26 protein-coding genes and 2 pseudogenes are annotated in these 41,875 nt (G+C 40.6%); 11 read left to right on the top strand and 17 right to left on the bottom strand.

Features of this window, described 5'->3' with window-relative positions; genetic code table 11:
- A partial coding sequence (locus tag HWQ43_RS04855; protein WP_292730842.1) for a reverse transcriptase domain-containing protein occupies positions 1-1,353 on the top strand: 1,353 nt, incomplete at its 5' end.
- Between the two features lie 121 nt (positions 1,354-1,474).
- On the opposite strand, the pseudogene HWQ43_RS04850 reads toward HWQ43_RS04855, so the two are convergent.
- The 6 genes and pseudogenes from HWQ43_RS04850 to HWQ43_RS04825 all read right to left on the bottom strand — a co-directional run bounded on the left by HWQ43_RS04850 (position 1,475) and on the right by HWQ43_RS04825 (position 5,497).
- Positions 1,475-1,965 (bottom strand): annotated as a pseudogene (locus HWQ43_RS04850) (hypothetical protein).
- Between the two features lie 21 nt (positions 1,966-1,986).
- The gene (locus tag HWQ43_RS04845; protein ID WP_292730840.1) at positions 1,987-2,334 is read right to left on the bottom strand and encodes a cupin domain-containing protein; all 348 of its coding nucleotides are present in this window, start codon (positions 2,332-2,334) and stop codon (positions 1,987-1,989) included.
- Between the two features lie 119 nt (positions 2,335-2,453).
- Positions 2,454-3,230 carry a class I SAM-dependent methyltransferase gene (locus HWQ43_RS04840; protein ID WP_292730838.1) on the bottom strand — a complete coding sequence of 259 codons (777 nt, stop codon included), beginning with the start codon at positions 3,228-3,230 and terminating at the stop codon, positions 2,454-2,456.
- 83 nt (positions 3,231-3,313) lie between these two features.
- On the bottom strand, positions 3,314-3,853 hold the full coding sequence (locus tag HWQ43_RS04835) for a GNAT family protein (RefSeq protein ID WP_292730837.1): 540 nt from the start codon (positions 3,851-3,853) through the stop codon (positions 3,314-3,316).
- Between the two features lie 302 nt (positions 3,854-4,155).
- Positions 4,156-5,022 (bottom strand): aldo/keto reductase, encoded by an 867-nt coding sequence (locus tag HWQ43_RS04830; protein WP_292730835.1) that lies wholly within the window; start codon positions 5,020-5,022, stop codon positions 4,156-4,158.
- Between the two features lie 274 nt (positions 5,023-5,296).
- A complete protein-coding gene (locus tag HWQ43_RS04825) occupies positions 5,297-5,497 on the bottom strand; it encodes a heavy-metal-associated domain-containing protein (protein ID WP_099104264.1) in 201 nt (66 codons plus the stop codon).
- An 881-nt stretch (positions 5,498-6,378) separates the two neighbouring features.
- Here HWQ43_RS04825 and HWQ43_RS04820 point away from each other — a divergent pair.
- Positions 6,379-6,642, top strand: a complete 264-nt coding sequence (locus HWQ43_RS04820; RefSeq protein ID WP_118171445.1) for a DUF3146 family protein — start codon at positions 6,379-6,381, stop codon at positions 6,640-6,642.
- 54 nt (positions 6,643-6,696) lie between these two features.
- Here HWQ43_RS04820 and HWQ43_RS04815 read toward each other — a convergent pair whose 3' ends face one another.
- From HWQ43_RS04815 to ntcA, 3 genes are all read right to left on the bottom strand, one after another.
- On the bottom strand, positions 6,697-7,152 hold the full coding sequence (locus HWQ43_RS04815; RefSeq protein ID WP_292730828.1) for a Holliday junction resolvase RuvX: 456 nt from the start codon (positions 7,150-7,152) through the stop codon (positions 6,697-6,699).
- A 150-nt stretch (positions 7,153-7,302) separates the two neighbouring features.
- Entirely contained in the window at positions 7,303-8,793 is a 1,491-nt protein-coding gene (locus HWQ43_RS04810) for a DUF3084 domain-containing protein (protein ID WP_292730826.1), read from the bottom strand.
- Positions 8,794-8,961: 168 nt separating this feature from the next.
- Positions 8,962-9,633 carry a global nitrogen regulator NtcA gene (gene ntcA / locus HWQ43_RS04805; RefSeq protein ID WP_094347373.1) on the bottom strand — a complete coding sequence of 224 codons (672 nt, stop codon included), beginning with the start codon at positions 9,631-9,633 and terminating at the stop codon, positions 8,962-8,964.
- A 379-nt stretch (positions 9,634-10,012) separates the two neighbouring features.
- Here ntcA and fabI point away from each other — a divergent pair, with 379 nt between their 5' ends.
- The 6 genes from fabI (at position 10,013) to HWQ43_RS04775 (ending at position 17,204) form a co-directional block, all read left to right on the top strand.
- Positions 10,013-10,789 carry an enoyl-ACP reductase FabI gene (gene fabI, locus HWQ43_RS04800; RefSeq protein WP_292730824.1) on the top strand — a complete coding sequence of 259 codons (777 nt, stop codon included), beginning with the start codon at positions 10,013-10,015 and terminating at the stop codon, positions 10,787-10,789.
- Between the two features lie 95 nt (positions 10,790-10,884).
- Entirely contained in the window at positions 10,885-11,526 is a 642-nt protein-coding gene (hisB, locus tag HWQ43_RS04795) for an imidazoleglycerol-phosphate dehydratase HisB (RefSeq protein ID WP_292730822.1), read from the top strand.
- 262 nt (positions 11,527-11,788) lie between these two features.
- Positions 11,789-12,772: an ABC transporter ATP-binding protein gene (locus tag HWQ43_RS04790; protein WP_292730820.1), complete on the top strand. Its 984-nt coding sequence runs from the start codon at positions 11,789-11,791 to the stop codon at positions 12,770-12,772.
- Between the two features lie 499 nt (positions 12,773-13,271).
- The gene (locus HWQ43_RS04785; RefSeq protein WP_292730818.1) at positions 13,272-14,726 is read left to right on the top strand and encodes an SLBB domain-containing protein; all 1,455 of its coding nucleotides are present in this window, start codon (positions 13,272-13,274) and stop codon (positions 14,724-14,726) included.
- A gap of 837 nt (positions 14,727-15,563) precedes the next feature.
- Positions 15,564-16,940 carry a right-handed parallel beta-helix repeat-containing protein gene (locus tag HWQ43_RS04780; RefSeq protein WP_292730816.1) on the top strand — a complete coding sequence of 459 codons (1,377 nt, stop codon included), beginning with the start codon at positions 15,564-15,566 and terminating at the stop codon, positions 16,938-16,940.
- Positions 16,941-17,000: 60 nt separating this feature from the next.
- Positions 17,001-17,204 carry a hypothetical protein gene (locus HWQ43_RS04775; protein ID WP_292730814.1) on the top strand — a complete coding sequence of 68 codons (204 nt, stop codon included), beginning with the start codon at positions 17,001-17,003 and terminating at the stop codon, positions 17,202-17,204.
- A 241-nt stretch (positions 17,205-17,445) separates the two neighbouring features.
- Here HWQ43_RS04775 and HWQ43_RS04770 read toward each other — a convergent pair whose 3' ends face one another.
- The 6 genes from HWQ43_RS04770 to HWQ43_RS04745 form a co-directional block, all read right to left on the bottom strand.
- Complete coding sequence (locus HWQ43_RS04770) at positions 17,446-19,674, bottom strand: polysaccharide biosynthesis tyrosine autokinase (protein ID WP_292730812.1); 2,229 nt, start codon at positions 19,672-19,674, stop codon at positions 17,446-17,448.
- Positions 19,675-20,327: 653 nt separating this feature from the next.
- Complete coding sequence (locus tag HWQ43_RS04765) at positions 20,328-21,524, bottom strand: glycosyltransferase family 4 protein (RefSeq protein WP_292730810.1); 1,197 nt, start codon at positions 21,522-21,524, stop codon at positions 20,328-20,330.
- Positions 21,525-21,810: 286 nt separating this feature from the next.
- A complete protein-coding gene (locus tag HWQ43_RS04760) occupies positions 21,811-22,971 on the bottom strand; it encodes an O-antigen ligase family protein (protein ID WP_292730808.1) in 1,161 nt (386 codons plus the stop codon).
- A 64-nt stretch (positions 22,972-23,035) separates the two neighbouring features.
- Complete coding sequence (locus tag HWQ43_RS04755; protein WP_292730806.1) at positions 23,036-24,139, bottom strand: glycosyltransferase family 4 protein; 1,104 nt, start codon at positions 24,137-24,139, stop codon at positions 23,036-23,038.
- A gap of 66 nt (positions 24,140-24,205) precedes the next feature.
- Positions 24,206-25,657: an oligosaccharide flippase family protein gene (locus HWQ43_RS04750; protein ID WP_292730804.1), complete on the bottom strand. Its 1,452-nt coding sequence runs from the start codon at positions 25,655-25,657 to the stop codon at positions 24,206-24,208.
- Positions 25,658-25,886: 229 nt separating this feature from the next.
- The gene (locus tag HWQ43_RS04745; RefSeq protein ID WP_292730802.1) at positions 25,887-27,329 is read right to left on the bottom strand and encodes a sugar transferase; all 1,443 of its coding nucleotides are present in this window, start codon (positions 27,327-27,329) and stop codon (positions 25,887-25,889) included.
- 1,435 nt (positions 27,330-28,764) lie between these two features.
- On the opposite strand from HWQ43_RS04745, the gene HWQ43_RS04740 reads away from it, so the two are divergent.
- Positions 28,765-34,716: a non-ribosomal peptide synthetase gene (locus HWQ43_RS04740; protein WP_292730800.1), complete on the top strand. Its 5,952-nt coding sequence runs from the start codon at positions 28,765-28,767 to the stop codon at positions 34,714-34,716.
- A 280-nt stretch (positions 34,717-34,996) separates the two neighbouring features.
- Positions 34,997-36,178 carry an aldo/keto reductase gene (locus HWQ43_RS04735; protein ID WP_292730798.1) on the top strand — a complete coding sequence of 394 codons (1,182 nt, stop codon included), beginning with the start codon at positions 34,997-34,999 and terminating at the stop codon, positions 36,176-36,178.
- Between the two features lie 87 nt (positions 36,179-36,265).
- On the opposite strand, the gene HWQ43_RS04730 is transcribed toward HWQ43_RS04735, so the two are convergent.
- Positions 36,266-37,594, bottom strand: a complete 1,329-nt coding sequence (locus HWQ43_RS04730) for a hemolysin family protein (RefSeq protein WP_292730796.1) — start codon at positions 37,592-37,594, stop codon at positions 36,266-36,268.
- A gap of 240 nt (positions 37,595-37,834) precedes the next feature.
- Between HWQ43_RS04730 and mfd the strand changes: the two genes are divergently transcribed.
- Entirely contained in the window at positions 37,835-41,410 is a 3,576-nt protein-coding gene (gene mfd, locus HWQ43_RS04725; RefSeq protein ID WP_292730794.1) for a transcription-repair coupling factor, read from the top strand.
- 162 nt (positions 41,411-41,572) lie between these two features.
- Here the strand turns inward: mfd and HWQ43_RS04720 are convergent.
- Positions 41,573-41,671: pseudogene (locus HWQ43_RS04720) on the bottom strand (ArsR family transcriptional regulator); the annotation flags it as partial.
- Positions 41,672-41,875: the final 204 nt, after the last annotated feature.

Genomic DNA, 41,875 nt, shown 5'->3' with positions numbered 1-41,875 from the left:
GATGGTAAGAAATCCCTCTCATTTGAAGAACGCTTCAACCTTGAAGAACTACTGAGAATGAATAGTGGAAATTGGAAACATCAAGGACTAAGGGAAATCCCCATCCCCAAAAAGGACGGAACTACCAGAATGCTTAAAATACCTACCATCGCGGATAGAGCTTGGCAATGCCTCGCAAAATATGCACTCGAACCAGCACACGAAGCCACTTTCCACGCCAGGAGTTACGGATTCAGAACTGGGCGCTCTGCCCATGATGCACAAAAGTACATCTTTGAAAACCTTAGATCCCAGTCCAATGGAATAGAAAAACGAGTTATAGAACTCGATATCGAGAAGTGCTTCGACAGGATTAATCACTCAGCAATAATGGACGAACTCATTGCTCCAAAAGGCTTAAAACTCGGTATCTTCCGATACCTCAAGGCAGGGGTAAATCCAGAATTTCCTGAACAAGGAACCCCACAAGGGGGAGTGGTCAGCCCCTTACTAGCAAATATTGCACTCAACGGGATTGAGAGTATGCACAGATACCACTACAACTACAAACTAGGTAGCGAGGTACACGACAAGACCCCAAATAAGTCAATCATAGAACCATCAATCCGGTATGCGGATGACATGGTTATTATACTCCGACCCGAAGATGATGCGACAGAGATACTTGAAAGAATCAGCGAGTTCCTCCGCAAACGCGGAATGAATGTAAGCCAAAAGAAAACCAAAGTTACCGCCGCGACAGATGGGTTTGATTTCCTCGGCTGGCACTTCAAAGTCCAGAAAAACGGAAAGTTCAGAAGCATCCCCTCAGTGGACAACTTCAAAGCATTCCGTAAGAAAGTAAAACACATCGTCAACAACTCGAATTATGGTGCTACCACAAAGGCTGAGAAATTAGCCCCGGTAGTTAGAGGTTGGAGAAATTACCATAAGTTCTGCAAGATGGACGGGTCAAAGTTATCACTTTGGTTCATGAGCCACAGAGCCTACACGGTATTCAACAAGGAAACCAAGCAAAACCGCTACTCTAGCAAGGAATTACTAGACAAGGCATTCCCAGCAGTTCCCTACTCCGAAAATAAACACGTCAAAGTCAAAGGAGTAAAATCCCCCTATGACGGAGATACAGCCTACTGGAGCGAACGTAATAGTAAGCTCTACGACGGTGAAACCTCTAAAGCCCTTAAGAAGCAAAACCATAAATGTGCATCCTGCGGCTTAAAGTTCATCGATGAAGAGCGGGTTCACCTGCATCACATCGACGGAAATCACGCCAACTGGAAGAAAAATAATCTTGAAGCAACTCATGAGAGTTGCCACGATTACAAACACATGAGCAAAAGCGCAAGCTGAGAACATCGGAAGCTGGGTGCGGTGAAAGTCGCACGCCCAGATTTAACAGAGAGGTGCCCCGGATAATACCGGGCATCGACTCTACCGATTAGTCAGGGCGTACAGATGTACGCCCAGCAATTCAGACTGCTACAGATGCTCTATCTTGTTCGCGTGCAGCAACAACTAAAACTAAACATAGAGCCGCGATCGCTTTTTGCCATTCCTGCCGAATTTGCGCATCTTCGACACCAAGGATATCCCTATCAAGCGAGGAACAGAAGCTTCTAAAGCCAGACGAGGTACTGGACGGTGTAACTCAACTAAATGAGTTAAACTTTCTTGATTATGGACGAAACCAATTACCCATGTTGTTGTGTGATCGGGACTATCAGGAACCCGCTTTACTCCCAACTCATTTTTTAGCCAGTTATAAAAAGGTGGTAATTCCTTAGCTAAAACTCCTCCTGCTGTGGGCAAGGTTTTCTTAAGCAAATTGGTATCTAAGCTGTTTAATTCTTGTTGCAATCCAGGTGAATTGAGAACTTCAGTTAAAGGTTGTGATAGTATTTTTTCCAACTGAGTTTCAGAAAAGTTTAAATTTTTAGCAAAAGTTAAAAGTAGCGATTTCATTTTTTTAGACTCCAAAATTAACTAATTTTTATCTGTGACTTTCTCGGAAAGGGTGAGTAGAAATGTTAGGTTTTCTTCAGCTTTTAAAGCATGAGGTGCCTTAGCAAGCATCAATACGAAAACACCAGGTTCAAGTACAATATCTTCTCCCGATAAAGTGAGTAGACCTCTGCCATCAATTACATTGATGGTGGCATTCCGAATAGAGGTATGCTCAGAAATATCAGTGTTAGCTGCTAGGCAAAATAAAGTGTATTGACAAGCGTTATCTTTCAGCAGTACTTTGCTGAAAACTCCCGCACTGGGATATTCAATTTGTTCTCGGAGTTGAGTAATGAAAGATGGAGTAGTTGTGATTGAATTGGTCATAGTATTTTGAGATGATGAATCGTAAAAAAGACACAAACTAAGTCTGTTACCCAGATATAAAGTATGTTTTACTGCTGTTAGCGCAGCGGGGCGTAGCCCATTCTGAATTCTGCTGTACGTTACTGGGCAACAGCACACAAAACTATGTAGCCTAATTCGTGTTGGTATTTATGAAAAACTTGGTGAATTTCTAAAACCCGCTTGCGGATATCTCTCTGTGTTAAGATATTCCACAAAATTCGAGTTGTGTTGAAAAAACCTTCATCTTGAAATATCCGCCCTAAATTCAATAAATTCATTGAGTCAGTTTGGCATTTCTCTACTTGCAATCCTGCTGTTGCAAAAGCCGTAGTCCAGTTGGATTCTGATAGCGGCGTAGAATTAACTAGAATTACTCGTGCTAAGTCAACCCGAATTTGTTCTTCTTTGTCATTGGCTAACAGTTCATGGGAGAGAAATTTACCTCCCGGTTTGAGTCGATTATGAATTTCAGCTAAAATCTTGGCTTTTCCCAATGGGGATTGCATTGTGAGAATGGCTTCTGCCAATACATAATCAAACTTTCCTGGGATTGCTTCTAGGTTGAAAATATTACCTTCAATTATTTCGACTTGATTTTCTAACCCAGCAGCGCAGATATTAGTACGCGCACAAGCTACACTATCAGGATTTTTTTCAATGCCTACTACTTTGACATGGTACTTTTTTGCTAAAGCGATCGCACTATATCCAAAGCTAGAACCTAGCTCTAAAACTGTCTCTCCAGGCTGAAAGTTTGCCCACTGAAATAGTTTTTCGGTGGCTATTCGTCCACCAGGACGGAGATATTTTTTACCCGCAGCTGCTAAGACTTCGTGTCCGGTAGCTGTTTGGAAATTGAGGATAGTGTTGGTCATGTCTGTGACCCTCTTAACTTGTCTTACCCTCAATTTCTCAGTAATTTATGATATTGTCTCTGAGGTAGCTCATAGAAGCAGTATTAGTTCGCTTTCCATTCGTGGTCAAGGATAGCGTAAAGAAAGTTGTCGTACCATCTGCCTTTGATTAACTCTTTTTCCCGCAGATGACCCTCACGACGCATACCAATTTTTTCTAATACCTTTACAGAAGCAACATTCTCTGAAACACACCAAGACCAGATCCGATGCATTCTCAATTCTTCAAAGCCGAACTTTAAAATTTCTTGTGCTGCTTCTGTTGCATAACCTTGTCCCCAATATTGAGTATTTAGTTCATAGCCGATATTTGCTTCTCGCATTTCCGGGTCATTTACACGGATGCCACAATTGCCAATCAGCCGATTTTGTTCTTTGAGGACAACAGCTAACTGAAACTTAGTCCGAGGTTGCTCTTTTTGCTGATCGATAAACACCTGGATAAATTCGCAAACATCTTTCTGTGTGCGTTGTGTCCAGTAGTTGTAACGCAAGTACAAAGGATCGGATTGATAGGTAAAAACTGCCTGCCAGTCTGTCTCTATAAAATCACGCATTAGCAAGCGGTGTGTTTCTAATATCATGTGTTTTTTATAGGCCAATACAGTTCAGTTAAGCAATTTTTTCCTTCTCTTTCTTCTATCTGCGTCCTCTGCGCCTTGGCGGTTCGTTAAAAAATTGACTTGGATAACAGAGTTTTAGCCTTAACTGAACCGTATTGTTTTATAGGCAAGTTTTACCACATTTACGTTAGCCAGTAGAATAATTGGCGTTGCTAAATTTAGGTATGAAAATCGTTTTGCGTGATTTCAAAATTTTTGTAAAAACGTTACATTGCAACGCCTTTATACTCAGATCCATACATTTAATTACCAACGCCGAATAATTAAGTTGCCCGATCAATTTTTTGCACTTCTTCATCAGATAGTTTCACATTGATGGCTTGTGTTGAGTCTTCAATACTAGAAACCTTGCTAGCACCAGGAATAGGCAAAATAGCAGCTGACTTAGAACGCAACCACGCTAAGACGATATTATATACCGACACGCCTTTTTCTTTAGCTAATTTAGCGATCGCAGAAATATCTTGCAAGTCCTGATGGCGACGCCTACCACCAAATGGACTCCAAGGTAAAAAAGTCAATCCTTGCTGTTCGCAATACTTTAATACACCGTCATTTTCTGGCTGTCGTTGCCAAGGGCTGTATTGATTCTGCACCGAGACAATATCCACGACATCCCGCGCCCGCTTAATTTGTTCAACGGAAAAGTTAGAAACTCCCACAAACCGAATCAAACCAGCCTCTACTGCTTCTTTAACTGGTGCAAGGGATTCTTCAATAGTGTAATTAGTATCGGGAGAATGATATTGCCATACATCGATGGGTTTCGCACCACCCAATGCCTCAAAACTGATTCGAATTGTTTGGCGCAAATGTTCTGGGTTGCCGTTGCTTGTCCAGTTACCATCGGGACGCATCAACCCGCCCTTAGTTGCTACAATCACTTGGCTAACATCGCCTTTGTAACTACTAAGTGCCTTGTGAATTAGCTGTTCATTGTGGTGCTTATCTGACTCATCTTTGCAGTAAGAATCGGCAGTGTCAATAAATGTAATACCCAAATCCAAGGCACGATGAATAACTTGGATTGATTGTGATTCAGGAGGGCGATTAGAAATTGACATGGGCATACCACCCAAACCAATCGCACTTACAAAGATACCAGTTTTTCCTAGCTGTTTGGTTTCCATGCTTTTAACTATAGCTTTCTGACCCAATTATCTATCAGTTAGTTATTCATCATAAATCCTCCCTAGTACTTAGACTTGAGGAGAAGTGAATTTAATTTTTATTGATGCTTACCAATATTTATATACTTTTGCCATGCTGTCAGAGAAGGAATAGTTACAATCGAGTAGACTAACTTATTAATATTTACGCCCGCAAATCGGACGTAAATATCATTAATTAATTGTGCTGGCTGAATTATTTCCTCTAAATTTTTTAGAAAATTTAGAAATTTAATTAATAGCCCTCTATAGTATAACCAGCAGATTGAACCATCTGTTTAATTGACTCTTCAGAAGCCGCAGCATCTACAGTTACAGTTTTAGTATCAACATTTACATCTACTTTGGCATCAGATTCCATAGTCAGAATAGATTTAGTTATTTTCTTGGCGCACTCATCACCTTTAATATCTGGAACTTTCAATTGAATTGCCATTACTTACCTCATTACGTAAACTGGAAATTACCTTTAATAAATATAATATCGATTTGAAGAGTGAGCGCACATCTTACTTGAGTTAGGGAATTGAACATCACAAAAATAGTAACAACTAATAGTTATATCTAAATCATTATTGACAAATTATTTAGGCAGCAAAACTAAAATAAAATACCAAAATATATAAAGTTATTTATGAAAATGCACTTAGTGCTACTAACTTATAAAAAGCCGCTCGTTTAGTTTCTTATGAAGACTCCACCAGACATTCTCTCTGTTTTTCTAGGCGTTGCTGTTCGACATAGTTGTTCTTGTAGCACAGCCCGATCGTACAAGCGTCTATACGTAATTCACGAAACCTTTTTATCTGTAGTTTTTAATTTATTGTATGCTTCAGGTACTTTTGCCCAACATTTGAAGTACATATAGATTCAAAAAACAGCTATCTTGCGGCATAAATATACTGTGGGCTTCGCAACAAAGACTTTCAGCGACACAATTATGATAAGAATGTTAGACACAGCTAATTTGGGTATTTAAGCTAGAGAACGATTCCTGAAATGTACCAGTAGTTGAAATGCGATCGCTTAAAGCAACGAAAAATTAGCATTTATCGTTTGATTTATTTGCCAATCTCTATGACGAACTATGACTCTCGAAGTAAGACTCGCTAACGCTTCTCTATAAGACGCTACGCCTAGCTTGCTTAAGCTATAGGTGATGCGCGATTTCAGGATGCTGAAGTCATCTTGCTTATAAACACAACCTAGTCAACTACAAATACCCACTTTGTCAGTTTGTCTAATTAAGATATGTTTGGTAAATAAAATAAATAGCCTACATCATCGGCTGTTATTCCACACTTGACATAAAGCATTGTGAGTGCAAAACGTCTGCCAGAAACCATTGCCCATGTCAGAATTACCCGCCAATCCTGGCAACACGGCTTCCTAGAAGGTGAAGTGAATGCGGGTGAGTTTGAGTGGCATTTCCAGTGGCATTTTCGCCGGGGAGAACTTGCCGTCAAGCCTTCCCAAGGTCGCGCCTTAATCAAAGAACCCCTCGGTCGATTTTTGGAGCAACAAGATTATCAGCTAGAGCCTGGAGGAGACTATGCTTTTACGATTCGGGCGGAACTTTAAAAGTAAAAAGTAAAAAGTTAGGAGTTAGGAGTTAGGAGTTAACGATCTAATTCCTCACTCCTGACTGCTTAGTGTTGATTCCGTGAGGCGATTTAAGTATCTTTCGATTAAGAGGATGGCAACAATGTCATCTATAGGTCTTGGTGGCTGTCGTAGACCCTGTGGCAATAGCTTGATTAGCCCTTTGGGCGGGAACATTTGCCAATAGCGATCGCGTGCTTCTAAGGTTGTGTAGCGCTCATCCACTAAGATAATACTCAGCGGTTCTGTCAATTCTTGATATAATTTCTGTCTCCACTGTTTGGCTGTAGTTTGGTCGCCCATGACCATCAAAGAGATCGGAAACCTTTGACGCAGTGTTTCAATAGTAGCGATCGCCTCTTTTGCTAACACCACCTGATGATAATACAGTTGCCGATCCAGTCCCATCACCGCTAAACCACACTTATCTCGACCTGGATCAAACCCCAAGATGACTGGTTGCGTTGGCGAAAATTCACGGAAATTCATAATAAATTAAAAATTAAAAATTAGAAATGTGCCTTTATAGGAATCTTGCTAGGCGTAGTGTCTGCTAAATAAAAAATGCAGCTACAGCAACTATTTTGACTGCTGTTCAATATGTTTAAATCTTACTAATAACAGTGTGCAAATAATTTTTTAAGTACTAAAAATAATTTTTCCGTTAACTATTGCCACCAATTTTACTCTCAATGGCCCGGCTGTATAAGTATCCTCTGCTGCGATCGCTTTGATCTCCAAGGGTTGATTATACTGTCTTAGTTGGCTGACAAAGCGCAGAAAAGTCCCCTCTACTTGCACATTTTCGACAATTCCGGCATTACGGGCACGAAATTGGGAAGCAGAAATTAGTATTTCTAACCGCTGCTGTAACTGATAAGATGTCATAGTTTTGGAATCAGCAGTAGTTGTGGCTAGCACCGCGCCTCCCGAAAAAACCAGTTGATTCTGGGCTGTATCCGCGAAAAATTCTATCTGCTTTTCTCCCCTGACGTAATTACCAGCAGAGAAAATTCGCACGACGTATTCTTTACCATCCTCAATCTGCTTGCTTAATTGATCGACCCTATCCTGGGTTACGCGCAGTAGCTCTACATTTGCCGGATTTGCACCAGGCTCGCTTAATTCGAAGTTGGCGTTGCGATTGGCTTCTTGTAAAAGTTGTATCACTGCCTGACGAGCCGCAGCAGGTTGAGTAACACGAATTACAGCAGCGGACAAAACTTGACCACGAACTAAGGCCAGCTTACCCAAACGTAGGTCGCGGTAGGACTGATAATATTTTTCCAGCCTGGCAACTTCTTGTTCTAGTTCCTCCTGTTGTGCTTCCAATTCTTTGAGGCGCGATTCCCGTTTGGCAATCACTTGCTCTCGTGCTGCAACTTCTACATTACGTTTTTGAATTAGTTGATCCAATTGGGCAATTTTTTGATCGCGCTGTTCTATGGCTTCTTGACGGTTGGCAAGTTCGCGATCGCGTTTTTCAATTGCTGTTTTGGCTTCGTCAATGGCTTTTTTAGCTTCCGCATAAAGCCGTTGACGTTCTGTCTTCAGTAGTTCAACTGCCGCCTGTAGTGCCTTTCTCTGGTCGTAAACGCTTTGCAATTCAGCTATGGCTTTTTGATATTGAGTTACAACTCGATCTAGCTGACCTTGAGTGCGTTGGAGTTGAGTTTGGGTTTGGGCTTGTTGACTAATTGTGCGGTTTAACTGAGCTTGTGTTTGCCTCTGTTTAGCATTTGCCGCCTGCAAGGATTGATTAATTGCCTGCAAGTCTTGTTGTGCCTTTGCTTGGGCAATTCTTGCCTGGTTTAGCTCACCCTCTACCTGACTTTTCTGAGTTTCTGCGGTTTTTAGCTGTTCCCGCTTCTGTCTGAGGTCTGTTTGAATATCTTCTAACTCAAAGACTCCTTTTCGTAAGCCTTCATCGGCAGCGAATAAAATCCCTAAAGTTGATGCTGAAATTAAACCACCAGTAAAAATTGTTACTAGTACGGCAGTGTTTTTTGGACGAAGCTTAAAAAGTGAGAGGCGGGCTTTGCCAACTCGTGTGCCGATGCGATCGCCAACGGTGGCAATTACGCCTCCCAGAATCAAAATTGCTGCGATGAGGATGTATCCGGTGGTCATCTTTAGCTACCGAAATCCTTCCAGATACAGCCTACTACTTTTAAGCATTCTCTGTGGAGAAGTGGAAATTGGCAATAGCTGAAATTATTCAATTTTAGATTTACCTCTAGCTATTAGTGTCATTTTTCAAAATACAACACGCGCCGATTCCCCTTTCTCCAATTGTTTTTATGTGAACTGTCTACTTAAGGTAACAGGTTTATGCACAGTAATCTTCTTTTTGTGGATAGAAATCATCTTTTTCTCACGCAAATCTCCCAATAGCCTAGTAACGGTAACACGAGTTGAACCAATTGCCTCTGCGATCGCTTGATGAGATAATTTCAAATCAATAGTGATCCCATCTGCACAAGGAACGCCAAAATCTCGACAAAGAATTAACAAAAAACTTACCAACCTAGAACCCATATCTCGGTGGGCGAGAGTTTCAATCATCATCTCTGTTTGTAAAATTCGCGAAGACAGACCTCGCAGCATTAACATTGATAATTCTGGATTTTCCTTGAGTGCTAGCTCCACTTGTTCAATTGGTGCCGACAGTAATTCCACAGGAGTAAACGCAACCGCATGGTAAAACCGATCCGACTTATTTCCTGTCAGCAATGACAATACACCAAAAACACTATTTTCCCGCAGCAACGCTACCGTTATTTCCTCTCCTGCCTCGTACACCCTGGAAAGTTTAACAGCACCTTTCAAAAGAAAATAAACTCGTTCGGCAGGATCGCCAGGAAAAAAGATCGTTTTATTGCGTTCAAACGTTTCCACAACTGGCGGAAACGCCCCGGTCGCCATCTGACGAAAAACATTTGCTAGGGCTTTATCTTGTGTCACGATCATCTCCCTTCCCCTACCCAATGCCGGAAAAACAAAAACTGATTACCTAAGAATACACCCGAAAAATGAATAAAGCACCGTCAACCTTTCTGTACTTTCCTATACTCAAACTAATCTCTTCATAACTCTTTGTTTATAATGATACATAATTGTTGATCCTTTCAGCTACAACTTGTTGATAAGTAGTTCCAATAGCTGTATTCAAAAGGTTTTTTGAAGAACAAATAAAGATATCTTGAGAATATCTTTATAAAAAATCAAGATTTTTGTCACAGCAAACACCCTTATCAATATTCATTTTTGTCAATCCTGTATAAAACAAAGACAAAACGTGCCTCAGATTCTAGTATGCTCCTAATGATCGATCGCATTAACAATTTCTATGCTAAATCTGACTGGAAAAAATGCCCTTGTTACAGGTATTGCCAATAACCGCTCGATCGCCTGGGGCATCGCTCAACAGCTGCATAAAGCTGGAGCAAACCTGGGTATTACCTACCTGCCGGATGAACGCGGCAAAATGGAGAAAAAAGTTGCGGAATTGGTAGAACCCCTCAACCCGAGCTTATTTCTTCCCTGTAATGTCCAAGATGAATACCAAATTAAATCTACTTTTGAGACAATCCGCGAACAGTGGGGAAAGCTAGATATCCTCATTCATTGTCTGGCCTTTGCCAGCAAAGACGATTTGAGTGGAGATTTTAGCCAAACTTCTCGTTCTGGCTTCAACACCGCTTTAGAAATCAGTACCTACTCGCTAGTGCAGTTAAGTGGTGCAGCGAAACCTTTGATGACGGAGGGAGGTAGCATCGTCACCCTGACATATTTAGGTGGTGTTAGAGCAATCCCCAACTACAACGTCATGGGAGTTGCTAAGGCGGGGTTAGAAATGAGTGTGCGTTACCTAGCTGCTGAACTAGGGCCACAAAATATCCGCGTCAATGCCATCTCCGCAGGTCCCATCCGTACTTTGGCATCTTCAGCAGTGGGTGGGATTTTGGATATGATTCATCATGTAGAAGAAGTAGCTCCCCTACGACGCACCGTCACTCAGCTAGAAGTAGGCAACGCTGCGGCTTTCTTGTGTAGTAATTTGTCCAGCGGCATTACCGGACAAATTCTCTATGTAGATGCAGGATATGAAATTATGGGAATGTGACGCGATAAAGTTAGGAGTTAGGAGTGAGGAGTTAAGAGTTATAAATTTTTAACTCATAACTCATAACTCCTAACTTTTAACTCTTTCCACTCCCCATGCAAACAACCAATCGCCAAGTTAATTCAAACTACGATCGCTTAACTGAAACCCCTCGGATTGCCACTGTTCACCGCACCACTGGTGAAACTAATGTGCAAGTTACCATCAACCTGGATGGTAGAGGAACTTGCACAGCAGCAACAGGTATTCCGTTTTTGGATCACATGTTGCATCAAATTGCCTCCCACGGGCTGATTGATATAGATGTCCAAGCCAAGGGAGACTGGGAAATTGACGATCATCACACCAACGAAGATGTAGGCATTACTTTAGGGCAAGCTTTTAACCAAGCATTAGGCGACAGAAAAGGTATTGTCCGCTTTGGTAATTTTCTTGCACCACTAGACGAAGCCTTAGTTCAGGTAGCGCTAGACTTTTCTGGACGGCCTCACCTCAGCTACGGGTTGCAAATTCCTACTCAGCGGGTAGGAACCTATGACACCCAACTGGTGCGAGAATTTTTTGTGGCATTGGTGAACCATAGTCAAATGACACTGCACATTCGACAACTGGATGGCATTAATTCCCATCACATCATTGAAGCGACATTTAAAGCTTTTGCAAGAGCAACACGGCTAGCGGTGGAAATTGACCCTCGACGTGCTGGCTTAATTCCCAGTTCTAAGGGAGTTCTATGAAAGGAGTCAAATTGGGCATTGGGCATTGGGCATTGAAAAGAGGCAGAGGGGCAGAGGGGAGAAAACTTACTATAACTTCTCTTCTCCTCTGCTCCCCTGCCTTCCCTGCTCCCCTGCCTCCCCTGCTCACTGCTCCCTGCTCCCTTGCTTCTTCCCCAGTCCCCAATTTCAGATAATTGACACACAGCTTGGTGATGGTTATTATCAGCCTACCGGGTAATTTTTAATTAATACCAAGCTGATAAATAGTGATTTAACCGAGATGAAGTCTGTTGCAGATGACCGTAATTCTCACCCTAATACGATAGACACTCCGCCAGTAGTTCTAACTTCTGAGTTGCGAAAAGTCTATCGCACTGGTTTTTGGCTAAATCAAAAAGTCGTATCTCTCAAAAACTGTTCTTTAACGGTTTACCAAGGCGAAACCTTTGGGTTGCTGGGGCCTAACGGTGCTGGTAAAACCACCCTTTTAAAATTATTGCTGGGAATTATTCATCCCACCTCTGGAAGAGGATTATTGTTGGGTAAACCCATAGGCGATCGCAATGTTAAGCAACATATCGGCTATCTACCAGAAAATCCCTATCTGTATGACTATCTCACTGGCTGGGAATTTTTGCAGTTAGCCGCTGGGTTATTCCAAATTCCCCAAAGTGTCCAACGCCAGCGCATTCCCCAATTACTGGAATTAGTGGGTTTATCCCAAGCCGATGCCCGTAAAAAGCTGCTGCGTCGCTATTCCAAAGGAATGCTACAGCGTGTTGGTATGGCACAGGCGCTAATTAACGAGCCAGATTTAGTTTTTCTGGATGAACCAATGTCTGGTCTCGATCCGGTGGGACGCTACCAAATGCGAGAAATTATCCTGGCGCTCAAAGCTGCTGGTAAGACGATTTTTTTTAACAGCCACATTCTGAGTGAAGTAGAACAGATTTGCGATCGCATTGCCATCCTCGCTCAAGGTGAACTAATTTGCTCTGGTTCCCTCAATGAACTCTTAGGCGGAAAAAACACATATCACGTCAAAGGTCAAGGTGGTGACTGGGAAATTCTCAAAAAATGGATACCCACTCTCATCTTTGAGCCTGATGGTTCCTGGCACGGTACACTACAAGATGATTATTATGATTTTCTTGCCAGTCTTCGTCTTATGGAAGGTAAAATTATCGCCATGAACTTATCGCGTCACTCTCTAGAAGAATTTTTTATTCAACAAATCCAAAGAAAAAACAACTCCTTGAATTAGTCTTGTTGCCAAATAGTAAATTGTCGACTGCCTTAAAGAACAAAACCCAAAATTCTGCTTTTTTGAGTTCTCTTTGTCCAACGCAACCTACAAAAAATAAAATTCCGACATCTTTGGAAGGTTATTTGTATTTATTTAATGAACTTGTTCCTAATTTTAGTAGTCCCCTACTACTCATTGAATATTTTAAATGTCATCAAATTAACTCGGACAAGAAAAATTTATTTGTGACTACTTGATTGTTGGCTAACAGAGAGTTTCTTGTAGAAACTGGGTTTATTTGCGTAAATCCTATATTTTTTGATATTACTCTATTCAAGCAACATTAACTTTAAGCTAACTTCACTAAAAATTTAAGTTCAATAAACAAATTTCCTCCGGAAAATCACACTTTTCTAGGAAAATAAGAGTGTCGGGTAACTTGAATACTTAGGTATAGTCAAAATAAAAATGTTAAGACAGTACTTTATTGATCGTAGTTTCAGAGTCTCAGGTAAATATGCTTAACAAAAGTTTGTTTAAATTCCTAATTCAGCCAGCTGTAGGTATGGCTTTGTTAACTGCTGTCAATGTTGCTGTGTCATCTGCCAGTCTAGCTCAGGGACAAACATTACCACCAACTACACAAACACAATTAGATACTAATTATTCATTAGGAGGCGGCGATCTCATCCGTGTAAATGTATTTGAAGTCCCTGAATATACAGGTGAATACCAAATTCCCCCAGGTGGAGCAATCAACTTACCTTTAATTGGCAGTGTGTCAGTACTAGGGCTAACAACTGAACAAGCTTCTGACGAAATAGCTAGAAGATATGCTCGCTTCCTCAAACGTCCCTTGATCTCAGTCAATCTATTATCGCCTCGTCCCATCAATATTTTCGTTGCTGGAGAGGTGACACGTCCTGGAGCTTACACTCTAAGCTTGAGCGGAGGCGCTGGGAACAATCCAGGCGTACAATACCCCACTGTATTAGCCGCATTAACAACAGCACAGGGAGTGACTTTAGCTGCGGATGTGACTCAAGTTCAATTACGGCGTAGAATAGGACGTTCTTCAGAGCAAGCTGTCACCCTCAATTTGAAAGAACTCATTCAAACAGGCAAGTTATCGCAGGATATTACCTTGCGGGATGGAGACACTATAGTTGTGCCAACAGCAACCAACTTCAACGTCGCAGAATCTCGCAATATATTTGCATCCAACTTTGCCGCCAGTCAAACCACACCCCGCACAGTAACAATTATTGGTGAAGTTAACCGTCCTGGTTCGTATCTTGTCACCCCAGGTAATACAGATAGCCAAGTGGGCGCAACCCCTAACAGTGGCACTGCCAGTCCCACTGGTTTACCAAATGTGACACGGGTAATTCAATTAGCTGGCGGAATTACAGCACAAGCTGATGTGCGTAATCTCAAGCTACGCCGACCTACAAGAACTGGCTCAGAACAATCTATAGATATTAATCTTTGGCAACTTTTACAGAGCGGTGATGCCAATCAAGACATCATTGTGCAAGACGGAGATACGATTGTTATTCCGACGGCAACTGAAATTAACCCCGCAGAAGCAACTCAATTAGCTACCACTACTTTATCTCCTACACGGATTCAGGTTGGTGTGGTAGGCGAAGTTAAAAAACCAGGTCTAACAGACGTTCAGCCAAATAGCTCTTTAAATCAAGCTATACTCGCTGCTGGCGGATTTAATGATGCCAGAGCTAGTAGTAAGGCTGTTGATTTGATTCGCCTCAACCCTAATGGTTCTGTCACTAAACGTATAGTAAAAGTGGATTTCTCCGCTGGGATTAATGAGCAAACTAATCCCATACTCCGCAATAATGACGTTGTAGTAGTCAACCGATCTGGTTCAGCTAAGACTGGCGATACCGTCAACACTATAACTGGGCCTCTAGGTGTTATCTTTAATCTTTTGAACTTATTCGGACTCTAGTTTAAGAGATAGATGCAAATTGGGGGCGTTGGCCAACCCTCTTCGTCCCTAAAATTGCACTATCCTTTAATCAAAAGCAAGTTATACATAGCAAACGCTTCAAAAGGCATCGCTTTTTGCAAATTGTGTTTTATAGCAGCTTATAGCAGTTTCATAGTGTTAGGACAAGTCTGCTATAAATACTCTGACAGCCGCTCTCTTCTAATTTGCCAATATTCTAAGCTATCTGACTACTTATATATATCCGTCATTATAGTAATTTTAAGTAATATTACTCATAGAGAAATACTGGAAACTTTAAAACTCTTACTCTAACTTCATAATCTGCATTGATAGGCTTTTGAAATCTTTATTGTAGGTACTCGGATTTCTTATGATAATGAGAATATTTTAGAAACCAGATTCCGCAAATACTACTCTATAACTGATTTTTAGTCATCTAGTGATTCTTATTATCATAAGAATTATTTAAGTAAATTAACTAATTGATGACAGATATACTATTTTAACCACAGATACCGCGTATACACAGTAGAATGATGTCGAATTGGAAATGACGCCATTTGTACGGTTGCTTGGTGTTCATGAATAGGGTAACTCTGGATACTGATATTTTTTATTCAGTGATTCTATCAGATGTTTGCGATTTTTTGGAACACAAGCTCAAAAGGTGGTTCAGCCATATTTAGGCAAAAATGCGCAGGTTTAAACCTATAAAACCGTGTATAAACTTACCAGTGGCAGTGATACGACCATATCCAATACTGGGTTATTAACTAAGGCTAGAGTTACTGACCGTTAACGACTGAGTTTTTGCAACATACCCTATTTTTCCCTATGATGATTCATGGTTTCGGTTTTCTCAGTTTGAGCGCATCTCTTGTACTTCCCTGGGCATTAACAGGTCTGGTTCAAGGACAGAGAATAACACAGTCTTTATTTAAAGATGTTCCTCAGCCATCCACTGTTCAGGAAATACCACTACCTAACCGCAAGCTGATCAGTCGTATTTCAACTGCGACAACATACTATGTTAGTGGTAACGGAAACGACAGAAATAGCGGACTCTCTACCTCATCCGCTTTTAGGACACTTCAAAGGGCAGCAAACCTTACTAATCCTGGCGACACGGTACTTATTATGAACGGACAATACAAGAATGGGCCCAAAGATGGGGCTGTACTAGGTATTAGACGTTCTGGAACTGCAAATGCATGGATTAAATATAAAGCATATCCTGGGCATTTTCCAAAAATTCAGCACAATACATGGAGTGGTATCTCGATTTCAAATGGAGCTTCATATATCGAGATTAACGGGCTGGAGGTCGTAGGGAACAATGCTAATATCACCCTTTCTTATGCGTTAAGTCAGAAGTATAACAGATCAAATCCGCTTACTAACGGAAGTTGCATAAGCATTGAAGGAGGAAACAAAGGTCGTTCTCATCACATAAATATTCTCAACAACAAAGTGCATGATTGTGGAGGAGCAGGTATCTCAGCAATCCAAACTGATTATGTGAAAGTGGATAATAACACTGTTTTCAATAACTCTTGGTACACACTTTATGGTTGCAGTGGCATTTCCATGCTTAATAATTGGAGCTCTGACAACAACCAGGGATACAAGATATTTGTGACCAATAACAGGAGCTACAACAATCGAATGTACGTTCCTTGGATTGAAGCCGGAAAGATCACAGATGGTAATGGCATTATTGTTGATGTTTCAAAAGGATATAGAGGACGGGTTTTAATTGCTAACAATCTCACCTACAAGAATGGCGGTTCAGGTATTCATTCCCATGATAGTCAGAATGTCGATATTATCAACAACACGGCATATTTTAATCAGCAAAGTCCAGATGTTAAAAAAAAGGGAAAGGGCGAAATTTATGCGGGTTATTCATCTAATGTCAAAATTTTCAACAACATCATGTATCCTTCCCCTGGTAATGCTGCGAATAGCAATATGAAAAATGTCAACGTCAATTATAACTACAATGTTTATCCCAATAATTCGACGATCAAGATTACAGGATCTAACGATATGATTGCAGATCCACAGTTTGTTAATGCCTCAGCTCGTGACTTTAGATTGAAATCAACAAGTCCGGCAATTAATAGTGGTTTAAAGTGGAAGGATGTGCCAGAAGATATTCAAGGCAAACTTCGTGTGTCTCCCGATAGAGGAGCATACGAAATGCGGTAGTAGTTAAAAGTACGCCATTGGGTTGTATGGTAAAGTTCTTATTTATACATACATATTTGTTTGTCTACAACCCAATTGGAAACGGGCGAGGAAGAGCCACAAGGTAAAAAAATATCCTATAGCTCGATCGCAGAAACAAGCAGAATACAGATGCGGGAATTATGTGTGGCTACTGGAGAAATAGACCTGAAGTATTTAGATGAATCAGATTTTGTTCATGGAGTTACTTTCGAGGCAAGGAAAAATCCTAATAAACCCAATTAAAGTGGAGTGGCAACACCTGAAGAAATCGGACTACCAATCCTGAGAATTATCTATAGCTCCTAATATAGCTTTTCCTATACTGGTAAAGCATATACCTTATCTTATCTAGGATCACTATATAATTCTAAGTCCGGCTAATTGATTATTATTTAAAACTTCTTGCGTCTTAGCGTCAGTCTTTATTAATAAATATTTATCCGGACTTGATGTAACTCCTAAAATGATTGATTTTTTGGAAGCTTTATTTCTTTGCCAATCCCTTAAGCTCTTTTGTCAACTCTCTTGGTTTAAAATACTCGTGAGAATGATATCGATAACTACTAGATTCATTTTTATCAATGACTCCATTAACTACTAAACCTAGAACGTTGTAATTGGATCTCTCTAATATCTCTTGAGCAGCATTAGCACTGTTGGAATCAATTACTCCAGGTCGCGCTACTAACAAAATACCATCAGTCATTTGGCTTAAAGTCAAAGCATCGGCCGCCAAAAGCAGTGGAGGGGCATCAATAATTACAAAGTCATACTTGTAATGAGATGAGAAACTCTCAATGAGTGATGCCATCCGTTTTGAGTCAAGCAAAGCAAGTGGGTTGGGAGGTCTAACCCCAGCAGTTAAAACATCAAGGTTGTCCATTACCTTAGATACGGCAATTTCAAATTCAGCCTGACCTACAAGAACCTCACTCAAACCAACTTCATTGGTTAGTTCCCAGAGATGATGCTGAGAAGGAACTCGCATATCTGCATCGATTAGTAAAACTTGACGTCCTAGTTGAGCGATCGCTGCTGCTAAATTAGCTGAAACTGTAGACTTGCCTTCTTTAGGAACTGCACTAGTTATCACAATGGTTTTGAGCAAATTATCTGAACTTAAGAATTTCAGATTTGCTTGAATCATCCGGTACATTTCACTCGTTAAAGAGTGGGGAGTATCCCTGACGGCGACTGTTTGATATGTGGATTCTGCATTTGAATAACGGGAACGAAGCTTTTTAACAGATAAAGGAACAATTCCTAGCAAAGTATATCGAAATACATCTCTAATTTCTTTAAGTGTTTTTAGAGATCTATCTCTCATAGCGAGAAAGAGTACAGTTGTGGTGGCAAAAAATAAACCGAACATGACTCCTAGCACCAAAACAATTATTGTTTTAGTTAATGTAGGATCTTTGGGCACTAAAGCCTGAGCAATAATTCGAGAACTAGGGGCATTTGTATTTTCAACTAACTGTAATTCTTGAACCTTTTTCAAGAGAGTTTGATAGGTCGATTCTGCAACTTCAACTTTCCGTTCTAACTCCCGCTGGTTTTGTGCCAGTTGGGGTATGAGTTTCACTCGCTGTTCGTAGCTGACGCGAGAATTATATAGAGAGGAGAGTCTTTGAGTTAACCCAAAACGTTGTATTTCTGATTGCAGAAAGTTTTGTATCAGGCTTTGTCTGAGTTCTCCAATCTGCAATAGGCTCTGGGGAACTTGTGTTTGATTGCCAACAGTCTGACCAACTTGCTGTTGCAGGAGAGATTTTAAATTAGCCTTTTTTGCTTCTAGGTTAATAATTATAGGGTTGTCATCTAGAAAACGGCTGCGCTCAACCGCTAGCTGGCGATCGGTCTCTTGGAGTTGTGTAAGAATTCCCTGTACTGCTGGTGACTGACTGAGGGCACTCACAGCGATCGCTTCTTGAGAATTTAGCTCTACTTTCTGCCGCAGTTCATTGGTTTGAGCATTTACCTCATCTAGTTGAGCCTTGACAGTATTCATCTCATTATCTAGATTTCCAATAGTCGCAACAGCTGATCTTGTCTCCTCTGATAAATCTGCAATCTGATGCTTTTGTTTAAATATACGTAGCGCTACTTCTGCATTATTAACAGCAGCTTGAGTTGTAGGAAGTTGCTTGGCCATAAACTGACGAGCTGCTCCTGCCTCAGAGCGATTTGTCAGAATATCATTTTCTAAGTAAAACCTCATAATTGTGTTGACTACTGCCGCTGCTTCTTCAGGATTGTGACTTTTATAAGAAATACGCAATACATCTGTCCCACCAATAACTTTTAAGTTCAGGAGTTTTAGTAGTTTTTTTACCTCGAGAGGTTCACCATCGTTGTCTTTAAGTTGTAGTTTGTCTATTGTCCGTTGTAATAAAGCTGGGGAAGAAATAACTTCTATCTGACTGCTTATGGGATTTTGAGTTGCTACCAATGGTTTCAAATCTCCTGCGTCTCCTCCTTCAGAGGTATCAGGGTAAAGATTATTGCCTGCGACTTTAAAACTGGGAACCCTAAATAAAAGTTTTCCTTCCGCTTCATAATCTGGCTTCAGAAATTGTGTAGATATGGCACTCAGAATAACTGTCGCCACAAATACACTGAAAGCCGGTAGCCACCATCGTTTCAATATCAACAAGTAACGATTAAGGTCTAAATCAATAGATTCTCTAGATTCCATAGATTTTTCTGACATAAATCTTCCCAAGTACAGGTCTTAAGCAAGAAACTAAAAATTGACTTATAACAGGCACAAACCAGTGCAATTGACAATACTGATTATGTATAATTTTACAATATAAAATATAGCATATACCAATAGGGTTCAGTTAAAGCTTAACTGTTTATCAAAATCATTATCATTTTTTTAACGAACCGCCAAAGAAGCAAAGAAAACAAGCAAGAAGTGCTTAACTGAACTGTATTGCAGTATAGAGTATTTAAGTTAAAATTTAGTTCCTATTTCTTACAAATGTGTAACGGTGGCTAGTATACCTTTATTGCAACTTTGTTAATTTTGGGATTTGAGGTGAGTTAAGTACGTCCTAACTATAACTGCCATCCCATAATCAACCCTTTAGTAACAGGACGTTCAATTAAAAGTTTTTTTCATTACCTATCAACCATTAATAATTCAAATTTATTTCTGGATTATCAAAGGCTTGATTTTTTCCTCGGATATTATACGGCTATATTCCTTGTCCGATCAACTATCTTAGGCAAAGCCAAAATTTCAAGTTCAAGTAAAAAACTTGACCTTTAGTCAATTTGTAATTTTTGACCATAAACATCTACTTATTACTCAACCCACTTACTTAATATAGTAATTCTGAAAGTTTGGCAAAGTAGCTATCTACTTTGCCAAACTTTATCGTAAGCATCTAACAGTTTTGGAGCTTGATATTGCCATTCAAGAATCTCCTCCATTCTGCGTCGCCCCTCGGCTCCGATCTTGTCTCTGTGTTCAGGAGAATCTAGAAGTTCCAAAATTTTCTCGGCAAATTCCACCTCATCGTTAGGCTTTGCATAAAGAGATGCTTCTTGTGCAGAACGTCTTCCCTCTCGCAAATCAAACTGGACAATTGCTTTTCCCATTGCCATGTATTCAAGGATTTTATTCATGGTGCAATTTTCGTTATAAGCAGATGTTGGAGAAGGTTCTACACACACGTCGCAGCTGGAAAGCCGCTCTAAAAGTTCTTCACCTTGCTTAAACCCTGTAAATTCTACAAACTCATTCACTTCTAACTCTTTAGATAAGTCCTTGAGCTTTTCTGCCATAGGTCCACTACCAATTAGCATAAAGTGAATATCAGAGCGATTTTTTTTGTGGACGATGTAATATACCATTCTTAGGAGATAATCAATACCCTCTGGTTCTCCCATGACACCCATGTAACCTATCAAGTAGTTTCTACCTCTACGGTAATTGGGGTTTGGAGGCATTCGGCGAAAGCGCGAAAGATCCGGCGCACTACGAACTACAAATACTTTCTCTGGTTTCTTATGCCCACGCTTAAGAGCCACCTCTCGGTGTGACTCGTTCGTTGAAATTACCATATCTGCTGTGGCATAGGTCAAGCGTTCAGCCCAGCGTAATCCATGATAAAAAATATCGCGCCGCCGATACTTAGCTTCATACATTTCCGGACTGAGGTCATGATGATCGAAGATGATAGATATACCATGAAATAATTTAAACCATGCTGCTACCAAGAAAAGTAAATCGGGTGGATTACAAATATGTATGACATCAAAACCACGCTCTCGCCATACCCTTTGAGCTAGACGGAATTGCCAGTTAATCGCCCAACTGTACTCTCGGAGATAGCCAATGACAGAACTTTCTTCCGGTGGTAGAGGATGACGGTAAATATGAATCTGCTCAATAATTTCGTAATCTTTATCAAAGCCATTGCCTGTAGGTGAAATTACGCTAACTTCATACCCGGCTTTTTGCAAAGTAGTTGCTTCCATCCATACCCGTCTATCAAAGGGAACTGGAAGATTTTCAACGATAATTAGTACTTTCTTCGGTGATGCCATAATAATTTCAATTTTTAATTAGTTTCGTAAGTAATTATTCACTCACTCAGTAAAATGGTCAAAACCCATAATTTGTGGGTGATAGGCAGGGAAATGTGAAACGTTACTTTAGTAAAACACTCACTTTTCAAGTCTAAAATATACCTTATTTATGTAACCTATAGTCATCTTTGGCGAAACTGGGTTGAACAATGAATATACATATCTACATCATAATAGCCATCACTGTTGCAGTTACTAGCTGGTTACAGTTCTATTGATTAATCATCTGGTTTTTACTTCATCTTTACATTCTGACTGAGAGACATACTGCCACATAAAGTATCCAAGTCAAACTATTTGATTCCATCAAGTTAGACTCAGTGAGACTAGATAAGACTATAAATGTCATGTGTATAAGTGGCCAAATATCGAATGCTGTTTTATTACTACGCACCCAAGCAAATCCTTGCACATAACTGCGCCAAAATCCTAAAAAGAATACTGCTAACCCTAAAAGACCCAAATCTAGGCAAAGAGCCAGATAGCCATTGTGGGGGTGGTTTGGCGTCCATGCAGCTGCAAGCCAAATATCGGCAGATTCGCCATTCCATCCTTGCCAGAATCCACCATAACCATACCCAAGCCAAGGATGTTTCCAAATCTTATCAATTACTAATGGCCACAACTCTGTTCGACCGGTCAGTGTCGCATCTTTGCCAATTGCACTGAACAGGATATCAGCATTGTTAGACAACCAAAAATATAAACTTTGGCTGATAGTAGCTATGATTATTAAGGTTGGTACCATGAACTGGTATGGCCAGCGCCAAATTTGAAAAGCAAAAAATGCCAATATGAGAATTAATAGATTAATTAGAGATGAACCTGAAGACGCAAGGAGTAAAAGTAGTACTGACAAACAAAACCCACCCCTAAAAAGCCAACTACGTTTTTGATTTTGATAACTAAGGATAAAAAAAGTCATACTACTCGTTACCATTCTTGCTCCCAGACCGTTTTTGTGCGTAAATACTCCACGCCACTTTGCGCCACCCAAATCGCTCTGTATCCCGTACTTAGGCAAGGCTATAGCAAAAACGCAACTAAGTATTATAATAATTGCAAAGTTCCAAGCCAGTAAATGTAATTGCTGTTTTAAGCTATATCGCGAAGCAAAATAGAGTCCAAATAAACTGGAATTAATGAGAGCAAAACTATTTTTTAATGTTGTTGATGGTTCAAAAGACCAAATAATGGAAATAGCTGCCAATAAAATTAAAAAATAAAGCAAAAAGTCTTTACTAAGTAAATAAAGAGTTTTCTTCCAACGCAAAACTAGTAGTGCTACTGTAACTGCGTAGATTAAAGAAAAAATAACCCGTATCACAGAGCTATCATATTCTACTAAATCGCTCTGTCCTGCTCCTCCTGACAGTAAAAGAACAATGACTGCTCCTGAATACATCAGTAAGCTCGCAATTGTGAATCCCTGTTCAGCAAAAATTAGTATTTTCCTCATAATAGTTGAACTAATATTTATTTGGCATATTCAGTTCTTTATAATAAACTTGAGCTGTTTGAGCAGCAATATTTGACCAATTTAAATCTTCCTGACAACGAGCTAATGCCGCAGTTCGCATACTTTGTTGCAAATCGCGATCGCTTAACAAATAAATAATGGCATCAGCTAAAGATTGGACATCACAAGGTGGAACTAACAACCCATCTTTTTTATGCTGAATTATCTCACTTAATCCCCCTACTTCAGAGGCTACAACCAGTGTTCCCATCCCATAAGATAAGGCTGCCACACCACTTTGAGAGGCTTCTATATATGGTAGAACTGTTACCGTACTGCGTTGAAATAGATTACTTACTTCTTCAAGGGGGATAAAGTCATTGATAATTTCGTAGCGTTTCTCATCATAACCATTAGGGAAATATTGTTTTATGTTTTCTCCCCGTCCAGCGATAATCAGCTTGATTTCAGGTATCCGTTCAGCAATTAAAGGCATAGCCTGAAGTAAATATTTCAATCCTTTGTAGGGCCAGATGCGACCAAAAAATAGTAGTGTATTTGGCTCACGAGTCTGACTATTCTGTTTACCCCGGCGTTGATATAAACTACCAAGTTCCCCATGTGGTAAAACATTGACTCGCTCTTGAGGTATACGAAATTGTTCAGTTAAAATCTTTTTTAGTTGATGAGTATGGACAATCAATTGTTGGGAACGATAGAAGGCAATACGTCTGGTATACTCTGAACCGAATACACTCATGCTATCTCCTGGGTGACGGAATATATCGTGGATAGTTGTCACCAATGGCGGCATTTTGTTGACTAACAAAGTCCAATCATACCAAGGATCGTTAGTTTCTTGCACATGTAAGACATCTGGCTGTATGTCTTTGATAATACGCATCATAGCGTACATAGACAATAGGCTGCGTGGGTCGCGAATCCGTGGTTTTTTAAAGCTAATTACGCGGATACTGGAATCAAGAACATTGCTACAGGCATTTGAGAGTTTTTCTGGGTGAATTAGCGTTAAATCAACATGTTTAACCAGGCTGTTTGCTAATTCAATTGTGTAATCTTCAAAGCTAAAATGCAATAAAGCAACTTTAATCATAATTTAAATTATACCCTCACCTTAAATTATTTATTTTCCCATTTTTGATGAGTTAATGATAAGAATTTATCTTAAACGGCTTACTGCTATCTTACTTAACAATTTGAACCATAAAAAACGAAACCCTCCAAAGGCACGAATACCTAAATAAATCACAAATAAACCATAGGCACAAGTTGCAATAATTAGAGTTAATATAAAGTCTAAGCTAAGTTTTTGTAATAATATTAATACAGGTAACATTACAATAGTTATTATTAATGGTCGGCGGATAATTCTCCATAAATTTAATGGAAATAGGCGATTATAGGTGAAATAAACATACTGGCTAAAACCAGAAATAGTCATTAATAATGCCATTAAAGCTGCACCTAGTAACTGATAGTGCGAAACTAATACAATACCTCCTAAGCTCCCTAATGTAGTGGTAATAACTACTTCACGTAGGTTCACTATCTCGAAACCATTGGCTACAAGTAAATAACTCAGTGAGCGTGTAAACGGCAAAAAAACGAGTGATGCAGCACTTATAACAAGGGCTATATTTGCTTCAGCAAAGCTAGCATTATAGAGAAAAACTAGTAAATCTTTGCCAAACAATAAGATTCCAAGATATAAGGGTAATGCAATGATTAATAGGATTTCTATAATATTTTCAGCTATCTGCCTCTGCTTCTCCCGTCCTTGCTCTACTGCCTTTGAAAGTCTGGGAAATATTGCTAAACTTATACTGTTAGCAATAATCATAAAGGGTTGTAATAATTGTGTTATTCCGCCAAATAAACCTACTAAAAACTCATTTCCTAACAATGAAAGGATCAATATTTGTATTCTGCCACTAACTACAGCTATTGCTTCAATAGCAAAAAACGTACGCGCACTTTTGATTGTGTTAAAGACAAAATCCCTATCAATTTGCCATTGTATTCTTACTAACCGGGCTATAAAAATCCATTCAATTACCAAAATTAATGTTTCTGAAAAAAGTAGGATCGCCCCCAAATACTCAATTCCATATTTTAGCTGCATCGCCCAAATCATGATTATTAGGCGTAAAATATAGACTGGCACTGTAGCGATCGCAATCAGATGCATCTTTTCTTTAGCTTGAAAAATCGCCTCTGTGATATTAGAAAGCGCAAAGGGAATGATCGTTAAGCCCATTATGTAACAAACAGTCGAGGTTTTGGAACTATAGGGAAGTAAAAATACTACAATCACCAATGCCGCATAACTGAAAAAACTAAATATTAACTGTAGGCAAGTACCACTAATTAAATAGACTGGTGTTTTTTGTGGCTCACGAGCTAGTTCTCTAGTAAACAATGTTTTTAGACCTTGTGAAGCAATGCCCACAAAGATGAAATAGTAGCTATATGCTAGTAGATACTGCCCTAAAGCTTCAGCTCCTAGAGTACGAGCAATCGAAGCGGTTAATACAAAGGCTGTAACACTTTGTGCTAACCGATTGAGTATCATTGAGAAGGAATTACTTATGAATTTGTACTTTTCTACCATTCTTATAATTCTTAATTCAGCTTAATTCTTTCATTTTGAGCCACCATGATTTTTTCGGATATATCCGATTTTTCTAGAGTACCCTCAAACAGGTAGCTAATTACTCAGTAAGGTAGAAAAATCTAAATTTAATCCGCTATAAATTAAACTGAAGACTTGCAATAAATTTATTGATTGATACGGAAAGTAAATTCTCTAATCCTAGCTATCCTACTATGAATTGTTTCTGTTAGTAAGCACCGTCTTTTTTCAAAACCACCATAACTGTTTTCAGGAGAATTTCAAAGTCTAACCCAAGTGACCAATTTTCGATATAGCTAATATCTAGATGAATCACTTGTTCAAAATCTAAAATATCTGAGCGACCTGATACTTGCCAAAGACCTGTAATCCCAGGTAAAATTTCATGTCGAATAAAATGATGTTCAGAAAACTTTTCAACATCTCTGGTAGGTAAAGGGCGAGGTCCGACTATACTCATTTCTCCAAGGATAACGTTAAACAGTTGAGGTAATTCGTCTAAACTGTAACGACGAAGAAATTTTCCAACACGGGTAATGCGAGGATCATCTTTAATTTTAAAGATAATTCCATCTTTTGTTTCATTTAAAGCTTCTAATTCTTTCTGTAATTTTTCCGCATCAGACCTCATCGTTCTGAATTTCCATACTTTAAACTGTTGACCATGTAAACCTATACGCGTTTGTCTGTAAAATACTGTGCCTGGAGAGTCAATTTTTATAGCTATAGCTATAGCTATATAAATTGGGAATAACAACATTACAAATAAAGTCGCAAAACAAAAATCACAACTACGCTTTATCCAAAAATCTTTACCTGTAATTATCGGACAGTCCAAACTCAGACAAGGCATTCCCCCTATTTTGTTGAATTGTACGTTTTTATAAATTGGTTTTAATTCCATCGGTAAAATATGTACTTGTATCCCAGATGCTTGAAATAACCAGCACAAAAACATTCTATTTTTTAGCGCATCCCAAGATATAAAAACTTCTGTCACCCCTAGTTGATTAAGCTGAGTCAACGTTTGCTGACGTTTGTATCTGTCTAGTGAATTAGCATTCGCCGTTCCAGATACAATGTAATGCTTTTCTTTTTTTATAAAACTCGCAATTTGCTCGTGATCTTGAGGATCGCAAATAATGAAAACAGAAGAACGAACTATTTTTTTCTGCTTGCGTAGATATTCAAGAGTAATATTTACAGCATATCTACCAGTACAAATAAAAAATATACTTAGCAGCCAAGGTAACAATATTAATCTTGGACGTGTGATATCAATAACTGGTTTATACAAAAAACTAACTAAAAGGATTAATCCATGAGCAAAAGTTAGCGATTTGATAATATTGAAATAATCATAGCGTTTTTGACCTTCTCGATAAATACCTTCGACAGCTAGCGATCCTATTTGAATCCCAATAGCTGTTAAAATCGGTAAATAATGACTTGGTATATACCAAGTAAAATTTCCAGAAGTAGATTGATATGCTGCTAAAACCCAAGCTAGAAATAAAAGAGTACAGTCTACTAAGAATAATGTTGTTAATCTCAACCACCACGAACCCTTACGTACCGTGACAAATGTCGATGCACGTAAATCCAAAGGCACTTCACTGAATTTATTTGTTGTAATGCTTTGATTACTCATAAGTTAGGAACACTTGGTGTAGGTAAAATTTGATAGGAGCATTAGATATACAAGAAAATTTGGGTATCTCACTATTTTGATTTACAAAGAAACCTTAACTTTTTAGTCTAGTTTTAACCATTTTCTTAGGAGTAACTTAAGTTCTTTATTAAAAGTATCCTCCAGGGTTGGTTTGAGTGCTGTTACTACCGATATACCTCGGTTTGATTGCAGCCTATAATCAGATTTTAATCTTGTAAAACTTAATCAAAAAAAGGATTTGTTTGTTGGTCAATTTAGATTAGTACTTAAACAAAACTCCTGATATTAATAATCAAGCAAGCAAAATAAAAATATTATAATTTTCGCGGTTACTAATACAAAATCAGATGAATTAATTATAGATATCGCAGATATCTTGGAGGGTTTCGCTTTTTAGAGGTATAGAATGATTGATATCACCTCAGAAATTACTCTAGCATATTTATTTAGACTAATTCAGCTTTGATTATAAAGTTGTCTTATGTATTTAATTTTTTTACGCATAATTACTGATTAACAAAATGTACACATAATTTATAATAAAATGCATCAAAAATTTGATATTTGTAATAAAAGTTTACATTTTTGAATATCTATGGTTAAACTTGAGTCAGTTTCATGGACATTTCTAAATGAAGTCTTAAAAAAGGCAGTAACTTTGACGACGAGACTGTAGTTTAGAGTACAAGAGTGATGTTACAAAAATGAAGCCTATTATATAGTTGGGTTTCATGAGATTCGCCTAAATTCTTCAAAAAAATAATATTACGACTTTACATTAATTTTATATAATTCAAGAGAAAATGAAGATTTTGTAAAAAATATTTTTCGTTCAGTAGATTTTACTGAGATAGGCTAATGTATTTTTATAATTGCGTGTAAGTATTTGTATTTATTGGCTAAAACAGAAATTTGATCTTTTGGATTCAATTGTCATTAAGAGTTTCATTTCAATCAATAAAAGATAGCGTGAAAGTATGGTGACTAGCAAATCAGATGAAATCAATACATTGGGCAGGTTCTTAAACAATAAAAAGTGGCGTCTGTAGATGGAAAACCTGTGCCAGATACCAAAAAAATTATTATCAACCTCTTCTCAATGCTGAAATGGAGGTACTGGTAATAGTCAAAAGCCAAATAGCAACTTTTGAGTTTGGGAAGTATTATAGCAGTTTACAATTGCTTGGAGTCCAAACAATTAGTAGAGGCACAAAACATATCTGTGTGCTGCTAGCGTGTGTATCATTCAAAATTGCTATATGTATGTTGGCTATGTGAGAATTAATAGTATTCTGCTCATTTTCTATAGATTGGGGGCTGTATTTGCTCACATATTTTTTAGTTATAAACCTTTAATGATTTACGTCCTCATAAAACTTTAATTATTTTATGCCCACTGACTTTAATATAGAAAATGCAAATAAATAGTAAAACATCAGAATATAAGCAAAATATTACCTTAAATACCTTAACTCACATCATCGGCACTCAGGTTTTACAGGAATTGAACGACACCCAAGTAGTTCATCATCAGGATCTATGCATTCATCAAATATTTGAGATGCAAGTAGAGCGATCGCCCCAAGCCATTGCAGTAGTATGTGAAAATACACAACTTACTTATCAACAGTTAAACCAGCGGGCGAATCAACTAGCTCACCAGCTACGTGCTTTAGGCGTTGGGCCGGAAGTACTTGTAGGTATATGCTTAGAGCGCTCCTTAGAGATGATTGTAGGACTACTGGGCATTCTCAAAGCTGGAGGCGCTTATGTGCCTTTAGATCCGGCATATCCCTCAGAACGTTTAGCTTTTATCTTGGAAGACACCCAGACGCCAGTATTGTTAACCCAAGAAAAATTGGTCAAGAACTTACCACCGCATCAGGCGCAAGTGGTTTGTCTGGACTTAGACTGGCAAGGGAATATTCAAAATAGTCAAGAAAATCCTGTAAACCAAACTACGGCTGATAACCTCATCTACGTAATCTACACATCTGGTTCTACAGGACAGCCCAAGGGTGTAATGATCCCTCACCGTGGTATCTGCAATCAACTCCACTGGAAGCAAACAACTTTTGGATTAACTCATACAGACAAAGTTTTACTGACTATTTCTTTTAGCTTTGATCCCTCAGTGTGGCAGATATTCTGGCCATTGTGCTTTGGGGGGCAATTATTTATGGCTCGCCCTGGTGGACATCAAGATACAGCCTACCTTGTGAAGGTGATTACTGAGCAGCAAATTACCGTTTTGGCTTTAGTACCTTCCATACTGCGTGTCTTATTGGAAGAGAGGGGAATTGAGAATTGCCGATTTATCAGACACATTACCTGCGGTGGTGAAGCTTTACCTGGCGAACTTATAGAACGCTTCTTTACCCAACTGAATTTGGACAATGTTTTACATAATTGCTATGGTCCGACAGAAGCTTCCATTGATACCACTTTCTGGAGTTGCCAGCGCGGTATTAATTATGCTATTGCACCCATTGGTCGTCCGATTACCAATGCAGAGATTCACATCCTTGATGAAAATTTGCAGCCAGTGCCTGTTGGTGAATCAGGTGAACTGCACATTGGCGGTATTGGTTTAGCGCGAGGCTATCTTAACCGTCCAGAATTGACCACAGAGAAGTTTATTTTCAACCCTTTTAGCTCTGAACCTGGGGCACGCCTTTACAAAACTGGGGACTTGGCACGTTATTTGAGCGACGGTAATATCGAGTTTATTGGTCGCATTGACGACCAAGTTAAAATACGTGGTTTCCGAATTGAATTAGGAGAAATTGCAGCTATATTAGCTCAACATCCGGCACTGACACAGACGTTAGTCATAGCCAAAGAGGATGTTCCTGGGGACAAGCGACTTGTAGCATATATTGTTGCCCGTCCAGAGCAAATTCCTAGCCAGGCTGAATTGCGTCGCTTTTTGGAAACTCGGTTGCCTGAATACATGGTGCCTAGTTTCTTTGTATTTTTGGACACTCTACCATTAAATCCCAACGGTAAAATAGACCGCCGCGCCTTACCTGCACCAGATACATCTGATATTAGGCTGTCAAGTAACTTTGTTCCACCTCAGAATTCGACAGAAGAAATCTTGGCTGGCATTTGGGCGAAAGTTTTGCGTCTGGAACAAGTAGGAATCCACGACAATTTTTTTGAATTGGGAGGGCATTCACTACTGGCCACTCAAGTGATGTCTAGAGTTCGTCAAGCTTTTCAAATAGAAATACCGTTGCAACTTTTATTTGAGAATCCCACGATCGCTACTTTAGCTCAAGCGATTGCCCAAAACCAAACTCCAGAAAATGATCCCCAAAATCAAACTATTCCCCAAATAGCCAATCGGGAATCAGCACCTCTATCCTTTGCCCAACAGCGAGTCTGGTTTTTGGAGCAGTTGGAACCTAACAGCACAGCATATATCGTCTCCAATGCACAGCGCTTAACGGGTAAATTAAATGTGGGTGTATTGCAACAGTCATTAGATGCGATCGTTGTCCATCATGAGGCATTGCGAACCAACTTTATTACATCACCTGATGGTAGCCCCATACAAGTAATTGGGACGCCTCGGGCAGTAGAACTTAAAATCATTAAGGTAACAAAGGAGCAAGTAGAATTTCTCCTACATCAAGAAGTGCAACGCCCCTTCAACTTAGAATCTGACTTGATGTTGCGTGCTACTTTGCTCCAAGTAGACCAACAGGAGCATATACTCTTGTTAATGATGCACCACATCGCTTCAGATGGTTGGTCAATTGGTATTCTTTGGCAGCAGTTAATAGCGCTTTATGAAGCCTTTTTGAGTAGTAAGCCTTCCCCCTTAGCAAAATTGCCCATTCAGTATGCGGATTTTGCTGTGTGGCAGCACCAATGGCTATCAGGTGAGGTTCTTTCCAAGCAAATTAACTATTGGAAAACCCAATTAGCATGTGCTAATACTGTACTGGAATTGCCCACCGACCGACCACGGCCACCAGTGCAAACTTACCAAGGAGCAGCCCAATCTCTGATGCTACCGAAGACTTTGAGTGCATCACTCACAGAACTCTCGCATCAGGAGGGTGTCACTCTATTCATGACATTGCTGGCAGCCTTTGGGACAATACTGCACCGCTATACTGGGCAAGAAGACATTCTTATCGGTTCTCCCATTGCCGGCCGTAATCGTTCTGAGATTGAAGGGTTAATTGGATTTTTTATTAACACCGTTGTTTTACGGACTGATTTTGCCGAGAACCCCAGTTTTCGTTCAGTCCTAAATCGAGTTCGCCAGATGGCATTAGATGCTTATGCCCATCAAGATATGCCCTTCGAGAAGCTGGTAGAAGAACTGCAACCAGAGCGAGATACCAGTCGCAACCCACTATTTCAAGTGTGGTTTAATATGCTCAACTTAAGGGACATCCAACTGGAACTACCTGGAGTGTCTATAGAACCAGTCTCCATTCTCGAAACAGCTTCTAAGTTCGACTTAACCCTTTACGTTACAGAACAAAATCAAGGAATCCAACTTGATTTAGTCTACAACACCGATCTGTTTACTTCAGAACGGATGATGGAAATGCTTGATCAATTCCATCACTTGCTGAATCAAATTGTTGCTGCTCCAGAGAGGAAAATTAGTTTATATTCTCTGGTGACACCAAAAGCGCAACTTTTGCTGCCAGAACCAAGGGCGGTTTTGCCAGAACCACGGTATGAATTGACGACAACAATGTTTACCTCTTGGGTAAATCGTACCCCAGAACATTCATCACTTCGTCAAGGATTTCGCACTTGGAATTATGGAGAGTTGGGCAAAATCGCTCAAACCTTAGCACAGGTTTTGTTATCTCACGGAGTAGAGCGGGGAGATGTCGTAGCCGTGTTTGGGGCACGCAGCTTTGCGCTAATTGCCAGTGTGCTGGGCGTACTCTTGAGTGGCGGTGTGCTACTCACACTCGATCCGAAACTTCCCAGCCAACGCCAGCGGCTGATGCTACAGGAAGCTAAAGCTAAATACATATTATATATTGATGGTCAGCGCCCAGAAGACGAAAAGATATGGGAGTCTTTAACTAGCATCTGTGTCAACCGAGACACAGGAGAAGCCATAAATTTCCAAAAGAGTATTGAAGCAGTAAATCTACCTGAAATCGCTGCTGACGATGCAGCTTATATTTTCTTTACTTCCGGCACTACTGGTGTACCGAAAGGGGTGCTGGGGTGTCATAAAGGGTTGGCGCATTTTCTGAACTGGCAGCGACATACCTTTAAAATTAATCAGCAAGACCGCGTTGCCCAATTAACTGGTCTTTCTTTTGATGTCGTCCTCAGAGATATCTTTTTACCTTTAACTAGTGGTGCAACCCTCTGTTTGCCAGAAGAAGAGGATAACTTAGAACCGACTAGAATTCTGCGTTATTTGGAAAACGAGCAAATTTCTGTACTGCATACAGTTCCTTCGCTGGCGCAATTATGGTTAGCGAATGTGCCGTCAGGAGTCTCTTTACGTAACTTACGCTGGTTATTCTTGGCTGGAGAACCTCTGAAAGAAACCCTTGTAGTTCGTTGGCGGGATGCTTTTCCCGAATCTGGTGAAATAATCAATCTCTACGGGCCGACAGAGACAACCTTGGCAAAGTGTTATTACCGAGTACCTGTTGAGTGTAGCCCTGGTGTACAGCCAGTTGGATTGCCGCTGCCGCAAACTCAAGCACTGGTTTTCACACCAAATCACCAACCATGCGGTATCGGTGAACCAGGCGAGATTGTAATCCGAACTCCATTCCGCAGTTTGGGCTACATCAATGCCCAGCAAGAAAACCGTTCTCGGTTTGTGAAGAATCCTTTTCGGAACGATCGCCAGGATTGGCTTTATTATACAGGCGATCGCGGATGCTATCGTCCAGATGGCTCTCTAGAAATTCTCGGTCGCCGAGATCATCAAGTCAAGATCCGGGGGATACGCATTGAACCAGGGGAAATTGAAACGGTTTTAGCCCAACACCCAGATGTACTCCAGACTGTAGTGATTGCCCGTGAAGATATTCCTGGCGATCGACGTTTGGTGGCTTACATTATACCGAATCAAGACTCAGCGATCGCGATTACTGATATCCGGGGCTTCCTCTCGACAAAATTGCCACAGTACATGGTACCTTCGGCTTTTGTCTTGCTGGACATCATGCCCTTAACCGCCAACGGCAAGGTAAACCGGCGTGCCCTACCTGCACCAGACTTATCGAGGCAAGAGCCAGAAGCCACCTTTATTGCTCCTCGCAATGAAGTGGAGCGCCAATTAACCCAGATTTGGGAACAAACTTTAGGTGTCCAGCCCATTGGTGTTAGGGATAACTTCTTCGAGCTAGGAGGACATTCTATCCTAGCAGTAAAACTATTTTGGCAAATTGAAAAGACATTTAGTAAAAACCTGCCGCTTGCCATTCTTTTCCAGTCAGGGACTGTAGAGGCTCTAGCCAAAATAATCTCTCAAGAAGAAGATTTAACAACAAACTCGGCTTTAGTAAATACCTTAAATCCGTCAAAATGTAGCTGGTCATCTCTGGTAGAAATTCAGCCCAACGGCTCCAAGCCACCTTTCTTCTGTATTCACGGGCTGGGTGGAGAAGTCTTATGTTTCCGTGAATTGGCATTGTATTTGGGGACAGAACAACCATTTTACGGATTACAACCACGGGGACTAGATGGAAAACACCCTCTCCATACCCGCATTGAAGATATGGCAGCGTACTACATTCAAGAAATTCAGACCCTTCAACCTCATGGGCCTTATTTTCTCGGAGGTTATTCTTTTGGGGGTACAGTTGCCTTTGAGATGGCTCGGCAACTCCAAGAGCAAGGCGAACAAGTCGGCATTTTAGTTATGCTTGATAGTTGTCGTATAGGTTATAGCTGGCAGTCGCCATTTCTCAAGCGAGTTTTTTTGCATTTAAATAATATTGTTCAAAAAGGGCCTAACTACCTTTGGCAAAAGATTGTGAGATGGAGTTATTGGCGTAAACAAGAACTGAAAAATACATATAACCGTTACTTGGAAGACGTACTTCATGTACCTGAAACTGACAAGCATTTAAAGATTATAGATACTAACACTCAAGCCCTTAATGACTATATTTTTTCACCTTATCTTGGTCGAGCTATTCTTTTGCGGACAGAGGATAAAAATCGGGACGAAGCTATAGGCATAGAATACGCTCCTCTATTTGGCTGGGACGAGGTAGTGGCTGGAGGATTAGATATCCATTACATTCCCGGATCTCACCTTGACATACTTAAAGAACCTCATGTACAAGTCTTAGCTGAAAAATTGAAAACTTGCTTAACTCAGGCGCAGTCTCAGATTGCAAAAAATTAATTTGAACTTTTTTGTTCGTTCACCCTCGTACAACTCAGCACTGCTGGGTTGTTTTGCCATTTCTTGGTCTAAACTTGAGAAAGTGGTAACTACGATGAGATAATTAGTCTGTGGAACTGGAATATTGGTAAAAATCCAATAACCAAAAGACCTGACCGATTTAAGAATGCGATGAATATTGCTAGTGTCACAGATTGAACAGAGGAATGATTGTGGCACTGAAAGCTGGAATGACTATCGTTTTTAGATTTTAAGTTGGTAAGCAATCCACAATCCACTGATGCTATATAGAAGATTTGGGCGCACAGAATTACAGATGCCAGTGTTTTCCTGCGGTGGCATGAGATATCAGTTCAAATGGGAAGATGTTCCCAATCATGAAATTCCTCCTAATAACCAGGCAAATCTGGAAGCGACTATTAAAAGGGCAATCGAAGTTGGAATTAATCATATTGAAACTGCCCGTGGTTATGGCACTTCTGAAATGCAATTGGGGAGAATATTGCCCAAGTTTCCCCGCGAAAAGTTGATTGTTCAGACAAAAATCAATCCAAAGGCAGATGCGAAAAAATTTCGGCAGACATTTGAGCAATCCTTGAAAAATCTCCAGCTAGATTATGTTGACCTTTTAGGGTTGCACGGCATTAATCATCCTGAGTCGTTAGATGAAAGCATCCGTCCTGGCGGCTGTTTGGAAGTAGCACAGCAGTTGCGAGCAGAGGGAAAAGTTAGATTTATTGGCTTTTCCACACACGGCTCGACAGATATAATTGTGCAGACAATTAATACCAATCAATTTGATTACGTGAACCTGCACTGGTACTACATTAATCAATGGAATTGGGCGGCAATCGAAGCAGCTAAACGCCACGATATGGGGGTGTTTATTATTAGCCCATCTAATAAAGGAGGTTTGTTGTATGAGCCTCCCCAAAAATTAGTAGATATTTGCGCCCCGTTGAGTCCAATGGTGTTTAATGATTTGTTTTGTTTGAGTCATCAAGAGGTGCATACTCTGAGCTTGGGAGCAGCAAAACCACAAGATTTTGACGAACATCTGAAGACTTTAGAATTAATAGATCAGGCATCAGAAATTTTGCCGCCAATTTTAGCAAGGTTGGAAGAAGAAGCGATCGCTACTTTGGGAGAAGATTGGGTAAAATCCTGGGAAACAAATCTACCAAACTTTGACGAAACCCCTGGTGAGGTCAATATTCGGGTGATTTTGTGGCTGCGGAATTTAGCGATCGCCTACGACCTAGTAGACTACGCTAAAATGCGCTACAACCTGCTTGGCAATGGCGGTCACTGGTTCCCCGGCAACAAAGCCGACCTGCTAGATGAATTAGACTTGCGGCAATGTCTCGCTCGTCATCCCTACGCCGATAAAATCCCCCAACTTTTGGAACAAGCTCATCAGATGTTGGCAGGTGAAGAGGTCAAACGTCTATCTCGCACTTGATAAATTGCATAAATAGGGCATTGGCTATTATGGCGTATGGGAAATAGTAAACAATAATTATCAATGCCCAATGCCCAATGCCCAATCCTAATCAGCTTTTTTCGTATCTGCTGATTTAGAAGCCTTTGGTACGACTAGCACCTTATCAACGCGATTACCATCCATATCCATTACTTCAATTCGCATACTTTGCCATTCAAAATGATCTGCTGCGGCAGGAATACGACCTAAATGTGTGATCACAAAACCGCCTAATGTTTGATAACTGCCGCGTTCCTCAGATTCCCACTGTTCCATACCAAAAAGTTCCAAAAACTCCTCTACAGGCAACATCCCATCCAAAAGCCAGGAACCATCTTCGCGTTGCACAGCTTGGGGTTGATCCTGTCCATCTGTTGAAGGAACATCACCCACGATTTCGCTCATGATGTCGTTGAGAGTGACTAATCCTTGAATTACGCCGTATTCATCCACTACCAGCGCCATGTGAGTGATGGTTTGCTTGAACAATTCCAAAACTTTCAAGCCACGGGTGCTTTCTGGCACAAATACGGGCTGTCGCAATCCCACTGTTAAATCTAGTGGTTCCCCTCGGAAACTCCTGGCTAATAAGTCGGTGACAGGGATAACACCTAGCACATTGTCAAGTCCCCCCTGACAAACTGGATACCGAGAATAAGCACTATCAACCATTTTTTGGCGATTTTCTTCGGCAGAGTCGTCTAAGTCTAGCCAAACAATATCAGGACGGGGTGTCATTAAGTAACTGACAGGGCGATCGCCTAAACGAAATACTCGCTCTACCATATCCTGTTCAGCTTCCTCAAAGGTTCCCGCCTCAGTGCCTTGCTCAATTAAGATTTTAATTTCTTCTTCGGTAACTTGCGGCTCGGTAGAAGCTGTAATTCCCAGCACTCGTAAGATCAAATCTGTCGAAGCACTTAAGAGATATACCATTGGCGAAGCGATCGCCGATAAAGCACGCATTGGAATAGCTACATTCGATGCAATTCTTTCTGGGTTGTTTAATGCCAGACGCTTTGGTACCAATTCGCCAACAATCAGTGAGAAATAGGTAATGAGCAAAACTACTATTCCAAAGGATAGCGGTTCACTATAAGGTGCTAACAAAGGGACAAGTTTTACAAAGACTGCCAGTCGGTTGGCAATTGTTGCTCCTCCAAAAGCACCAGTCAGGATACCGATCAGGGAAATACCTACTTGAACAGTTGACAGGAAATGATTTGGAGACTCCGCTAATTTCAATGCTGCCATTGCCTTGGCATCTCCTTGATTGGCAAGCTGTTGTAACCTTACTTTCCGTGCCGAGACAATCGCCATCTCAGACATAGAAAACACGCCATTGGCAATAATTAGCACCAAAATGATTAAAATTTCAAAAGTGATGGAGGACATGTTTAAAATTGCCGCTTATCAGAGCAAACGTAGCTCAATCCCTAGTATCTAGTATTAAAGGTGCTTCGATAAATACTTTGACTATACACAAAGTAGTAGTTATAGTTCTGAAGTTTATTGGTCACTGTGGATTATTCTTCCACCGAAAGAATAAGAAAGCTGTTAACACTTTTAAAATAGTTGACATAAACTGCCTCAAGATTTGCTGACCCACAAAGACTCCCATCGCTAGTAGTACTTATGTCATTTTCTTCTATTGTGCGTGCCTTAGGCCGATCGCCGCTCACCACTGAATTTATTTCTAAGCTGAATCGACAACAAGAATTGCGGTTAAATGGCATTCCCAGGCTGCCCAAGACTCTAGTAGCTTCGGCATTAGCACAGTCTCAGGGCAAGGATTTGTTCGTGGTTTGCGCCACTCTGGAAGAAGCTGGACGCGTTTACGCACAACTGGAGGCAATGGGATGGCAAACAGTACATTTTTACCCCACCTCCGAGGCTTCTCCCTACGAACCTTTTGACCCGGAAACTGAGATGAGTTGGGGGCAAATGCAGGTTTTGGCAGATTTACTCAAAAATCAAGAGTCATTGGTCATTCAGTTGTCATTAGAAACAAACCAAGAACAAATGACAAAGGACAAAGGACAAAGGACAAATATGGCGATTGTGGCTACTCAAGGGGCATTGCAACCTCATTTACCACCACCAGAAGCTTTTGGGCAATTCTGTCTTACCCTGAAAAAAGGGATGGAATTAGAACTGAATAGCTTCAGTGAGAAAATAACTATTTTGGGGTACGAAAGAGTTCCTTTGGTGGAAATGGAAGGGCAATGGAGTCGGCGGGGCGATATTGTTGATGTGTTCCCGGTTTCCTCTGAATTCCCAGTCAGGTTGGAATGGTTTGGTGATGAAATCGAGCAAATGCGGGAATTTGACCCAGCAACCCAACGTTCCGCCCTCGACAAAGTTGACCAGTTAATTCTTACCCCCACAAGCTTTACTCCTGTGGTGATGGCTGCACTGAAGAATAGTGCTGAGTTCCGAGTGCTAAGTGCTGAGTTAAATTCTGACTCAGCACGGGCTGAACGCCCCGCTACCGCTAACAGCACTCAGCACTCATCACTGATTGAGGGTAGTCGCCGCTTTTTGGGGTTAGCATTCGAGCAACCAGCATCTCTGCTAAACTACTTAGCAGAAAATACCTTGATTGCCATTGATGAGCCAGAACAGTGTCATGCTCATAGCGATCGCTGGATGGAAAATGCCCAGGAACAATGGGGAATGGCGCATGGGGAAGAATCTACTCCCCTAACATTGCCGAAAATACACCGTTCGTTTGATGACTGTCTGGTTGATGTTGTCAAATTTAAAACATTATATTTATCAGAACTGTCAGAGGAAAATAGTGGGATCAATCTTGCCAGCCGTCCTGTTCCAGCCACGCCACACCAGTTTGCTAGACTAGCTGAAACCATCCGCCAAGAACGCGATCGCAATTTCTCGATCTGGCTGCTTTCTGCTCAACCTTCCCGTTCTGTCTCGCTGTTGCAAGAACATGACTGTCCGGCTCAGTTTATTCCCAATCCCCGCGACTACCAAGCGATAGATAAGCTGCAAATCAACCATATTCCTATAGCCCTAAAATATTCTGGGCTTGCGGAACTAGAAGGTTTTATCTTGCCTACATACCGAATAGTAATCGTTACAGATCGGGAATTTTTTGGGCAGCATTCCTTGGCGACTCCCGGCTATATCCGCAAGCGCCACAAAGCTACTTCTAAGCAAGTCGATCCCAATAAGCTGCGTCCAGGTGATTATGTAGTTCACAGAAATCATGGTGTTGGTAAATTTGTCAAGCTGGAAAGTTTGACGATTAATAACGAAACCCGTGATTATTTGGTAGTGCAGTATGCTGATGGGTTACTCAGAGTCGCAGCCGATCAAGTAGGTGCTTTATCGCGGTTCCGCGCCGCAGGAGATAAAGCACCAGAACTTAATAGGATGACCGGTAAAGCTTGGGAAAATACCAAGAATAAAGTCCGCAAAGCGATTAAAAAATTGGCAGTGGACTTGTTGAAACTGTATGCAGCGCGATCGCAACAACAAGGTTTTAGCTTTCCAAGTGATATGCCTTGGCAGGAGGAATTAGAAGATTCTTTCCCCTACCAACCCACAACGGATCAGCTAAAAGCAGTACAAGATGTAAAACGCGATATGGAAAGCGATCGCCCAATGGATCGCTTAGTTTGTGGCGATGTCGGTTTTGGGAAGACGGAAGTGGCGATTCGTGCTGTTTTTAAAGCAGTCACCGCCGGTAAACAAGTGGCACTCCTTGCGCCAACGACTATTTTAACACAGCAGCATTACCATACACTCAAAGAACGTTTTGCACCGTATCCCGTAAATGTTGGTTTGCTCAACCGTTTTCGGTCTGCTGAAGAACGCCGCGAGATTCAAAAGCGATTGGCAACGGGTGAATTAGATGTAGTGGTTGGTACACACCAACTTTTAGGTAAAGGCGTGACATTTCGGGATTTAGGACTGTTGGTAGTGGATGAAGAACAGCGATTTGGGGTAAACCAGAAAGAGAAAATTAAAAGCTTGAAAACTCAAGTGGACGTGCTTACCCTCTCCGCCACTCCCATTCCCCGGACTTTGTATATGTCCTTATCGGGAATTCGGGAAATGAGTTTGATTACCACGCCACCCCCAACCAGACGACCGATTAAAACCCATTTGTCACCGATTAATTCCGAAAGTATCCGCACTGCGATTCGTCAAGAATTAGACAGAGGCGGACAGGTATTTTATGTAGTTCCACGGGTGGACGGCATTGAAGAGACAACAGCCAATTTGCGAGAAGTGATACCGGGAGCTAGATTTGCGATCGCTCACGGTCAAATGGATGAAAGCGAGTTAGAATCAACCATGCTCACTTTCAGCAATGGTGATGCAGACATCCTTGTTTGTACGACAATTATTGAATCTGGCTTAGATATTCCACGAGTCAACACGATTTTGATTGAAGATGCTCACCGCTTTGGATTGGCACAGCTGTATCAATTACGCGGTCGTGTGGGACGTGCAGGTATCCAAGCTCATGCTTGGTTATTTTATCCGAAGCAGCGGACGTTATCTGACGCGGCACGGCAACGTTTACGAGCAATTCAGGAATTTACTCAGCTAGGTTCTGGGTATCAGCTAGCGATGCGCGACATGGAAATCAGAGGCGTGGGTAACTTGCTAGGTGCTGAACAATCCGGTCAAATGGATGCCATCGGTTTTGATTTATACATGGAAATGCTAGAAGAAGCAATTCGGGAAATCCGAGGACAAGAAATTCCGAAAGTGGAGGATACCCAGATTGACCTTAACCTGACAGCATTTATTCCGGCAGATTATATCACCGATTTGGATCAAAAGATGAGTGCTTATCGGGCGGTGGCGACAGCTAAATCTAAATCAGAATTAAAGTTAATTGCAGCCGAGTGGAGCGATCGCTATGGTAGTTTACCTGTCCCTGCAAATCAACTTTTGCGAGTCATGGAACTCAAACAGCTAGCGAAAAAACTCGGATTTAACCGCATTAAGCCAGAACAAAAGCAGCACGTCGTTTTAGAAACACCAATGGAGGAACCTGCTTGGAATTTGTTGGCGGCGAATTTACCAGACAATCTCAAGACGCGTTTTGTGTATTCTCCTGGGAAAGTGACGGTGCGCGGATTAGGAGTTTTTAAAGCAGATCAACAATTGCAGAATTTGATTGACGCTTTCGGGAGAATGCAGGGTGCGATTCCAGAGGTAGCTGTTGTTTGATCAGTTTTACTCAAGTTTCTATCAATTTAGAACCAAACCTACAGAGGGTAATTAGACTTCTTTTATCTCGAACTTGATATTCTTTTAGACCTAACCAACACGAGAGCTTCTCTATAGAAAACTTCTACCCAATTTCTTTGTCGGGTAGCTTTAAACTGTGCTTCGTAGTAATTCCAGCACACTAATCCTGAGTGGATCGGAAAGAGCATGAAAGCCAGCAGCAATTAAATGAGGAATAGTAGCAGTGGAGGAAGTTGGCATCAATGACATTAATATTATAAAGATATGCTATCTACCTCATTGTGAACTAAAAATTATAGCTTAGTTAGAACATCACTAAAAGCCTTATCACAAGAAGGAAGGTCTCAAGGATTTTTGAGCTTATTACATTACCCAACAAGTATAATAAGCAAAAAGCCCCAGGCTGTGGAGCGTGGGGCTTTTTGTTTGTATAAATGAGACCTG

It is taken from the genome of Nostoc sp. JL31, assembly GCF_017114965.1.
Classification (GTDB): domain Bacteria; phylum Cyanobacteriota; class Cyanobacteriia; order Cyanobacteriales; family Nostocaceae; genus Nostoc; species Nostoc punctiforme_A.
The sequence above is the reverse complement of the archived record's forward strand: the minus strand, read 5'-3'. Positions and strand labels throughout refer to the sequence as shown.

What these genes read in the sequence shown, in the direction of transcription:
- HWQ43_RS04845 (WP_292730840.1), bottom strand. Translation starts at nt 2,334, where the DNA reads ATGACCAATTCAATCACAACTACTCCATCTTTCATTACTCAACTCCGA.
- HWQ43_RS04840 (WP_292730838.1), bottom strand. Translation starts at nt 3,230, where the DNA reads ATGACCAACACTATCCTCAATTTCCAAACAGCTACCGGACACGAAGTC.
- HWQ43_RS04835 (WP_292730837.1), bottom strand. Translation starts at nt 3,853, where the DNA reads ATGATATTAGAAACACACCGCTTGCTAATGCGTGATTTTATAGAGACA.
- HWQ43_RS04830 (WP_292730835.1), bottom strand. Translation starts at nt 5,022, where the DNA reads ATGGAAACCAAACAGCTAGGAAAAACTGGTATCTTTGTAAGTGCGATT.
- HWQ43_RS04825 (WP_099104264.1), bottom strand. Translation starts at nt 5,497, where the DNA reads ATGGCAATTCAATTGAAAGTTCCAGATATTAAAGGTGATGAGTGCGCC.
- HWQ43_RS04815 (WP_292730828.1), bottom strand. Translation starts at nt 7,152, where the DNA reads ATGAATTTCCGTGAATTTTCGCCAACGCAACCAGTCATCTTGGGGTTT.
- HWQ43_RS04810 (WP_292730826.1), bottom strand. Translation starts at nt 8,793, where the DNA reads ATGACCACCGGATACATCCTCATCGCAGCAATTTTGATTCTGGGAGGC.
- ntcA (WP_094347373.1), bottom strand. Translation starts at nt 9,633, where the DNA reads ATGATCGTGACACAAGATAAAGCCCTAGCAAATGTTTTTCGTCAGATG.
- fabI (WP_292730824.1), top strand. Translation starts at nt 10,013, where the DNA reads ATGCTAAATCTGACTGGAAAAAATGCCCTTGTTACAGGTATTGCCAAT.
- hisB (WP_292730822.1), top strand. Translation starts at nt 10,885, where the DNA reads ATGCAAACAACCAATCGCCAAGTTAATTCAAACTACGATCGCTTAACT.
- HWQ43_RS04790 (WP_292730820.1), top strand. Translation starts at nt 11,789, where the DNA reads ATGAAGTCTGTTGCAGATGACCGTAATTCTCACCCTAATACGATAGAC.
- HWQ43_RS04785 (WP_292730818.1), top strand. Translation starts at nt 13,272, where the DNA reads ATGCTTAACAAAAGTTTGTTTAAATTCCTAATTCAGCCAGCTGTAGGT.
- HWQ43_RS04780 (WP_292730816.1), top strand. Translation starts at nt 15,564, where the DNA reads ATGATGATTCATGGTTTCGGTTTTCTCAGTTTGAGCGCATCTCTTGTA.
- HWQ43_RS04770 (WP_292730812.1), bottom strand. Translation starts at nt 19,674, where the DNA reads ATGTCAGAAAAATCTATGGAATCTAGAGAATCTATTGATTTAGACCTT.
- HWQ43_RS04765 (WP_292730810.1), bottom strand. Translation starts at nt 21,524, where the DNA reads ATGGCATCACCGAAGAAAGTACTAATTATCGTTGAAAATCTTCCAGTT.
- HWQ43_RS04760 (WP_292730808.1), bottom strand. Translation starts at nt 22,971, where the DNA reads ATGTATTCAGGAGCAGTCATTGTTCTTTTACTGTCAGGAGGAGCAGGA.
- HWQ43_RS04755 (WP_292730806.1), bottom strand. Translation starts at nt 24,139, where the DNA reads ATGATTAAAGTTGCTTTATTGCATTTTAGCTTTGAAGATTACACAATT.
- HWQ43_RS04750 (WP_292730804.1), bottom strand. Translation starts at nt 25,657, where the DNA reads ATGGTAGAAAAGTACAAATTCATAAGTAATTCCTTCTCAATGATACTC.
- HWQ43_RS04745 (WP_292730802.1), bottom strand. Translation starts at nt 27,329, where the DNA reads ATGAGTAATCAAAGCATTACAACAAATAAATTCAGTGAAGTGCCTTTG.
- HWQ43_RS04740 (WP_292730800.1), top strand. Translation starts at nt 28,765, where the DNA reads ATGCAAATAAATAGTAAAACATCAGAATATAAGCAAAATATTACCTTA.
- HWQ43_RS04735 (WP_292730798.1), top strand. Translation starts at nt 34,997, where the DNA reads ATGCTATATAGAAGATTTGGGCGCACAGAATTACAGATGCCAGTGTTT.
- HWQ43_RS04730 (WP_292730796.1), bottom strand. Translation starts at nt 37,594, where the DNA reads ATGTCCTCCATCACTTTTGAAATTTTAATCATTTTGGTGCTAATTATT.
- mfd (WP_292730794.1), top strand. Translation starts at nt 37,835, where the DNA reads ATGTCATTTTCTTCTATTGTGCGTGCCTTAGGCCGATCGCCGCTCACC.